Source organism: Bacillus glycinifermentans (assembly GCF_001042475.2).
Taxonomy (GTDB): domain Bacteria; phylum Bacillota; class Bacilli; order Bacillales; family Bacillaceae; genus Bacillus; species Bacillus glycinifermentans.
Map to the genome: position 1 here is coordinate 1 of NZ_LECW02000036.1, position 57,671 is coordinate 57,671.

Sequence of the window (57,671 nt, forward strand, 5' to 3'; positions counted from 1 at the left end):
CATTTTAACGGGTCAGTTCACCGCTTAAGCTGAGGGTGTTTTTTTATCATTTAATTTAGAACAAGCACTAATAAACGAAAATCCGGAGGGAAAATATACGGTCTTTTGCCGTGACAGACCATTGAAGCTGAAGAAATCAAAGTGCCGATGACCAACCGTCTAACGGCAATTCAAAAGATGCGCAACCAGTGCTTTTATGTTTATGTAAGAGTATTTTTTAAAAGAGAATTTTGATATTGGTGGAAAAGTATGATATTTTTAACGTTATGAAAAAATTAACCTACCCACTCATCATCGGACTATTCATTTTAATAAGCGGCTGTTCTAAAGCTGAGACTTCAGCAAAATCAGCACCAAGCGACAGCTACCATCCTTTCATGATTGCCCACAGGGGAGCTTCGGCATTAGAACCGGAACATACGCTGTTATCCTATGAACGTGCAATCAAAGATAAAGCGGATTACATTGAGATCGATCTTAGGCAAACGAAAGACGGCAAGCTTGTTGCCATACATGATAAGGATGTTGCCAGAACGACAAACGGAAAGGGAAAAGTTCAGGATTTAAAGCTGTCAGAGCTGAAAAAGCTTAATGCCGGAAAGGGGCAGAAAATGCTGACGATCGAAGAAATCATCAAGACATTCGGGAAGTCAGCAAATTATTATATTGAAACGAGAGAAGACGAAAACGGGCACTTGGTCATGGAGAAACAGCTTGTTGATATTCTGGAGAAATATGACTTGATATCTGGAAACAAAGCTGTTGTGGAATCCTTTAGCGAAAAAAGCTTGCGGAAAATCCGATCAATCAATAAAGACATTCCGCTCGCCCGTCTCCTTCGCGATGACGAAGTCAGCCGTTTAACGCCTGATTCGTTAAGAAAAATGAAAACGTACGCTTTCGCAGTCGGACCGAATGCCAAATTGGTCAACGAATCCGTTGTCAACACGATTCATAAGGAAAACCTGCAGATTCATGTGTTTTTTGATGCGGAGAATGAGAACAGCTTAACAAAGAAAATGCTTCAATTAAAAGTCGATGGTTTGTTTACCAATAATCCAGCTTACACTCGAAAACAATTAGACTCGTCTATGTAGACGGGTCTTTATTTTGCCTCGTTCCTGAGGAGGTGGACAGGAGGAATGCAAGATGCCGCAAACGCCGGAATTCGAGGTTATTCAAAAAGAGATGACAGAGCTGAAAGCCGATCACAAAACGCTCGAACAGCGCGTGACCACGCTGGAAAGGTCGTCTGACCGCCACGATCAGCAGATTATCTCGATGAACGAAAAGCTCAACAAGATTGAAGAAAATACAACATGGATTAAGCGCAGCATTACAGGCGCGATTATTACGGCGGTCAGCACCGGCATCATCAGCGGGGCCATTGCCGTTTTTTATAACCTGTTGCAGAAATAGGAGGAAAACGAAATATGAAAAACTTTGACAAAGGCACAGTGGTTCGCACGGTGCTTCTTTTGATTGCATTGGTAAACCAGACGTTGATCATGTTCGGTAAAACGGTATTGCCGATCAGCGAGGACCAGGTCAACACATTGGCAGATGCTTTATATTTAGCAGGTTCCACGGTGTTTACAATCGCTACGTCTCTTGTCGCCTGGTATAAAAACAACTATGTCACTGACAAAGGAAAGCTGCAAAAAGAGGTGCTGCAGCAAAAAGGGTTGACGAAATGAGGCTGCCTGTTGGGCGGCCTTTTTCATTTAGGAGTGGTTTAATTGGTTAAGGTTGTGAAAAACTTTCTGAATGTCAATCAGTACACCCGGCCCGGGCTGAAATTGCCGGGCGTGAAAGGCATCGTCATGCATTGGACGGCGACACCCGGGGCATCGGCGCTAGATGAGCGGAATTACTTCAATGGTACTTGCATTGCCGCAGAACGCTACGCCTCGGCTCATTATTTCGTCGACCGAAACGAAGTGCAGCAGATCATTCCGGAAAATGAAGTCGCTTACCATGCGCATGACGGAAACCGCTGCTATGCGACCTTCTTAAAGCCGAATGCCAACACGACGGCAATCGGCGTCGAAATGTGTGTCGAAAAAAACGGAAAAATTCATGGCGACACCGTTCAGAATGCTGCTGAACTGGTCGCGGATTTGTGCAAGCGCTACGGGCTTTCGACTGACAGCATCGTCCGCCACTATGATGTGACGAACAAAAACTGTCCGGCTCCGTGGGTAAGCGACTCAAGCCAGCTTACGGCATTCAGAAAAAAAGTCGAGAGCCTCCTGGGGAATCAAATAGCAGCGAAAATAACGGCGGCAACGAGCCAGTCAAGTAAATCGACAGGGACGATTCTGAATAAAGGCAAGACGTCTTACACGCTGCCGTCCGGTATCTATAAAGTCCAAAGCCCGCTCATGAAAGGAACGGCCGTCCGAGAGATCCAAGAGGCGCTCGCGGCTCTTTATTTTTATCCGGACAAAGGAGCGGAAAACAACGGAATCGACGGTGATTACGGGCCGAAAACAGCCGATGCGGTGAAACGTTTTCAATTGATGAATGGACTGTCTGCTGACGGTATTTACGGACCGAAGACAAAGAAGAAAATTGAATTATTGTTGAAATAAACTCCACTGCTCCTGGAAGAATTCCAGGAGTTTTTCCATAAATAAACGTGACAAAACATCCATCTTAAAGTAATCGCCGGCATCCATTTTTGTACCGTTTTTCGCCTTCAGCCGTCTTTATAATTAGTTTTTTTCCAGTGAGTACGCAGCTTTAAATAAAGAAAATGCAACTGAACAGAAAATAAAGAGTAAAACCAACTTGCTGAAAACAGAAGCATGGTGCTGGTCACTCCCGCATCAATATTCTGCTAATCTCTCAATTTTACCAAATCAGTTCATATTAGAAGGGGTGATTTATTTATGTATATAAAGGGCAAGCCTGGTTTTTTATTTTAGAATTTTCAAAAAACAACTACCACACTACCATACATGTATGGTAGCATATGGGGGAAGGGAGGTGCATCATGAATATCACTCAATCAAGCATTCGATCTGCAAGGGATCAGGTTTATTATTGGCTTAAGGAAGATATTATGAAGTTTCGGCTGATTCCGGGGACGCACATTTCGGAAAAAGAAATTTCTGAGAAGTACGAAGTCAGCAGAACGCCGGTCAGGGAGGCTTTTCTTCAGCTTTCAAAAGAGGGGCTGCTTGAAATCTATCCCCAAAAAGGAACGCGAGTATCGTTAATTGACCTCGATCTTGTGGAGGAAGCGAGATTTATGAGGGAAAACCTTGAAAAGGCGGTTGCCGAATTAGCGTGCCGGCATTTCCCGGAGCAAACGATGATCGAGCTTGAGCAAAATGTAAAGATGCAGGAGATGTCGATCGATCAGAAAAATTACGAGAGCCTGTTTGATTTGGATGAAGCATTTCACAGCATGATTTTTGAAGGATGCCGCAAAGCGAATATTTGGTCAGCGATACAGCAAATGAACGTTCCGTTTCGGAGAATCCGGTTTTTAAGACTTGCTGCAGATTTTAACTGGGACACGATTTATGAGCAGCACGCAGCTCTCATCGAAGCGATCAAAGCGCATCAGCCGTCAGAAGCCCGCCGAATTGCCGAAGAGCATTTAAAGCTTGTTATTGTGGATAAGGAGATGCTGATCGAAGAATTTCCCGGTTATTTCAAAAAGTAAAGGAGTGATCAGCGTGAGAGCCGCGGTCATGACAAAGCCTTTTTCGATTGTGTTTCAAGATGTTCCCCGACCTGAACCGGCTGATCATGAAGTCCTGGTCAAAGTGAAGGCCGCCGGTATTTGCGGGAGCGATGTGCATTTTTACGATGGTTCGAATCCTTACGGACGGTATCCGCAAATCTTCGGACACGAGCTGTCAGGCGTCATTGAAAAAACGGGAGCGGCCGTGACGCAGCGGTCGCCGGGGGAGCGGGTTGCAATCGAGCCGGCCATTCCATGCGGCAGCTGCTATCCTTGCCGAAATGGAAGGACGAATGCCTGTGTCAACATCGATATGATCGGCTCGGTGCGAAAAGGAGGGTTCGCGGATTTTATCGCTGTCCCTGAAACCCATGTTCATCCGATTCCAGACGATATGGCTTTTGCAACAGGCGCCTTGTGCGAGCCGTTTGCCATCGGGGCGCAGGCGATCGAGCGGGCAGACGTTCAAGACGGAGAGGCCGTTGTCATCTTGGGAATGGGGCCGATCGGGTTAACGATATTGGCTCAGATCAAGAAACGGTTTCAGGTGGCTGTGATCGCCGTCGATCCCGTGCGTGAAAGGCTGAAGCTTGCTGAAGCATTCGGCGCTGACGCCGTCATTCAGCCGGCTGAAGTAAATGCGGAAGAAGCAATTTCGAAACTGACGAATGGAGAAGGAGCCGGAATCGTCATCGAAGCGGCTGGAGTTCCTGCGACAATCGAACAGTCGATCCGGTTGGCGGCAGCAGGAGGAAAAATTGTGATCGTCGGCTTAACAGGGGAATATGTCACGATTCCGGGGCTCCTTTTGACGAAGAAAGATATCGACATACATGGTACAAGGCACAGCATCGGTCAATTTCCGGAGGTCATTCGGTTTTTGCACGAGAATTCAAATATCGCTGAATCTTTCATTACCGAAGTCATGCCATTTACAGAAATCGAAGCGGCGCTGCAAAAAGCGAAAAACTGCCCGGATCAGGTGACAAAAATGATACTATCCTATTGAACTGGGGGATCTGTGATGAAAATGGTTTTCAGATGGTATGGAGAAGGCAATGATACCGTTACTCTCGAGCACATCAGGCAAATTCCCGGTGTTGAAGGAATCGTATGGGCGCTTCATCATCTGCCTGCAGGCGAAGAATGGCCGCTGGAAGACATCATGGAGGTCAAGCGGATTTGCGAAAAGCACGGGTTTCACATTGACGTTGTTGAAAGCGTTAACATTCATGAGGATATAAAACTTGGACTGCCATCAAGAGACCTTTACATTGAAAGATACAAACGTACAATTGAAAACCTGGCCGAGGCGGGCGTGAAAGTGATCTGCTATAATTTTATGCCCGTATTTGACTGGCTTCGCACCGATTTGTACAAAGAAGCGGAAGACGGTTCGACCGCTTTGTTTTACGAACACGCAAAAGTCGATCAAATCGACCCTTTTGAACTCGTTGATAAAATCGCAAACAATGTTGAATTTACGATGCCGGGCTGGGAGCCTGAGCGCCTTGAGCATCTGACAAAGCTTTTTGAAGCATATCAAAACGTAACAGAAGACGATTTGTGGAATCATCTTCACTATTTCTTGGAGCAAATCATACCTGCCGCCGCACGTTGCGGGATCAAAATGGCGATTCATCCTGATGATCCGCCGTGGCCGATTTTCGGGCTTCCGCGAATCATCACCTCTGAAGAAAGCATCGGCCGGGTGCTCAGGCTTGTGGATCATCCAAGCAACGGCGTCACCCTCTGCAGCGGCTCCTTAGGCGCCAATCCGAAAAACGACATTATCCAAATCATCAAAGCGTATCCCGACCGGATTCCGTTTGCACATATCCGCAATGTGAAAGTTTATGATAATCAAGATTTTATCGAAACGTCGCACAGGACGAAGGACGGCTCTGTTGATATTTGCGGGATCGTCAAAGCCTATCATGAAACCGGCTTTTCCGGATATGTACGTCCGGATCACGGCCGTCACATCTGGAATGAAGCATGCAGGCCGGGGTACGGGCTGTATGACAGGGCGCTTGGAATCATGTATTTATGGGGCGTTTGGGATTCGTTAGAAATAGAGAAACGGGGGGCTTCACAATGCTTGAAATCCATCAACAGTTAAAGGGGAAAACGGCGGTTATTACCGGCGGGAGCGGCGTGCTTTGCAGCGCAATGGCGCGGGAGCTCGGCCGCCAGGGCATGAAGGTGGCCATATTGAACCGGAATGCTGAAAACGGGAAGCTTGTCGCCGCAGACATTCAGAAAGCCGGAGGCGAGGCGATCGCGGTCGAATGCGATGTCCTCGATCAAAAAAGCGTCGAACGGGCGGAGCATCTTGCAGCACAACGTTTTGGCGGCTGCGACCTCTTGATCAACGGAGCCGGAGGCAACCATCCAAACGGCACGACATCGAATGAAACCCTGCATCCCGACCACCTCTTGAATGAAAAAATCACAACGCTTTTTGACCTGCACACAGCCGATGTTCGTTCTGTTTTCAATTTGAACTTTCTCGGATCTTTCATTCCAACCCAGATATTTACGAAGAAGATGCTGAACAGAAAAGGGGCATCAGTCATCAATATATCCTCAATGAGCGCACAAGTCCCGATGACGAAAGTTCCTGCATACAGCGCCGCAAAAGCCGGCATCGAAAATTTTACGAAATGGCTTGCCGTCTACTTGGCTGAAACGGGCATCCGCGTCAACGCGATTGCACCGGGCTTTTTTTTGACAAAGCAAAACGAGCGGCTCCTTCTCGACCAAAACGGCGGATTGACGAAAAGAGCGGAAACCATCATTTCGCATACTCCGATGAAACGATTTGGCCGGCCCGAGGATTTATTGGGAACGTTGCTGTGGCTGGCGGATGAGGAAATGTCGGGCTTTGTCACCGGCATTACGGTACCTGTGGACGGCGGGTTTATGGCCTACTCGGGCGTATAGGAGGGGGGAACCGATGAAGCGAATCGTGTGTGAGGAGCCTTATCGCTTCAACATAACTGAAATAAAAAAGCCTGAGCCAAAGCCGGGAGAAGCGCTCGTCACCATCAAGCGAATCGGGGTTTGCGGCACTGATTTTCACGCCTATTGCGGAAAACAGCCGTTCTTTTCGTATCCAAGGGTGCTCGGTCATGAGCTGGCGGGCGAAATCGCCGAGATCCGCGACTCCCGTGGGTTGTTGAAGCCCGGCGATCCGGTGACAGTCATTCCTTATTTGGAATGCGGCAATTGCGCCGCTTGCCGCAGCGGCCGCCCCAATTGCTGCATGAACCTTAACGTGCTCGGCGTCCACATTGACGGGGGAATGCAGGAGTATTTGGCAGTCCCGGCAGACCATTTGCTGAAAACGGAGAATCTGACACACAGTGAAGCGGCTGTCGTCGAGTGTTTAAGCATCGGCGCCCACGCCGCAGAACGGGCGGATATTCGAAAAGGGGAGACGGTGCTGGTAATTGGAGCGGGGCCGATCGGCCTCGGTGTGATGAAATTTTCCAAATTGAAGGGGGCGAACGTGATTGCGATGGATCTGCGGGAAGACCGCCTGGCATTCAGCCGGATGTGGGCGGGAGCCGATGAAACCGTCGTTGCGGGTGAAAACGCGGCCGCAGAAATCAAGCGGTTGACAGCCGGCGATTTTCCCCAGGCGGTTTTGACGCGACAGGCCATGCCGCTTCCATGAACGAGGCTTACAAGTACGCCGCTTACGGGGGCCGCCTTGTCTATGTCGGGCTTGTCAATGATCGCCTGTCGATTCCGGACCCCGAGTTCCATAAAAGGGAGCTTGCGATTTTGTCCAGCCGCAATGCTTTGCGTAGCGATTTTGCGGCGGTTATTCGTGCCATTGAAAACGGTGCGGTTGACACAGGACGGTTTATTACAGGACACCTTCCATTCAGCGAAGTTGCCGGCGGCTTTGAATCAGCGTTTGCACCGGAGGAAAATCCTGTGAAGGTGATAATCAATCTGGCGGATTAACGTTTCATAAAAAAAGCGGAAAGAGGGGTTGCCCATGTTCTCAAACGGCAGGGGTTTTGTGCTTGTGATGCTCTTTTTGGCCGGGGTGATTAATTATTTGGATCGTTCGGCGCTGTCTGTCGCCGCCCCGTTCATTCAGGAAGACCTGCATATCAGTCCCGCCCAGATGGGGATGTTATTCAGCAGCTTTTTCATCGGATATGCGATCTTTAACTTTATCGGGGGATGGGCTTCTGACAAATACGGGGCAAAGCATACGTTGTCGGCAGCAATGGTTGTCTGGTCGGTGTTCAGCGGGGCCATTGCGCTTACGTACAACTTTGTGTCGCTCTTTATCATCCGCGTCATCTTCGGTATGGGAGAAGGTCCTCTTTCAGCAGCCACGAGCAAGGCGGTCAACGATTGGTTCCCGAAAAAAGAGAGGGCGAGGGCGCTCGGCATGGCCATGTGCGGAACGCCGCTCGGAGGGGCGGTGTCAGGGCCGATCGTCGGGCTGATTGCGGTCCGTTGGGGCTGGAAAGCTTCATTTGTGCTGATTATGCTGATCGGCCTCGTTTGGACATGGTTTTGGATAAAGTTCATAAAAGACAGACCGGACACATCCCAAAGTGCAGCCGCTGAGAAAGAGAAGAATTTGCAAAAGGGTGCAGGCATTCCGTTGTCCTTTTACTTAAAACAGCCGACCGTTCTTTTTACCGCGTTTGCTTTTTTCTCGTATAATTACATTCTGTTTTTTTTCTTAACATGGTTTCCGAGCTATTTGACGACAGCCCGCGGGCTGAGCATCCACGATATGAGCATTGCGACTATCATTCCGTGGGTTGTCGGATTTATCGGTCTTGCATTGGGCGGATTTATTTCGGATTATATTTTCAGCATTACGGGCAAGCAAATGTTTTCTAGAAAAGCGGTTCTTGTCGTTTGCCTTTTGGTCGCGGCTGTATGTATAGGGTTTGCCGGGGTGGTGACGACGGCGGCAGGAGCGGTTGCATTAGTCGCGTTATCGGTTTTCTTTTTGTATGTGACCGGGATTACCTACTGGGCGATCATTCAGGACATCGTTCATCCCGACCGTGTCGGAGGAGTTGGCGGATTCATGCATTTTCTCGCCAATACGTCAGGGATTATCGGTCCGACAGTCACGGGATTCATCGTAGAATACACTGGGGCTTTTACAAGCGCATTTTTGCTGGCCGGGGGTCTCGCGGTGGCAGGATCGCTTTCTGTCGCCTTCTTTGTAAAACCGATCAAGGCTGATCAGTTGCCGCAATCGCTCCTATCAGAAGAACACTTTTTATCATAGCAATTATTTTGAAAGCGCTGACAACAAAGGGGATCCCAACTTGGTTTGCTGTTATGCCAAGCTGGGGCTTTTAGGGTCAGCTCTTCTTCTTTTTCCCTCTGTTTAACGCCTTGATCACCTTCTCGCTTCTTTTCCTGAGGAGGGCCGTATAGTCTGAGAGGCCAAATTTTGCAAAATCAACATGTTTCACATGCTTCTTTATTTTTTTCACATCATCACCCGATTGCAGTCATTTTGGTTTATTGTATGTAAGATCGGGGAAAACGGAATAAGGACGGGAGAAATTTCCCGTCCTCTCTTATCAGGCATTTTTTCGTTTATACTCATCGATCAGCCGGGCATTTTGCCTGAAAATCCGTTCGGTGTGTGGGCTGACCTCATATTTGGCGATGTGGGTTTTTGATTGTTTTTTGAATACTTTACATGTGCCGCGCCCCGTTGAACGGTCTTTGTCTTGCTGAAAAACCGGTTCCATCATTCGTCACCTTCCTCTTCGTTTGGTAGCAGAAGATCATAGATGCTGGTTAAAGAAGTAAACAGCAGATAATCAAATTCAGTGACAAGGTCCTCGGATGTCAGTTTCATCACATAGTCGTATTCATGGATCGAAAATGGAATCAGGACCATTTTTCCGTTTTCTTCGTAATACACGTCTTTCCGGTCCAGCTTTTCCTGAACAGCGAAACGGTTTTCCATATGTTCGAGCAAATGATCTTTGCTCTCGTTCGAATTATATTCGCATAGTGCGGCGGATATATTCATTTTTTCGGCAAACCGTTTGATGAGTTTTTCAATGCCTTCAGCGTAAGCTTCTATATCTCCATAGTAGATGTGGATCGGTTCGTTTTTCAATAGGTATTGGTACGTTTTGAGCCTGTTTTGATACGTGTGAAGCAGGTCGTTGTTTTCTTCAAGAAGTTCTCTTGTGTCTGTGGCCAATTCGTTCGTGCCGAGCTTTTTGAAGTAGGCGTTTAAGAAAATAAACGCATCGGTCAGCGTGAAAAAGACGGCGACGATTAAGTAATGGAGCCAATTGCTGAAAATGGATTGGGGATCGTACGTCCAGTAAAGCGCGGCGCCGATCACATAAAGGAGATACCACGTTTTCCGGATCGCGATCGTTTTTTCTTTCATCTTTTTTTCAAAACGCCAGACGGCAAAAACGTACAAGGCTAAGGCGAGGACGATCACCCAGACTGAAAACTGATAAAAAAGCAGCATAGCTTGTTCCCTCTTCCCGAGAAAAAAGTGCAATACTGCTTCTATACATATGACGGAAATCTCTTAAACATGAAACCTCCCGCTAAAGGTATTCTTTAGCGGGAGGTTCAAGTTGACTAAAAAAACAAATCCAGTATAAAGTATGCAAACGCGCCGAGGGTTCCTGCAATCGGAAGGGTAATCACCCATGTGACGACCATTCGTTTGGCCGTGCCCCAGTTAACGCCTTTCACCCTGTGGGCGGAGCCGACTCCGAGAATCGATGAAGAAATAACGTGAGTCGTGCTGACAGGCAAGTGAATGATCGTGGCCCCAAAGATGATCGCAGCGCCCGTTAAGTCTGCGGAAACACCGTTGACAGGGCGGAGCTTCATGATTTTGCCGCCGACGGTTTTAATGATTTTCCAGCCGCCGACAGATGTTCCAAGCCCCATGGCCAAGGCGCATGCGAATTGCACCCAAAAAGGGACTTCGTGCGTGGTGTGCATGCCGCCGGCAATCAATGCCATCGTAATGATCCCCATTGATTTTTGGGCGTCGTTCGTTCCGTGTGTGTAGGATTGCAGCGCCGCTGTTGCGATTTGCACCCGGCGGAACTGCTTGTTCGTTTTGGCAAGGTTGCTGTTTTTAAATATGAGCTTGACGATGGTGTAGATGATATATCCTACAACAAAGGCAAGAACCGGTGATAAAATAAGTGCTTCGATAATTTTAATAAATCCGCTGTATTTAATCGCGCCGAATCCTGCTGATGCGATGACAGCCCCGGCAATCGCCCCGATAATCGCGTGGGATGAGCTGCTCGGGATGCCGAAGTACCACGTCACGAGATTCCATGTAATTCCGGCGATCAGAGCGGCGAGAATCACCAGTGATCCGTTGTGCAGTTTAAAAGGATCAGCGATATCGCTCGTAATCGTTTTCGCGACGCCCGTAAACGTCATGGCGCCCACGAAGTTCATCACAGCTGCCATGATAATGGCATGCCTTGGCTTTAAAGCTTTTGTCGAAACCGAGGTGGCGATCGCATTTGCAGTATCGTGGAACCCGTTGATAAAGTCAAATGCCAAAGCAAAGATGACAATCAGTATGGTTAATACAAATAATAGATCCATTATAATCCCTCGTTACGCATTTTTCATTATGATGGTTTCTAGATTGTTTGCTACACTTTGGCACGAATCCGCGATTTCTTCAAGCGTTTCATAAATTTCCCGATATTGAATGACTTTAATCGGATCTGTTTCCGTACCGAAAAGATTTTTTAATGATTTGCGGTGGAGATTATCGCAGTTGTGTTCGTATTCTTTAATTTTGATGGCATGCGGCTGAATTTCTTTGAGGCGGTTGTCAGCCATCAATTCGATCGTGATCAGGATTTCTTTTGCACATTCTCTGATATAGCCGCTGAATTTATCGATGTGTTCATCAGAAGACGTAATCGAAAAGATTTCCATCATCGCGGAGAAATGTTCGATACCGTCGAGCACATCGTCAAGGCTGTTCGTCAGCTGAAGGATGTCTTCGCGCTCAATAGGCGTGATAAAAGCCTTATTCAGTTCCTTAATCATCGTATGTACATAGTTATCACCTTTTGTCTCATACTCTTTTAAGGTATCCGCGAATTCTTTAAGGGTCGTTTGATTCGTCACTTTATAGTTAACAAAGTACTCGGCAGTTTCGTCTAAATTTTTTGCAATTTCCGTCAAAAGCACAGAAAACTTGTCTTTTTTTCTTTTTAACATTTGTAACCCTCCAATGTTTAAATGAGACAATGCACACATCAAAATATTATATAACTTTTTGTCGAAAAAAAACAGGTGCAGTCGAAAAAAACAATCAATTTTCAAGTGTGTCTATTTTTTGACAAATACGATGTGTTTCGTTATGAACTAGTCTGTTTGTCCTTTTATTTGATTATGCCTAAAGAATGATGATAAAAAAACCGGGAAATTAGATTCAAAAAATATTGAAAATTGTGATTTTTCTTTATTTTAAGCTCGATTTCTTTTATAGTGGTAACAAACTGGAAAGGGAGTGAGCTGATGAGACGTTTTGCTTTAATTGTTTTTGTCTTTTGCTTAACGGTTGGTTGCTTTTTCAGTCCAGTTTCAAAAGCAGAAGGTGTAAGAGATGAAGGGGAAAAAGTTGCCGTCGGAACAGACGGAATGGTCGCGACGGCCCATCCGCTGGCGTCAAAAATCGGTGCCGATGTTTTGAAAAAAGGCGGAAATGCGATTGATGCGGCGATTGCGATTCAATATGCCCTAAACGTCACAGAGCCGATGATGTCGGGACTCGGAGGCGGCGGTTTTATGATGGTATACGACGGCAAAACGAAGGAAACCTCGATCATCAACAGCCGTGAGCGGGCTCCCGCTGGCGCTACTCCGGATATGTTTTTGGACGAAGACGGAAAAGTCATCCCTTTTTCACAAAGGTCGACGCACGGAAATGCAGTCGGTGTGCCGGGTACGCTGAAGGGGCTTGAAGCGGCGCATAAAAAGTGGGGCACAAAAAAGATGAAGGACCTCATCAATCCTTCGATCAAGCTTGCCGAAGACGGGTTTCCAATCGATTCGGTACTGGCTGACGCGATTGATGAATATCAGGACAAGCTGAGCAAAACGGCAGCGAAAGAAATTTTTCTTCCTGACGGAAAACCGCTGAAAGAGGGAGACATTCTCGTTCAAAAAGATTTGGCGAAAACGTTTACGTTGATTAAAAAAGAAGGGTCAAAAGCGTTTTATCAAGGAAAGATCGGCGAAGCGCTCGCAGGGGTCGTTCAGGATTTCGGGGGTTCGATGACGCCGGACGATCTGTCGCGCTATGAGGTGACGACCGACAAGCCGATCTGGGGAGAATATCACGGCTATGATATTGCGAGCATGCCTCCTCCGAGCTCAGGCGGAGTTTTCATGCTGCAAATGCTGAAGCTGATCGACGATTTTCATGTGTCCCAGTACGATCCGAAGTCATTCGAAAAATATCATCTGCTGGCTGAAACGATGCACCTGTCATATGCCGACAGAGCGGCATACGCCGGAGATCCCGAGTTTGTCAATGTGCCACTGAAAGGGCTTTTGAATGACGATTATATTAAGGAGCGGCAGAAGCTGATCAGCCTCGACTCGGTAAACCGTGACGCGAAAGAGGGCGATCCGTGGAAATACGAATCAGGCGAGCCGAACTATTCGATCGTGAAGCAGCCTGACGATAAAACGATCGGGGAAACGACACACTTTACCGTAACAGATCAATGGGGCAATGTCGTCTCTTATACGACGACGATTGAACAGCTCTTCGGAACGGGGATTATGGTACCGGGATACGGATTGTTCTTAAACAACGAGCTGACGGACTTTGATGCGGTTCCGGGCGGAGCCAATGAAGTGCAGCCGAATAAACGGCCGCTTTCCAGCATGACGCCGACGATTGTGTTTAAAGACGACAAGCCTGTGCTTACCGTCGGTTCGCCTGGCGGAACGACGATCATCGCCTCGGTATTCCAGACGATCCTCAATTATTTTGAATACGGGATGAGCCTCGAGGATGCGATTGAAGAACCCCGAATTTACACGAACAGTCTCTCTTCATACCGCTATGAAGAAGGGATGCCTGAGGATGTCAGGCTGAAGCTCAATGCGTTCGGCCATGAGTTTGGGAAGAGTCCCGTAGACATCGGGAACGTGCAGAGCATTTTCATTGACCGGGAGCACAAATCCTTCCTGGGTGTCGCCGATTCGAGCCGAAACGGGACAGCGGTCGGCGTCAATATTAAAAAGTCTGCAAAAGCTAAAAAATAGGATGTCAGAAGGTTTGATCCGGTTCATCCGCGGGTCAAACCTTTTTGATTTTGAAAGATTTCTCCCAAAACATAGTTGACTTGTAGGAATACTTTGAATATGATGAATATAAATTTGAGCTAAAAGATGCCGATCGGACAGCCGAAGGCCCTTGACGTGTTTTCATGTCAGGGGCTTTTTTTATTGATCGGGAACGCTAAAGGGGGGAGCCGGGGTTCGCATTTCGGAAAAGAAGAGTAGCGAAAACGCCTATATCAACATATAAAAATAACATTTAAAGGAGGGCAATTTATGAAACTGTTCAATATTTCTATACTGTTCATCGTTTTTACACTGATCGGAGCGGGCTGCTCAAGTGAAAATACCCAGTCTTCCGATTCGGGTTCTGTCGAGCTTTTGAATGTTTCGTATGATCCGACGAGGGAGCTTTATCAGGAATATAATCAGGCCTTTAAAGAGTATTGGAAAGAAAAGAGCGGCCAAGACGTGACCATCAAGCAGTCACACGGGGGATCGGGCAAACAGGGGCGCTCGATTATCGACGGATTGGAAGCCGATGTGGCCACGTTGGCTCTCGCTTATGACATTGACAGCATCGCGGACAAAGGACTTCTGTCAAAAAATTGGCAAAAAGAGCTTCCCGACAACTCAACCCCTTATACATCAACGATTGTTTTTCTTGTGAAAAAAGGCAATCCAAAACAGATTAAAGACTGGGATGATCTGGTCAAGGACGGTGTATCAGTCATCACCCCGAATCCGAAAACATCGGGGGGCGCGAGGTGGAACTACCTCGCCGCATGGGCATATGCTGATAAGGTCTACAGCGGAGACGAGAAAAAAATAGAGTCGTATATGAAAGAGTTGTACGGCCATGTCGAGGTGTTGGATTCGGGAGCCCGCGGAGCGACGACGACATTTGTTGAAAGGGGTTTGGGCGATGTGCTGATCGCCTGGGAAAATGAGGCCTATCTCACGTTGCATGAGCTTGGAAAAGATAAGTTTGAGATCGTCTACCCTTCGATCAGCATATTGGCGGAGCCGCCAGTTGCGGTTGTTGATAAGGTTGCAAAACGGAAAGGGACTGAAAAAGCAGCGAAAGCATACCTGGAATATTTATATTCCGAAAAAGGCCAAGAGATTGCCGCCAAACATTACTACCGGCCGCGGGATAAAAAAGTGCTTCAAAAATATCAAACGCAGTTTCCGCACGTTGAGCTGGTCAACGTAAATGACGGCTTTGGCGGGTGGAAAAAAGCCCAGGAAACGCATTTTAACGACGGAGGTTTGTTTGATCAATTGTATCAAAAGTAACGCAAGCTGGAGGTGTTCACAATCAAAACAGCAGGTGCACCAATGACAAGAAGAAAAAACATATTTCCCGGTTTTGGAATCAGCTTGGGCATTACGATGGCCTATCTTGGCATCATCGTCCTGATTCCGTTAACGATGGTATTTATGAAAACAGCCTCAATGGGATTTCTCGATTTTTGGCAGGCGGTCGCCGAACCGAGAGTTCTCGCCTCGATCCGGCTTACGGTTTTGACAGCTTTGGCGGCCGCCCTTGTCAATGCCGTATTCGGCCTGTTAATCGCCTGGGTGCTGACCCGCTATACCTTTCCCGGAAAAAAGCTGCTTGACGGGCTTGTCGACCTTCCGTTTGCACTGCCGACCGCGGTCGCGGGGATTGCGCTCACATCGCTCTACTCGCCAAACGGATGGATCGGACAATTTTTGCACATGAAAGTCGCTTTTACGCCGCTTGGCATCATCATCGCCCTGGTGTTTATCGGCCTTCCTTTTATCGTGAGGACGGTGCAGCCGGTGATCGAGAACATCGAGAAAGAAATCGAGGAAGCATCGGCCATTCTCGGGGCGGCTCCGCCGCAGACCTTTTGGAAGGTGATTTTTCCCCAGCTGCTGCCTTCTGTAATCACGGGGTTTTCTCTGGCGTTTGCCAGGTCCCTCGGCGAATATGGCTCAGTCGTTTTTATCGCCGGCAATATTCCGTACAAAACGGAAATTGCGCCGCTGATTATCATGACAAAACTTGAGCAATACGATTACAGCGGGGCAACGGCTGTTGCCTGTGTGATGCTGATGATTTCGTTCTTTTTATTGTTGATGATCAATCTGTTTCAATGGCGTGTATCAAAGCGGTGGGTAAGGAGTTGACAAAATTGAACGCACAGACGCACATGCAAAACGCAAGTCAAACGAGTCCATCTTCAGGTGCGAAAACGATGCGGACGTTCTCGATCGCCATCGTCTATCTGTTTTTATCCGTCTTTTTGCTTATGCCTCTTGCCGCCATTTTTATTAAGGCTTTTGAAAAAGGAGCGGATGTGTATTTCGCATCGATTTCAGATCCGGGCGCTTTGGCGGCCATCAGGTTGACGCTGCTTGTGCTGGCGATAACGGTGCCGCTTTCTGCCGTATTCGGCATCGCAGCCGCCTGGCTTGTCACAAAATACGACTTTAAAGGGAAAAACATTCTTGTCACATTGCTCGATTTGCCTTTTGCGGTGTCGCCCGTGATCGCCGGCCTTGTTTTCGTTCTTCTGTTTGGCACAACAGGGCTGTTCGGTCCGTGGCTGATGGACCACGGTATCAAAATTGTCTATGCCCTGCCTGGAATCGTGTTGGCGACATTGTTCGTGACGCTTCCGTTTGTCGCGCGCGAACTGATCCCTTTCATGCAAAGCCAGGGATCGGCTGAGGAGGAGGCATCGCTGACCCTCGGGGCGGGGGGCTGGAAAACCTTTTGGTATATCACATTGCCGAACATCAAATGGGCCCTCTTATACGGCGTGATTTTATGCGGGGCGAGAGCGATCGGCGAATTTGGCGCCGTCTCCGTTGTTTCCGGTCATATTAGAGGCGAGACGAATACCATGCCTCTGCACATCGAAATTTTATATAACGAATACCAATTTTCAGCCGCGTTTGCCGTCGCTTCACTAATGTCCATCCTGGCATTAATTACGCTGGTGCTGAAGAACATACTCGAAAAAAAGACAAAAACGGCAGGAAAAGGAGCTTAGGTAACAATGGGTATATCAATCAAAAATGTTTCCAAATCGTATGGTGAATTTCATGTGTTAAAAGATATCAATCTTGAAATCAAAAAAGGGGAGCTGATCTCCTTGTTAGGGCCGTCCGGATCGGGTAAAACGACGCTGCTCAGGATCATCGCCGGGCTTGAACAAGCTGATCGGGGAAACATTTTGTTTGAAGGGGCTGATCAGACAAACGTACATGTGAAAAACCGCAATGTCGGCTTTGTATTTCAGCATTACGCCCTTTTTCGCAATATGACCGTTTTTGAAAATGTGGCCTATGGATTGAAAGTTCGTCCACGGAAAGAAAGGCTTTCGAAAAAAGAAATCAAGCAAAAGGTCGATGAGCTGCTGAACATCGTCAGGCTGAAAGAATTTGGCGAACGGTATCCTTCCCAGCTTTCAGGCGGACAGAGGCAAAGGGTGGCTCTCGCCCGCGCCCTTGCCGTCAATCCCCAGGTGCTCCTTCTTGATGAACCGTTCGGCGCCCTTGATGCAAAGGTGAGAAAAGAACTGCGCCGCTGGCTCAGAAAAGTGCACGACGAGTTTCATATTACGAGCGTTTTTGTCACACATGATCAGGAGGAAGCGCTTGACATCTCAGACCGCGTCGTGATTATGAACAACGGAAGGATCGAGCAGGTCGGCACGCCTGAGGCCGTGTATGAAATGCCGGAGAACCCGTTCGTGTACGATTTTCTCGGTACGGTCAACCAATTCAAAGGCCGGCTTGACAGCGGATATATTTACGACGGGAATTTCAAGTTTGAGTTGCCGGGAGATGTGAAAACCGTAAAGACTGCTGCCAATGGTATCGGGTTTGCCAGGCCGCACCACTTTATTGTCGAAAAAACGCCGGACCATGACAGCGGAATTCATTGTACGGCAGAACACATCCGCGCAATCGGGTCGACGGTTCAGCTTGAGCTGAGGAGAACCGATACAGGGGATATCATTGAAATCGAATTAACGAAAGATGATTTTTTGAAGCTGCAAATCAAAGTAGGCGAGGATTTGTACGTCCGGCCTAAGCAGCTGAAAGTCTTTTGTTCATCGTAAAAACGGGTGATGGGAGCTTTTAGCTCCCATTTTTCGGCATTCAGAAAGAAGGATTTATCAAACAGGAAGCGAAATATACAAAATCAGACTCTGTTCCACAAAATGTAAGCGTTTTCTGTAAAAGGGGAGGGTTATTATGATTCACGTGTTGTCGAACGGATTTTACCGCTTTTCTGAGTGGGTGATGAGGCTTGCGCTTCTGAATATGCTGTGGATCGGTTTTTCAGCGGCGGGATTGCTCGTATTCGGGCTTGCTCCGGCGACTTGCGCCATGTTTGCCGTGACGAGAAAATGGGCGATAGGCAATACGGATATCCCCGTTTTTCAGACGTTTTATACAGAATTTAAAAAAGGGTGGGGGAGATCGGTCATACTCGGTCTGATCCTGTCCCTTACCGCTCTTTTATTGTACGTCGATTTTCGAATCGCCGCCGTCTATTTTCGCGATCAGCCTGCCGTTATAAGCTTATTCATCAGCCTTTTTATCATATATGCCATCATCCTCTCCTACATTTTCCCGATCTATGTCCACTATGAGATGAACCAGATCGAAGCGCTGAAATACAGCTTCATGATCGGTTTTGCCCGCCCGCTCGTCTCTTTTTTGATGATCGTAAGCGCGATCGGCTTCGTGCTGCTCAGCTTATTTCATGTCACATTTCTCTTATTTTTCAGCGGCAGCGCTTTAAGCCTCGTATTGACAAAACTGGCGTTTCGCGCTTTCCGCGCGCTTGACGTCCGCCATGAGACGTTCATGCGCGAATGAAGGTGCTAAAGGCCAGTGAACCGGTTGCAGCATTTGAAAATTAAAGATCAGTTGTTTATTCTCATTTCCTTCATCATGGCGATTTCGCTGATTTTGATGTTGAGCGGCGTTCAGTACGCTTTCCATATGTATGATCAGCAAATTTACCGGAAATCGTCGCAAGTTTTGATGATGTCGTCAAAGAGCATTGAAGATGAGCTGAAAAAGATCGAAGACGTGTCATATCAAATCGCGACAGATCAAAACATTCAAACGAACCTCTTAAAAGCGGGACATGACCAGAACAAATACGGCCGCTACCGGATCAAACGGGAGATTTGGGATCAGCTTGCCGAATATACGGGATCAAAGCGGTACATCAAGTCGATCCATTTAGTCGACGCATTTGGAACGGAATACTCGGCCGGGGCAAACTCCTCTGAAGCGCTAAAACGGCAAATCAGCGGATTGACAAAGCAAGCGGCCCGCCGGAAAGGGGGAAACGTATGGGTGACAAAGCCCGGCGCAAACGGCGAACTTTTATCGGCCAGGGAAATCCGCTCGTACAAACAGCTGAATTTTAACCATCTGGGAATCGTATTGATCGTGGCCGACTTAAAAGGCATTGTCGCCGATCTCCCGAAGGATTGGGGGGAAGGCGCAGGAAAGGTTGCCATGTCGGAAGGACGGCACACCTTTTTTTCGGACAGCCCTTTACAAAAAATCGACCCGCCCCGGTTAACTTCCCGTGATCAAAACGGATATACAATCGTGAAGAATAACGGCCGCCGCTTTTTTATGTCGTATGTCACATCACCGTATGAAAATTGGACGTACTGGAGCCTGATTCCCTTTGATGCGATGTTTTCCAAAATTTCTGCGATGAAAGCGATACTCATCTCCCTTTTCATTCTCTTCTTTTTGACAGCCGTCCTGTTCGGCAGAAAAATCGCCAGAGGCTTGACAAGTCCGATCGAAAAGCTGGTCACCGCGATGAAGCATGTGCAAAACGGCGATTTTAAAACACAGCCGCTCTTAAAGCCGCCGCCTGAACGCCATGACGAAGTCAGCGTGCTGAACCGGACGTTTATCACGATGGTAGAACGGATCAACGAATTGATCGCAGAAAATTACGAAAAGCAGCTGATGATTAAGGAAACGGAATTCAAAGCCCTTCAGGCGCAGATCAATCCCCACTTTTTATACAATACGCTGGAGTCGATCAACTGGCTGGCCAAGAGGAACGGGCAGCCGAAAATTTCAAAGATGACCGAATCTCTCGGCTTTTTGCTGCGCATTGCGGTCAATATGAAAACAGATGTCTTAACGATTGAGGAGGAGGCGGACATCGTCCTTCACTACTTCACGATCCAGCAGTTCCGTTTTGAGGAACGGCTGGTGTTTGAAGTGGATGTCGATCCCCTTGTCAAATCGTGCCTCGTCCCGAAGCTGATTCTCCAGCCTCTGGCTGAAAATGCGATTACGTATTGCCTTGAGCCTGTCATCGAGCCTTGCCGCATCGCCATCAAGGCTTTCGCAAAGGACGGCTTCGTATACTTGACCGTGAAAGACAACGGACCAGGCATGGACGAGAATTTTTTGGAACAGGCAAACGATGGGCTCGTGCAAACAAGGGGCAAAGGCATCGGGCTGCAAAATATCGATGAGCGGATCAAGCTGATGTTCGGCGAAGATTACGGTTTGAACATTTCAAGCGAAAAAAGTAAGGGAACAAAGATTACGATCAAAATACCGTTTCGAAGCGGGGTGTGATGATGTATAAAGTTCTGCTTGCAGACGATGAACGTATCATTCTCGAAGGGATCTCAAGCATGATTCAATGGCATTCATTCGGCGCGTCTTTGGTCGGCGCGGTGCAAAACGGGATGGAAGCCTACCAGCTCATCCTGCGTGAACGTCCGCATATTGTGATCAGTGATATTAAAATGCCGGGAATGGGAGGGCTTGAATTGATCGAGAAGGTGTCCCGCGACCATCCGTCGATAAGGTTCATTTTGCTGACCGGATTCGGCCAGTTTGAATACGCAAAAAAAGCGATGGCATACGGGGTGAGGCATTATTTGCTCAAGCCGTGCAATGAAAGCCACATCACGGCATCGCTTGCGAGCGTGATCAGCGAATTAAAAAAAGAAGAGTCTGCGGAACGGGTGAAATCGGATTTGGAGCTTGTCCGCCCCCACATCCGCAAACACGCTTTACAAGAGCTGATCAAAGGCGGCAAAAAGGCTGCCGAAGGGTATTTGCGCTTTTTTCCCGAGAGACAGACGATCGAGCTGATTCTGTTTGCCCTTGAAGATACCGGGCGTCTGTCCGCACTGCAAAAGCTCGCAGCGGGCATCCTCGGGTCCTCGGTCATCGCATCCGTCCGTATGAACGATGCGGTCGTGTTCGCGGCCGAACCTTCGGAGCTGATCGCGGAAAAAATCGATCGTGTGAAAAAGCAGACCGAAAAGCAATTTCATGCCGTGCCGGCGGCAGCCGTAAGCGGGAGAGGGGAAATCGGGGATGCCGCCTCATTATACGAAAAGGCGCGCGGCCGACTCGCCAAACAGTTGATCACGGCTTCTTGTCAGCCATCGGTTTTGGTCCGAAAAATGCTCGATCTGATTCAAAGAGAAGCCGCAAACCCGAAGCTCTCATTAAAATGGGCGGCCCGAAACGTGTTGTACATGAATCCGGACTATCTCGGCAAGCTGTTTAAACAGGACACGGGCGAGAAGTTTTCGAGCTATGTCACAAAAGTACGGATCGAAAAAGCGATCGCCATGATGAAGCAAAAAAACGGCATCACGATCAGCAGCCTGGCCGAGGAATCGGGATTTGGCGACAATCCAAAATATTTCAGTCTCGTCTTTAAGAAATATACCGGCTATACGCCGTCCGAATACCGGAAAGAAAAATCGTGACGAAAGCTGTCGGCAAAGCCGGCGGCTTTTTTGCCGATTTCTCTGTTTTTTTAACATTCTTCTCTGTTTTTTGAGTGTTTGGAGGAGGAGACTTGTCATTAAAATAAATGTAAGCACTTACAAAAAGAGGGGGATGTTGATGAGGAGAATTGTACAATTTGTAGTATGCGCAATGCTGTTGTTCGGCCTCTGGGGATGCAGCTCCAACAGTGAAGAGACTTCAGGCGGCGGCAAACAATCGATTACGCTCAGGGTCGCCTGGTGGGGCGGACAGCCGCGGCATGACTATACGACGAAAATCATTGAGATGTATGAAAAGGAGCATCCGAATGTCAACATTGAAGCGGAGTTCGCCAATTGGGACGACTACTGGAAAAAGCTTGCGCCGATGTCCGCCGCAAACCAGCTTCCCGATGTGATTCAGATGGATTCCGCGTATTTATCACAGTACGGGGAAAAGGGACAGCTTGAAGACCTTACGCCTTATGTAAAAGACGGGACGATCAAGACGGATTCAATCGATGAAAAGGTTACAGAAGGCGGGAAGATCGACGGCAAACTGTACGGTTTTACGCTTGGCGTCAACGTTCTGTCGGTGATTACAAACGATGATCTTCTCAAAAAAGCCGGCATCACAATCGATGATCGCAATTGGACATGGGACGAATATGAAAAGTTCGCGCTCAAGGTCCGGGAAGAGACAGGCCAATACGGATCAAACGGCATGAACCCGCCGGACGTCTTTTTCCCTTATTACCTCAGGACGAAGGGTGAACGCTTTTATAAAAAAGACGGGACAGGCCTTGCCTACGCCGATGACAAGCTGTTTGTCGATTATTTCAAGCGGCAGGTGGAACTTGTCAATGCCCAGGCTTCTCCGACGCCTGACGAAGGCGCGCAAGTGAAAGGAATGGAAGACGACTTTATCGTAAAAGGGCGGACAGCGGCGACCTGGAACTATTCCAATCAGTATTCGGCGTTTGCCCAGCTCACGGATGCGTCCCTGTCTCTCAAGCTGCCTCCCGGACAGTCGGACGAAAAAGCCCTGTTTCTGCGCCCGAGCATGCTCTTTTCGATTCCGAAAAGCTCTGAACATAAAAAAGAAGCCGCCAAATTTATCGACTTTTTCGTTAACAGTGAAAAAGCGAACGCCCTCATGAAGGGTGAGCGTGGGGTTCCGGTATCGGCAAAAGCGGCTGAATCTGTCAAAGCGAAATTGAATGAAGAGGAGAAAACGGAGAAGGCGACCCGCCGGAGCCTGTCGGCAGCGCAGAGGTGATCAAGCTGCTCAAAGATACGTCAGATCAGATTTTATTTAATAAAATCACGCCGGAACAGGGCGCCGCGAAGTTCAGAAAAGAAGCGGACGAGATACTGAAACGAAATCAAGCGAAGTAAGCCTTATCGTTTAGGAGGATGCAACTGTGAAGAAATGGAAAGACAACCTTGCGGGCTATGCCTTTATTTCTCCGTTTATCATCGGATTTCTCTGCTTTACCGTGATTCCGATGGGCGCATCACTGTTTCTGTCGTTCACGAGCTACGACCTGTTCACGACGCCCAAGTGGGTCGGCTTGGACAATTACAAAACGATGCTGACGGATGATGAGAAATACTGGGGCTCCCTGAAAGTGACGTTTACGTACGTGCTCGCGGGCGTGCCGCTGCGGCTGGCATTTGCGCTTTTCATCGCGGTGATCTTAAACAGGGCGGAAAAGGGAGTGGGGATTTACCGGACGCTCTTTTACCTCCCCTCGATCATCGGCGGAAGCGTGGCTGTCGCGATTATGTGGCGCAACGTGTTTGGCAACGACGGTGTGATCAATGCGCTTTTGTTTTTTATCGGAATAGATAAGAAGATCCTTTGGTACCAGGACCCGACGAGTGCTTTGTGGACGTTGATCCTTTTGTCGGTGTGGCAGTTCGGTTCATCGATGCTGATTTTTCTTGCGGGTCTGAAAAATATTCCGCCGATGTATCAGGAGGCGGCAAGCGTCGATGGCGCAAACAGAATACAGCGGTTTTTCCTGATTACGCTGCCGCTGCTCAGCCCGATCATTTTTTTCAATCTCGTCATGCAGACGATTTCCGCGTTCATGACTTTTACGCCGGCCTACATCATTTCGAAGGGCGAAGGCGGCCCGCTTGACGGGACGCTGCTTTATTCCCTGTATTTGTTCCAGCGGGCCTTCAACTTTTTCCAAATGGGCTATGCCTCTGCAATGGCATGGGTAATGCTCATTCTGATCGGGCTTGTGACTTTCATTTTATTTAAAACATCTTCGCTGTGGGTGCATTACGAATCAAAGGAGGGATGATGGATGGAGCCGGCAAAGGAAATGGCAAGAGAGGCTATTCTGCTTCCGGCCGGGAAGGGAAGAACGGGCCGGATCGTCTTTCATATTCTGACGGGAGGCCTTGCCCTTATTTTGCTGTATCCGGTTATTTGGCTTTTGGTCAGCTCGTTTAAAGAAAGCGCGAGCATTTTCGCGACATCGCATTCTCTGATCCCCGATCCGTTTGTGATTTCCAATTATGCAGAAGGGTGGAAAGGGATCGCCGGACAGCCGTTTATTACATTTATCAAAAATTCGCTGATCATCGTCGGATTATCGACAATCGGTGCCGTTTCTTCTTCTGCGGTCATCGCTTATGGATTCGCGCGCATTCCGTTTAAGGGAAAGGCGTTTTGGTTTGCCTGCATGATGGTGACGATGATGCTGCCCCACGAAGTGCTGATGATTCCGCAGTACATCATCTTTGCGAAGCTTGATTGGCTCAATTCATTCAAACCGATCGTCATTCCTCAGTTTTTCGGGCACGCGTTTTTCATCTTTTTGATGATCCAGTTTATCAGAACGATTCCCGTTGAACTCGACGAAGCGGCAAGAATCGACGGCTGCAGCCGTTTCGTGATCTTTTTCAGGGTGATTCTGCCGCTGATCGCCCCGGCGCTTTCGACATCTGCGATTTTTTCATTTTATTGGAAGTGGGAGGAGCTGATCAATCCGGTCCTTTATTTGAACAAACCGGAGCTTTATCCTGTTTCGCTGGCGCTGAAGCTGTTTTTAGACACGGAAACGGCGTCGAACTGGGGAGCGATGTTTGCGATGTCGGTCGTCTCGCTTTTGCCCGTCATTCTCGTGTTTTTTCTGTTCCAAAAATCGATCGTTCAAGGGATCAGCATGAGCGGATTAAAATAAAAAAGGGGAGAGATATGTATGCCGAAGCTCGTTTTTGATGAAGAAAAGCTGTATGAAATTATCGATCGAATCGTCAAGCGGACGTTCGAAATGGATTTTGAATGGGACTGGCCCGGAGGTGTTGCGTTTTACGGCGTGGCTGAAGCGTATGAAGCCACGAAAAATGAAGAATATCTTCGCCTTCTGAAAGAATGGATCGATGAAAGGCTTGAAGACGGCCTGCCGAAGCTTTCGGTCAACGGCGTCTCAATCGGGCACACGCTTTTGTCCTTATATGAAGCAACCGGTGATGACCGCTATCTTGATACCGCAAAGCAGATGGCCGATTACGTTCTTCATGAAGCACCAAGGTTTGCCGACGGCATTCTGCAGCACACCGTTAACTCGGAAAAACATGTGTTTCCTGAACAGGCATGGGTCGATACGATGATGATGGCCGGGCTGTTTTTGCTTAGAATCGGAAGGCTTGCGGGGAATGATGACTATTTCGAAGACGGTCTCAGACAGTTTCACGGCCATGAAGAATTTTTGCAGGATATGGACACGAACTTGTATTATCACGCGTGGGATCATCAGGCAAAACACAATCTGTCAGGGGTGTTTTGGGCGAGGGGAAACGGCTGGGCCGCGCTGACGATGGCCAAGGCGCTGCCGCTGATTGATGTGACACACCCGTCTTATATGATCATTGACGGTTCGCTCAGGGATCTGTTGAGCGCGCTCGCGAGGCTCCAGCATTCTTCCGGATTGTGGCATACGGTGCTGACAGACCCCGATTCTTATCTTGAGGTCTCAGGTTCGGCGGGAATTGCTGCAGGTCTTCTTGCAAAGGGGTCTTTATATCACAAATACATTCAAAAATCCTTGACCGCAATTACAGAAGCAGTCCGCGAAGACGGCAGGGTCGAGCGCGTTTCCGCCGGAACCGCGGTGATGCCCGATGCCGGGGGCTATAAAGATGTTCCGTTTAAACGGATTCAAGGCTGGGGCCAGGGGCTTGTGCTGACCTTTTTGGCCGATGTCGTCCGTTCCAAATCGCGCGTATTTCAATAAAGAAACATTCTGTTTTAGATCGCAGTGGGGGGATGGGGATGAAAAAGCTGCATCAAAGACATGTTTCACGGCGAAAGGGAACCTATTTTAAAAAGAGCTTTGTATTGATATTGCTGATTGCGTGCATTCCCGGCCTGCTGACGGGAGCAGGCATCTATTTTTTCTCGGCGGCGAAGATTGAAAAGGAGCTTCAGCATCTGCATGAAAGCCAGGTCGAACGGCAGATCAGCCAGATCGATGACAAGCTTGAAGGCCTTGAGATCATGCTTTCCCAGCTCGCCTATGATACGCGGCTGATGAACGGCCTGGCCCGCGCCGATTTGCAAAAAGACTTTCAAACGACATACCGGCTGTCAAAATCGCTGTTTTTGCTTCAGGATCAAAATCCGCTGATCGAGCGGGTCGAGTTGTTCATTGAAGACGCAGAGCCGCTCTTGTTAAGTCCGGAATACAGCGGAATTACCGACAAAAAAGCGTTAAAAGTTTACGATTCGCTGCTGACAGGGAGTCAAAATGTCTATTGGAAAGAACAGGGCAACAGCTCTTCAGGCATGACCCTCATCCACAAAATTCCCGGAGGGATCTCAAAACCGTTCGGCGCCCTGATTGTTACGCTTGACAGAAAGGAAATGAAGCATCTGCTTGAAAGCCTTTCGCCTTATTCAGAGGGAACGGCTCTGCTTTTCAACCGAAAGCAGCAAAAGGAGAGCGGTGAACGCACATTTGAAAGCGTTTTAAAAGAACGGGTCGAACGGGAGACGCGCAAACAAGGTTCATTTGTCATGAAGTGGAAGGATGGGACATATTCCGTGTCTTACGGACAAATGGCCCGGCTCGACCAGAAATGGACCTATGTCTCCGCATCGCCGATGTCGGCGATTACGGCTCCTGTATTGTTTTTGTCGAAACTCGTCGCATCGGTCAGTGCACTGGGAATCGTGCTGGCGGCATTGCTGACGTGGTATGCCTCAAACAAAATCTACTCGCCTGTTGCAAGGCTTATTCAGCTTTGCTCAGGTGAAGAGAAAAAAAGGATTCACCGCGACGAATTTCATTGGCTCGAAAAACGCTGGAACGACATGTCGAAAGAGAGCGGAAGGCTGAGAAGCCAGGTCATGAAACAGACATCTGAAGCGGCAAACGGATTTATCCAGCGGCTGCTTCACGGGCACTTTGCAGGCGAATCAGAGGAAGGCTTGAAAAAGCGCTTGAAAGCCTGCGGCTGGAATGTGGAAAACGGGGTGTTTATCATCGCCGATATTCAGCTGACAGGGCTGTACGACGGAAGCAGTTCTTTTTCAGAGAAGGACGAAAGCCTCGCCGGTTTTATGCTTGGCAATATCACAGGCGAACTTGCGGAAAAAACGTGCAGCCGCATCTATATTTCAGGAGTACGATCGTTATCGCTTGTGCTGCTTTTGATGCAAAGCCGGAAGGCGGATATTCGGAAAAGCATTTGCGAATTGGTCCGCGAACTGACGGAGACGGTTCACGCATTTTGCGGACTGAACGTCACCGCGACGATCTCGAAGCCTGCTGCCGTGCTGAAAGACATTCCGGCCAAATATGAAGAGGTGAAAGCAGGGAAACGGTACAGGCAATTTGAAAATTCGAGCCAGATCATTGACCTGAACAGGCGGGAAGATATGCTTCCAGGCGAGTCTTATTATCCGTTCTCCTTGGAACGGGAGGTCATTCAAGCCATTCGTCTTGAGGAGAAGGTGAAGGCCGAAAACTTGATCGCCCGTTTTATCCAGGAGTTGTCTGAAAAGGGAAAGACGGAAATCCGCATTCAGCCTGCAATGATTCAATTGTTTGCGAAAATCCAGGAGGAGATTCTCCATTCCGGCCTTCACCCTAATGAATTGTTTAATCAGCAACATTTGATTCGGGAGCTGTCGGATATCAGGGAGCCGTCCAGAGCCGTCGCCTGGATGATGGAGCGCGTTGTCAGCCCGTACCTGAAAGAGCTTGAAGGAAGAAAAAACAGGCAGCAAAAACGGCTTGTCGAACGGGTGCTGGCGATGATTCACGAAAATTACATGAACGACATCTCGCTTGAAAGCTGCGCCGATCTGGCGGGAACGAATTCGTATACATTGAGCAAGGCATTCAAACAAGTAACAGGAATTAATTTTATCGACTATGTGACGAAGATGCGGATTGAAAAAGCGAAAAAGCTGCTGCTTGAGACGAATAAAAAAATCCATGACGTTTCTGAGGAAGTCGGCTACAGACACAGCTATTTCAACCGGATTTTTAAAAAGCAGGTCGGGATTCCGCCGAGCCGATACAGACAGATTCATCAGGAATCGTCGTGAAAGGGGAGTGCATATGGAAAAAACGTATGGAAAACAAAAAGTATCCGTCTATTTAGCGGGGGATTCGACAGTTGCCGACTGTCCCCCGCACGAAGCCCCGATGGCAGGCTGGGGCCAGCTTTTTCCTTTATGCTTCACAAGGGAGATCAAAGTCGTCAATCTGGCAGAAGGCGGGGCGAGTTCAAACAGTTTTATTGAAGAAGGCAGGCTGGAGGCCGTCGCAGCACGTCTTCGGGAAGGGGATTATTTGTTTATTCAGTTCGGCCATAATGATCAAAAATCGTACGGAACAGACCCCTATACCTCATATCAGACCCATTTGACCCGCTATGCGGAAACTGCCCGGCAAAAACGGGCGATACCCGTTTTTGTCACTTCGGTTCAGCGCCGCCGTTTTGATGAAAACGGCAATATCACCAACACCCTCGGCGACTTTCCGAAAGCCATGATAGATCTCGCCGGCGACCTCCAGGTTCCGCTGATCGATTTATGGTCAAAAACAAAAACGCTCTACGAATCTCTTGGCCCCGAAAGATCGAAGCGGCTGTTTGTCCACTTTCCGCCCGGCGGGCATCCGCATTATCCTGACGGCATTGCAGATGATACCCATTTTTCTGAAGAAGGAGCCCGCCGCATCGCTAGGCTTGTCGCAGAAGGCATTAAGGAGCTTGGGCTTCCTTTATCTGCATACGTTCAGCCGGAAGGGAGGGGCTCCTATGTCTAACGCCAGGGAAGGAGACGTCATCTATCGAAACAGCCTGTCATCGGGTGGAGAGGTTCGCGGCTGGGTCATGGAAGGGAGAGGAAAGATCAGCTTTCCGGAGGGCAGACTGCACATGGAAAACGAACTCGACCCGGAGCGTTACGAAGATGACGCGCATTTTGTGTATTGGTGTCCTGAGATATTTCCTGATGAAATTATGATTCAATGGGATTTCTATCCTGTAAGAGAACCAGGGCTGTGCATGATCTTTTTCGCGGCTTGCGGCTTGCATGGTGAAGATTTGTTTGATCCGCGCCTTGCGAAGAGGTCAGGAAGATATCCAGAGTATCATTCAGGAGACATCAACGCGCTGCACCTGTCCTATTTCAGACACAAACACGATAATGAAAGAGCGTTCAGAACGTGCAATCTCAGAAAAAGCAGGGGCTTTCATCTCGTAAAGGAGGGGGCAGACCCGCTTCCGCCGGCTGACGATGCTATGCCTCCGTACCGGATGAAGCTCATCAAAGACAGGGCATATGTCCATTTTTCGATCAACGGGCTTTCGATTCTCGAATGGAAGGATGACGGCAGGAGGTTTGGCCCTGTCTATGGCGGAGGAAAAATCGGCTTCAGACAAATGGCGCCGCTTGTGGCGGCATACGCCAATCTTGAAGTGCGCCGATTGGTATGAAGCTAACGGGAAGGTGGATATTCATGCGGGAAAAAGGCGCGATGGCCGTGATTTACAGATCTTGCGAAGCGGCGGCGAAAATCGCCTGGCTGAATGGGCTGTGGCTTTTGTTTACATTAGGAGGCGGCATTGTGCTGGGCTGGGCGCCAAGCACGGCGGCTATGTTCGCGGTCGTTCGCAAATGGCTGAGAGGACGCACAGACCTCGCGATATTCAAAACGTTCTTTGAAGCGTATAAAAGCGAATTCATCAAAACAAACGGACTCGGCCTCATCCTGGCTGCGGCCGGATGCATGCTGTTTGTCAACTATCACTTTTTTCAAAGCCGTCCCGATCTGTTTTCGATCATGATCAGCTATGCGACATTGCTTGCGGGCGTGATGTACGGGCTGGTCGTCATGTACATTTTTCCGTTATACGTACATTTTCAATTGCCGTTTACCCGCTATTTTTCTCAAGCTGTGCTGATCGGCCTCGTTCGCCCGTTGACAACGATCGCCATGGCTGCCACGGGCGGACTGGTTGCCTATGTGCTGATCGTCGTGCCGGGTCTGATTCCGTTTTACGGAGGCAGCTTATTCGCTCTTGTCTTGATGTTTCACGCTCACCGGTGTTTTCTCCGGCTGGAGGAAATAAAGGCGGAGTCATCGCCTGAATCGCAAAAATAGACAAACGGGCAAAAAAGTATTTAGGAAAGCATTTCTCCGCCACCTGCCGATTGCAAAAAAGTGCGATTGAATAAAAATGCAAGCCGTAATAGAATCCCTTTTAAGTAAGCGCTTACAAACAATGTAGCGAAGGGAGAATGTTATGAGGAAAGGCAGGAAAAGGTGGAGGAAGCTGCTTGCGGCCGCATCTCTTTTATCGATCGGGCTCGTTTCGGCTTTGCCGCAACAGACAGAAGCGGACGCGGCCCCGGCGGCACAGGCGAGGCAAATGGAATCATTAAAGCGGGGGCTTGTCGCGGTTAAAACGGAAAACGGCGTGTTTGTCAGCTGGCGGCTGCTCGGGACGGAGCCGTCCTCTGTTTCGTTTAATGTATATCGAAACGGACAGAAACTCAACAGCTCTCCGATTTCATCCAGCACAAATTTTCTCGATGCGGGGGGAACCGCGAATTCAACGTATGAAGTGCGTGCCGTGGTAAACGGCCAGGAGCAGCCGGCTTCTGAGAAGGCGGGTGTCTGGGGACAAAATTACAAATCGGTCCCGCTGGAAAAGCCTGATGGCGGGCAAACGCCTGACGGTGTGTCATTCACCTACAGCGCCAATGATGCGAGCGTCGGCGATCTTGACGGTGACGGAGAATACGAAATCGTGCTCAAATGGGACCCCTCCAATTCGAAGGACAATTCACAGGACGGTTATACAGGGGAGGTATTGATCGATGCGTACAAGCTGGACGGTACAAAGCTGTGGAGGATCAACCTGGGCAAAAATATCCGCGCCGGCGCCCATTATACGCAGTTTCTCGTCTACGATTTTGACGGAGATGGAAAAGCGGAGATCGCCATGAAGACGGCTGACGGGACGAAAGACGGAAGCGGAAAGGTGATCGGCAGCCCCGGCGCCGACTATCGCAACGCTGAAGGCCGGGTTTTGTCGGGGCCCGAATATTTGACGATCTTCAAAGGTGATACAGGAAAAGAATTAACCACGGTAAACTATGAACCGGCGCGCGGCAATGTTGCGGATTGGGGAGACAGCTACGGAAACAGGGTCGACCGTTTTCTCGCCTGTGTCGCATATCTTGACGGAGAACGGCCGAGCCTTGTCATGGCCCGCGGCTATTATACGAGAACAGTGCTTGTCGCTTATAACTGGAGGGGAGGAAAGCTTTCGAAGCTGTGGACGTTTGATTCCAAGTCATCCGGAAACGGGGCTTACGCTGGACAGGGCAACCATAATCTGAGTGTCGCAGATGCGGACGGCGATGGAAAAGATGAAATTTTGTACGGGGCGATGGCGGTCGATCATGACGGAAAAGGCCTGTATTCGACAGGATGGGGGCACGGTGATGCGATGCACGCCGGCGACCTTGATCCGACGCGGGCCGGAATGGAAGTGTTTCAAGTTCACGAAAACAGCAGATCGCCATACGGCCTGTCATTCCGGGATGCCGGAACCGGAAAACTGATCTGGGGCGTCCACGCCGGAAAGGATGTCGGACGCGGGATGGCGGCTGACATCGATCCGCGCTATGCCGGAGCTGAAGTTTGGGCGGACGGCGGGCTGTACACTGCAAAAGGCATACAGATCTCGAGCACCCTTCCTTCTTCGACGAACTTCGGCATCTGGTGGGACGGCGATCTTCAGCGGGAGCTCCTCGACAGCAACAGGATTGATAAATGGGATTACGAACGTTCGCAAACGGTTAATTTGCTGACAGCGGCCGGTGCCTCTTCAAACAATGGGACGAAGGCGACGCCTGCACTTTCGGCCGATATTCTCTGGGACTGGCGCGAAGAAGCGATCTGGCGTACGAATGACAGCAGCGCACTGAGGATTTATACGACGACGAATGTGACGGGCCACCGCATGTATACACTGATGCATGATGCCGTCTACCGCCTCGGCATTGCCTGGCAGAACGTCGCCTACAATCAGCCGCCGCACACCGGTTTTTATTTGGGTGAAGGGATGGCAGCCCAGCAGAAACCGAATATTTACACACCGTGAATGAAGCGTCAGCTTCGATAATGTTTCCCCGGTTATGTTTTTTCAATTGGCACGGCTCGTGACAGAGGAGGTCGCCGATTTGAATCTTTATCCTTTTAAACAATCGCTAAAAAAAACGAAAGGGAGTGAAACGTGTGGAAGAAAGCGTAACGGCTGAAGGCTTTCAGCAAAACAGAACAGGGAAAAAACCGAGGCAGATGGAGGCATTAACCCGCGGGCTCATTGCCGTAAATACAGAAAACGGCGTTTTCTTAAGCTGGAGGCTGCTCGGAACGGATCCTGAAGAAACGGCTTTCAACATCTATCGCAACGGCCTAAAAATCAATTCCCGCCCCATTGCGTCATCGACCAATTTTCTCGATGAGAACGGCTCTTTGGAATCCGTCTATTGCGTAGGAACCGTCCTCTGCGGGAAGGAGTGCGAACGCTCAAAAGAAGCGCCCGTCTGGGAAAAGCCTTTTCTCGATATCCCGCTCAAGAAACCGGCGGGCGGCGTCACTCCGGACGGCGTGTCATATACCTACAGCGCCAATGATGCTTCGATCGGCGATCTCGACGGTGACGGGGAATACGAAATCGTTCTTAAATGGGATCCGTCCAATTCGAAGGATAATGCGCATGACGGCTATACCGGGGAAGTCTTCATTGACGCGTATAAGCTGGACGGAACATTTCTATGGAGAATCAACCTCGGCAAAAATATCCGTGCCGGCGCTCATTACACCCAATTTATGGTTTATGACCTCGACGGCGACGGAAAAGCGGAAATCGCCATGAAAACGGCTGATGGAACGATTGACGGGACAGGACGGGTCATCGGCGACAAAGCTGCCGATTACCGGAATGAAACAGGCAGAATTTTAACAGGCCCTGAATACTTGTCTGTTTTTCATGGGGAAACGGGCCGGGTACTTGCGACTGTTGATTACGAACCGCCGCGCGGCAGGCTCGAAGACTGGGGAGACGGTTACGGCAACCGCATGGACCGTTTTCTCGCAGGCATCGCCTATTTGGATGGAGAACGGCCGAGCCTTGTGATGGCGCGGGGGTATTACACGAGAACGGTGCTTGTCGCCTACAACTTCCGCGACGGCGGGCTTTCGAAGCTTTGGACGTTTGACAGCAACAATCCCGGATACGCCGGTTATGCCGGACAGGGGAATCACAGCCTGAGCGTCGCGGATGTCGATGGTGACGGGAAGGATGAGATCATTTACGGCGCGATGGCCGTCGATCACGACGGCACGGGCCTTTATACGACAGGGCTTGGGCACGGCGATGCGATGCATCTCAGCGACCTTGATCCCGACCGGCCCGGCCTCGAAGTGTTTCAGGTGCATGAAGATCCGGGCCTGCCGTACGGCCTTTCATTCCGCGATGCGGGGACAGGGGAGGTGCTGTGGGGCGTCCCCGGTGATACAGATGTCGGCCGGGGAATGGCGGCGCACATCGATCCACGTTATAAAGGCGCTCTCGTCTGGGCGATCGACCCTCCCGGGAATCGGGGGAATTCGTACGGCCTTTACACGAATAAGGGAGAAAAAATCAGCGATGCGGCTCCGGTTTCTGCCAACTTTGCGATCTGGTGGGACGGCGATCTGCTTCGCGAATTGCTGGACCATGATTGGAAGGAGCCGGATGGCGTTCCTAAAATCGATAAATGGGATTATCATAACGGAAGACTGATCAATCTCCTGACTGCTAAAGAATGCCTTTCGAACAATTGGACGAAAGGCACGCCGGTTCTTCAAGCGAATATTTTCGGCGATTGGCGGGAAGACGTGATCTTCAGGACGGCAAATAGCGGTGCTTTGAGGGGTTTATACGACGACTGAACTGACTGAGCACCGCTTTTATACGCTCATGCACGATCCCGTCTACCGTTTAGGCATCGCCTGGCAAAATGTCGCCTACAACCAGCCGCCGCACCCCGGATTTTATTTAGGGACAGGGATGAAAAAGCCGCCCCGTCCGAATATTTATACTGTGTCAATATAAGAATAGAATATTTTCTAAAAATAATATTGACAAACTATAAAATTAGTGATATAATAATTTATTTATTTGACAAATCGTTCGTCCGTTATTATGCTTGTTGATGTACAGCAAGCCTGTATACCAGTCTTTTAGTAAGGAGCGGATGATCGATGAGAATGTCAGACGGTTTGGAAATGCTTGAAATAGGCGGAGAAGCTTTTGGACAGCGGATGATGCTGAATCCCGTGCTTGTGTGGGATGAGGAAGCGTCCGTTTTAATCGACACCGGCATGCCGGGACAATTTGAACAAATCAGGCGGGAGATAGAGAAGGCGGGCGTCCCGATCAGCAGCCTTCAGGCGGTGATTTTGACGCACCAGGATATCGATCACATCGGCAATCTTCCCGATTTGTTGCAAGAAGCAGGCGGGCGGGCAAAAAGCTATGCCCACAAGCTGGAAAAGCCGTACATTGAGGGCGAGCGTCCGCTCATGAAAACAGATCCGAAGCATATGGATGAGGAAACGAAAAAAGCAATGCCGCAAGCTTTGTTGGCCATTTTAGAACATCCGCCGAAAGCGAAAATCGACCGGGAGCTGGAAGACGGAATGGAACTGCCGTTTTGCGGCGGCATTCGGGTGATCGCCACACCGGGCCATACCGCCGGCCACATCAGCCTTTATTTGAAGAAAAGCAAAACGTTAATCACAGGCGATGCACTCGTTTCCTCAGAAGGCGTTTTGCAGCCGCCCGTTCCCCGGGTGACGCCCGATATGAAGCAGGCAATTAAGTCTCTTGAAAAATTTTTAGATTACGATATTGACAGGGTGATCTGCTATCACGGCGGTGTTTCAGAAGGTGATCCGAAAGAGCGGATCAGGGAAATCATCGCTAAAGACAAACTTGTAACATATCGGCAAAAATAGGTGCGATACCGGAGGCGTCGGGCGAATCTTTCAGGTTTTCCCGACGCTTTTTCAAAACGATAAAACAAAAAAGTATGATTGTACACGAGCATGAGTTCCCATAAAATGAGAAGTAAGCGATTACAATTCGATTCGGAATGAGGTGACAAATATGGGTTATCAGGCAAACGAAACACGCTATACCGATATGGTGTACAGCTGCTGCAGGAATTCAGGGGCTAAGTTTCCCGCCGTGTCGTTGAGGCTTGAGGCGATCATGGCCGCTCGAAAACGCGAAAGCGCTGCTTAGAAAAACTTCAGGATCTGCTTAAAAAACGTTCGGCAAACCCGCTGACAACCGAGGACAGAATTGAAAAATTTTATCGTGAAAAGGAGTGTCCTGATCGTGTCAACCACTATATATTTGGCCGGAGATTCGACTGTGCAGAACTACAAAGCGGATTCACCCCAAGGAGGGTGGGGGGAATTTCTGCAGCTCTATGTGTCGGAAGATGTTCAGGTGATCAATCGGGCGATCGGAGGCAGAAGCTCAAAAACCTTTGTTGAAGAGGGAAGGCTTGCTTCGATTTTGGATGTCATCAAAAAAGGCGACTGGCTGTTTGTTCAAATGGGCCACAACGATTCGTCAAAGGACAAACCCGAACGCTACACAGAGCCGTATACGACATACAAACAGTACTTAAAAATGTATGTCGACGGGGCGCGCCAGAAAGAAGCCGTACCTCTTCTCATCACCCCGGTGGCAAGGCTTCATTACAAGGATGGCGTGTTTTTAAACGATTTCCCCGATTATTGTATCGCCATGAAGCAAGTCGCAGCCGAAGAAGACGTTCTGTTAATAGACCTGATGGGTAGAAGTCTTCAGCATTTTTCGGAAAAAGGCTATAGTGAGATTTTTAAATATTTCATGATTTCGGAAAATATAAATGACTACACTCATTTTACAAAAAAAGGCGCCCGGGAAATGGCAAAACTCGTTTCAGCCGGTATTGAAGAGCTCGGACTGCCGCTCGTTAAAGAGACGGTGTGAGGATGAAAAAACTGTATCACGGCGCCTGCTTCTATCCTGAATTATGGAATGAAGCCGTTCTTGAAGAAGATATCAAAAAGATGAAAGAAGCGGGGATCAATGTCGTAAGGATCGGCGAGTTTGCCTGGTCGAAAATGGAGCCTGAAGAAGGGAAGTATGACATCGGCTTTTTTGTCGATGTGATTCGCAAGCTCGCCTCCCATCAGATTGAGACCGTGATGTGCACGCCGACGGCGACTCCGCCGGTCTGGCTGACCCATGGCCATCCCGAAAGGATGTATGTCAACGAAAGAGGCGAAACGATGGGCCACGGTTCAAGGCAGCATGTCTGTACGAACCATCCATATTTCAGGGAGCGGGCCAGGCTGATCACCGAACAGATCGCACAAAAAACCGGCAGGCTGCCTGGACTTGCCGGCTGGCAGCTCGACAATGAATTCAAATGCCATGTCAGCGAATGCATGTGTCAGACGTGCAAAACGCTGTGGCACAAATGGCTCAGGGAGAAATATCAGTCGATTGACAGGCTGAATGAAGCGTGGGGAGCCGATGTATGGAGCGAGACGTACCAACGTTTTGAACAAATTCCGCAGCCCGGCGCGACGCCGTTTTTGCATAATTCCTCTTTAAGGACAATGTATCAGCAGTTTTCCATGGAAAAGATCGCCGAATTTGCCCGCGAACAAGCGGCTGTGATCAGAGGCTATTCAGATGCGCCGATCACCCATAACAGCAGCGTCATGTTCGGCGTGAACAATGAAGAGCTGTTCAGCGATCTTGATTTTGCATCATTTGATACGTACGCCTCCAAAGAAAACAGTGCAGCTTTTTTGTTCAACTGTGACTTATGGAGAAACATCAAAAAAGGGCGGCCGTTTTGGATTATGGAAACAAGCCCTTCCTACAGCGCTTCGATCGAAAGCTATGCAGCGCCTCATGAAGACGGCTATTTGAAGGCTGAAGCCGTATCTTCCTACGCCTTGGGCGGCGCGGCTTTTTGCTATTGGCTGTGGCGGCAGCAAAGAGCGGGATCAGAGCAGCCGCACGGGTCCGTCCTCAGCGCATGGGGCGAACCTGACGTGGGATATGCGAATGTACTTGAAGTCGAGCGTGCCAGAAAAGAGGTTGAGCCTGTCATGCTTTCGACCGTTCCCGTTCAAGCTGAAGCTGCCGTCGTCTACTCGGACCGGGCGAAAGCATTTTTAAAAACCGAGCCCCATCGAGGGCTCAATTACAGGTCGCTGATCACCGGATTTTATGAACGATTTGTATCATTGGGCATCCACAGGGACGTTATTTTCGAAGGAAGCGCACTTGATGGCTATAAGCTCTTGTTTACCCCGTTTCTTCATTACATGCCGCAGGAATTGATCGAAAAAGCGTCGGCATTCGCGGAAAACGGCGGCATTTGGGTAGCCGGCCCTTTGACTGGCGGGAGGACAAAACACCATACGATCCATACGGACTGCGGGCTGGGGCCTTTAGAAACATGCGCCGGCGTCAAAACGCTTTATACGTTTCCGATGGATGAACGGCGAGCGGCGGGGAGCGCTTTTGGCGTAAAGGCTCCGCTAAGCCTCTGGAGCGCCGTTTTTGAAGCCCGTCCATCCGAAGCGCTTGGCATCATCGAACAAGGCCCCGCCTCAGGGAAGGCTTTTATCACCGAGCATAAACAGGGAAAAGGAAAAATCGTCATGCTCGGTTCAATGCCGGCTGGAGAAGCGGGAGACGTGATGCTGAAGAGGCTGATCAGCCATTACGCCGAAGAAGCCGGCATCACCATGAAAACGGATGTGACGCCGGGCACGATCGTCGCCCCGCGGACAGGACCGGACGGCATCGTCTGGGTGATGATCAATATGGACGGCAAAGGGGGAGAAGTTACCCTTCATAAGGACGCCGTCGACCTGATCGCGAATAAAAGGGAAGCAGCGGGACGCCTGACGATCGGACCGTATCAATACCGCATCATCCTGTTTCCTGACATGTAAGTCATCGGCGATTGCCGGTGGCTTTTTTTGCGGGCATTGCAGCGGCAAAACAAAGACGGGACGGCAAAAAAGGAGAAAATGTTGTCTTCTGTCAACAAGTGCCCCTGCAAAAACGGATGATTGACGGAAAGGCCGCCTGATGCGGAAAATCAGGCTGATCGATGCAAAATGAAAGGAGGAGCGCTTCTGATGACACATGTTGAACTAAAATGGCTGAAATCGCCTCCTGCTGCCAAAGGCGGTGTAACATGGGGAGTTCCATGGGAAAAAGGCGTGCTGCAAAAGGAAGAACAGCTTTCAATTGCTGCACCGGGCGGTTCCGCTCCGGTTTTGCAAAGCCGGCCGCTGGCGTACTGGCCCGACGGGTCTGTAAAGTGGACCGGGCATGCCGCGGTTTTTGAGGGACGGTGCGCTGACCGTTTTGTCCTGCAAAAAGGCGGACAAAAGGCGCCTGAAAGGATTCTTCAAGTGGCGGAGGCAGAAAACGGGATCACCGTGAATACGGGATTACTTGTCTGCCGCTTTAACAAAACGGGGTCACCATTGATCAGTTCGATTTCGGTTTCGGGTGAAACATTTGGCGCCGGCCGGCTCATGGCTTTTAAAGAAAGGAGGAGCGGCACACCATCAGAGAAAGTTTATCGTATTGAACGATTTGAAGGTGTGATCAAGGGTGCGGCAGTCGAACAAAACGGACCGGTGAAGACGGTCATTAAGACCGAGGGGGTTCACTGCGGAAGCTCCGGAAACGAGTGGCTTCCATTTATCATCAGATTCATTTTTTATGCGGGCAGCGCGTCCATCAGGATCATGCACACGATCTTGATCGATTGTGATGCGAAACACGAATGGGTGAAAGGTCTCGGGTTTGAGTTTTCCGCGAAGTTCAGCGGGGCGCCGTGGAACCGGCATATCCGTTTTGTCGCTGACAGCGGAATTTACGGAGAAGCCGCCCAATTGCTTTTGACGAGACGGTTTGGCGAGGCGAACGGCATTTACGAAAAGCAGATCGCGGGGGAGCTTGTCACAGAAAATGCCGATACATCTGCGGTGATCCGTGATGCATCAACAAACGCGGTTTGGAATGACTACAAGTTTATTCACGATTCGCCCTCACATTACAGATTGCAAAAACGGACTGACGAAGATTGCGCATGGGTGTCCGCCATCCATGGAAAACGGGCGAAAGGGCTGATGTATGCGGGAGGCGAAAACGGCGGAATGGCTCTGGGGCTAAAGAATTTTTTTGAAAAGTATCCGTCATCACTTGAGGTGTCGGGCCTCGGCTCCTCAGAAACGAAAATGACCGCATGGTTTTGGCCTCCTGAGGCGGAGGCGATGGATTTCCGCCATTATTCAAAGAGCACTCATGTCGAAAGCGCCTATGAAGGGTTCGCGGAAATGCGCTCGACAGCCGTCGGAATCGCCAATACGAGCGAAGCCAACATTGCCTTTTTTACAAAACCGCCGAGCGGCGAAGAGCTCACAATATTGGCTGACGAATGGCAGCATCCGCCGCTTTTGGTCTGTGAACCGGACTATTATTATAAAACCCGCGCCCTTGGCGTATGGAGCGCAATAGACACGAGCCATCCCTTTAAAGCGAAGCTTGAAGAACAGCTTGATGCTGCTTTTTGCTTTTACAAAAACGAAGTTGACCAGCGCGGCTGGTACGGCTTTTGGCATTTTGGCGATGTCATGCACACGTATGACCGCGTCCGCCATGTGTGGCGCTATGACATTGGCGGCTATGCCTGGCAAAATACAGAGCTCGTCCCGAATTTGTGGCTTTGGCAGATGTTTTTCAGATCGGGAAGGGAAGACGTGTTCAGAATGGCTGAAGCGATGACCCGTCATACGAGCGAAGTCGACTGCTATCATTTCGGCGAATATAAAGGGCTGGGATCCAGGCACAATGTCGTCCATTGGGGCTGCGGCTGCAAGGAAGCGAGAATCAGCATGGCCGGGCTGCACAAAGCCTACTACTTTTTGACCGCGGATGAACGAACGGGCGACATTTTAACAGAAGTAAAGGATGCCGACCAGGCATTAAAGACGCTGGACCCGATGAGAGCGTATTATCCGAACGGCACAGCCACGCACGCGAGGGTCGGCCCCGATTGGGCGGCATTCTGCTCCAATTGGCTGACAGAATGGGAAAGAACGGGTGATCAGGCCTACTTGGCGAAAATCCAAAAAGGAATCGCTCAGCTTAAAACATTGCCGCTTCGCCTGCTGTCAGGTCCGTCGTTTGAATATGATCCTGCGAGCGCGAAGCTGATTCATATCGGAGACGGGAACGAAGGAGGCTACCACATGGTGATCGCCTTTGGCGCTCCGCAAGTATGGATGGAGCTGGCCGGGCTTTTAGAGGACGAAGAATGGTGCGACATGCTCGCTGAATTCGGCGAATGTTATGTGCTGAGCGATGAAGAAAAGCGAAGCATGACGGGCGGAACGCTGCATGACGGGCTGTTTCACTGGCCGATGTTTTCCGCCGCGATGGTCGCCTATGCGGCAAGACGGCGGAACGACCGGAAGCTTGCCGAAAAAGCGTGGCGCCTTTTGCTCGATGAAACAAAGAGCCATACCCCGCTGCCGATTGCTGTAAGAAAGACAAATACGTGGGATGCGCTCTATGAAATTCCCTGGGTCACGACCAACTGCATATCGCAATGGTGCTTGAACACGATCGCCGTGCTTGAATTGCTGGGTGATATGCTGCCTGAAAGCGGCCTGCAAGAAAAGATCATGCCGGCAAATAAAGGACAAAAAGAGTGCAAAAAATGAAGCTTGCCGGAAAAATGAAAGCGTTTTACATTCAAAGGAAAATCAAAGGGGGAATCGCAGATGCTGATGCCGAAAAACGTGAAAAAATGGCTTGCCGCACCGGCAGTCTGTTTATTCATCATGGGGTGCAGCGCAAATGAAACGTCTCATCAACAGGAAAAAGACAGACAAAAAAACGAAATCCGCATTATGGCTCCGCTGCTATCGCCGGAAAGCCCGGGGGAAAACAGCCCTTCGTTAAAGGCGCTCGAAGCGTATACGAAAAAGCAAATCAATGTGACATGGGTCCCGAACTCTTCTTACAACGACAAATTTAACATCGTTATGGCTTCGGGCGATCTGCCGCATGCCATCGTCGTGACGGACAAGTCGCCGGGGTTCATCAAATCGGTCAAAGCAGGAGCGTTTTGGGAGCTTTCCCCATACTTAAAGGATTACGAAAACTTAAGCCGGGCAGACAAAAAGGTTATGAAAAACAGCTCGATAAACGGGGAGGTCTACGGCATATACAGGGCAAGGGACCTGATCCGCGCCTCGATCATCATCAGAACCGACTGGCTGAATAACGTCGGGCTCGATATGCCGAAAACGATCGACGATTTTTACGAAGTGCTGAAAGCGTTCAAAGAAAAAGACCCTGACAAAAACGGCAAAGACGATACGTACGGAATGGTGGTGCCGAAATGGATGGGGCTTGGCAACGGAAGTCCGTGGGATATTATGCAGACATGGTTCGGGGCGCCGAACCGTTACGGAGTCAATGAGAACGGTGAGCTCGTTCCCGATTTTACGACGGATGAGTATATGAAGGCGCTCTTCTTCTTTAAAAAGCTTTACGATGAACGGTTGATCAACCGGGATTTTGCCGTGATGGATTCGGCGAAGTGGAACGATCCGGTCGTGAAGGGAAAGGCGGGCGTGATCGTTGATACGGGTTCACGGGCTTCACAAATCCAGAGCGCTTTAGAGGAAAAGGATTCCGGAAACAAAGATGTGATCGATGTCATCGGAAGCGTAGAAGGGCCGAAGGGAACCTATACATTCCCGACCTCAGGATACGCGGGAATGATCGCGATTCCGAAAGCGAGCGTCAAAACGGAAAAAGAATTGAAGGAGGTGCTCGAGTTTCTCGACAATATGAATGACAAACAAGCCCAGATCATCGCCAATAACGGGGTGGAAGGGCGGAATTACAAGCTTGAAAACGGCGCATTTTCGTCCCTCGAAAAAAACAACAAAAAACTGCTATATGAGCATGAAGGACTCGCACAGTTCAGCATGGGGATTCCCGAGCAAAGGCATTATATCGAAGAGCAAACGTCCAAGCTGTTCAAGCACAGGCAGCAAGTCATGAAAGAAGGCGAAAAAATTGCCGTGTTCAACCCGGCTGAATCGCTCGTATCAGATGTATATACCCAAAAAGGGGCACAGCTCGACAACATCATCCTTGACGCGAAAACGCAGTTTATCATCGGTGACATCGAAGAAAAAGGCTTTCAGGATGCCGTAGAACTCTGGTATAAAAGCGGCGGGGAGGACCTGATGAAAGAGCTGAATCAATTGTATCAAAAGTCGAAATAACGCTTTTTACCAGTACATCGAAAGGGGGTGCGGCAGATGGAAATCGCCGCCAAAACGGAGAGAGCCGCTGTCAAAACGAAAAGGAAAACGAATTGGCTGACCGCCATAAAACGCGACAAATGGCTGTATCTTCTGCTCGTTCCCGGTATGTTATATTTTCTCATTTTCAAATACTGGCCAATGTGGGGCGTATTGATCGCCTTTAAGGATTATTCGCCGTATCTCGGCTTCTGGCAAAGCGAATGGGTCGGTTTCGAGTATTTTAAAGACTTTTTTATGAATCCCGATTTTTTCAGATTGCTGCGCAATACGCTTATGCTCGCGGCTCTCGATTTGATTTTTGCATTTCCGGCGCCGCTCATCCTTGCCCTCCTGCTGAATGAGCTGAGGCACGCCATTTACAAAAGGTGCATTCAGACGCTGATCTACGTCCCGCACTTTGTCTCGTGGACGATCGTCGCAAGCATCACCTTTGTCTTCTTTACGGTCGACACCGGCGTGATCAATAAACTCATCGAAAGGATAACGGGGGGAGAGATTTCTTTTCTCTCAGATCCTGAATGGTTCAGGCCGATGATCGTGATGCAGAGCATATGGAAGGAAACGGGCTGGGGCACGATTTTGTTTTTGGCCGCGCTTGCTTCGGTTGATCAGGAGCAGTATGAAGCGGCCGTGATGGACGGGGCGGGGCGCTTCAGAAGATTGTGGCATATTACGCTTCCTGCGATCAGAAGCACGATCGTCGTCCTACTTATTCTTAGAATCGGCAGCTTTTTGAACATCGGCTTTGAACAGATTTTTTTAATGACCAACTCCTTGAACAGAAGCGTGGCAGAGATTTTTGACACGTATGTCTACGTTGTCGGGATCACGCAGGGCGCCTACAGCTACAGTACGGCAGTCGGGCTTTTCAAATCGGTTGTCGGCGTCACCTTGATTTTCGGGGCGAACTATATTGCGAAAAAATTTGACCAGGACGGTCTGTTTTAAAAATGGGGGTGAAAGGAAATGGCCGGTCCAGAATCGCTTCATAACACGAAAGCCGGACGGGCGTTCGATGTGTTAAATATCGTCTTCCTCGGCTGCTGCGGGCTTGTGACGGTGCTGCCCTTTCTGTACATCATCGCCGGTTCGTTTGCAACAGAAGCAGAACTTGCGGAACGCAGCTTTTTTATCTTTCCGGAGACCTTTTCGCTTGATGCGTACCGCTATATTTTTTCAACGCCGACATTTATCAGGAGCATGGGGGTGTCTGTGTTCATCACGATTGTCGGCACGATCATTCAGCTCGTGTTTACGTTTACGATGGCGTACCCGCTCGCCAAGCGGCACGTCAAAGGAAGGAACCTGGTGCTGAACCTCGTCATTTTTGCGATGCTTTTCAGCGGGGGGATGATTCCGACGTACCTCGTCGTCAAATCGCTGGGACTTCTTGATTCTTACTGGGCTTTAATTTTGCCGATGGCGATCAACCCGTTTAATTTAATCATTATTAAAAACTTTTTTCAGCAGCTGCCGAGAGAGCTCGAAGAGTCGGCGAAAATCGACGGCTGCTCGGAGATCGGCGTGTTTTTCCGGATCGCGCTTCCGCTTTCAAAACCGATTGTTGCGACATTCGCCTTGTTTTATGCGGTCGGCATTTGGAACGATTTTTTCCACGCGCTCCTTTACATCAATGACAGCGCAAAATGGCCCCTGCAAATGGTGCTGCGCCAGGTGACGATCCTTTCTGATCTGACCGGAACGACAAACGAACTGGCAGAAAACGCCGTCCCGCCGGAGCAGTCGATCAAACTGGCCGTCATCGTCATTGCGACGCTCCCGATTTTAGCCGTGTATCCGTTTTTGCAAAAGCACTTTGCCAAAGGGATTTTGATCGGGTCTGTGAAAGGATAAAAAAGCCGCCGGCATTTGCCGGCAGCTTTTAAACGGTGTTATCTCTTTTTTTCATCCAAAAATACAACGGCAGTCCGGCAAGGCCGATCAAGATCGACCATAAACAGCTGTAAAAGTCCGTGATAAGCGTGCTTGCCAGGACAAACAAAGATCCGGCGATGGCCGCAATCGGCAAATACGGGTAAAGCGGCACACTGTACGATCTTTTCAGCCCGCTGTTCTTCTTCCTTAAAATAAACACCGCGAAAAATGCCATCACATAAAAGATGTAAATCATAAAAATCGAAACCTCTGACAGCTTTTCGGGGTTGCTGATGACCATCAAAATACAGGCGATGACGATCTGCACGATCACGGCGATCCATGGCGTACGAAACGTCGGGTGAACGTGTGAGATCCAGTGCGAAAACGGCAGCTGTTTCTTTTCGGCCATCGCGAATATCACGCGCGGAAAGGACAGCACCTTTCCGTTTAAGCATCCAAAAATGCTGACGATGATTCCGATGGAGATCAGTTTGCCGCCGATCGGCCCGAATAGCATCGAGGCGGCTGTGCCCGTCGCATTCTCGCCGAGTTTAACGATCTGATCAGCCGGTAAAACATGAAGCAGCGCTATATTGATAAACAAATAGCAGGCCGTGACAAGGAGAATCCCTCCGGTCATCGCTTTGGGAAGCAGCTTTTCAGGATGCTTCATCTCCCCTCCGAGCGCTGCGAGAAGAATCCAGCCGTCATATGCAAACAATGTCGCCAAAACGGCAGCCCCGAAGTTTTGGTCACTGATGCTGGATGCGACTGTGCTGAAGATCTGCTCATCGCCTTTCCAAAGGCCGAAAATCACGATAAAGACAATGGGAATCAGCTTTCCGACCGTCGTGATCGTCTGAATCACTCCGCCGTATTTAGTGCCGATGATGTTGACGATGCACAAAAAGGCGAGGGTGATGATGCCGACAAGCGCTGTCCATGACTTGTCCCAGGAAAACAAATGGGTCACGAGAGAGCCGAAATACAATCCGATGGCGCCGATGATCGCCGATCCGTAAATGATAATCTGGACCCAGCCGCACAAAAAGCCCCAAAACTCTCCGTAAATCTCTTCAAGATACGTATAAAGACCGCCCGTTTTCGGTATCTGTGTGCCGATTTCGGCGATGGTCAATCCGCCCGCAAGCGTTAAAACCCCTCCGAGTAGCCAGGCGAAAAGCGCGATCTGCGCATTTCCGGAATAAGAAAGAACGCTGCCGGGCTTCATAAACACGCCCGAGCCGATGATCGTTCCAATGACAAGAGAAAGCGCAAATAACAAGCCTATCTCTTTCCTGAGTCCGTTTGCTTCTGCATTCATTTGTTACGCCTCCCATTGTTCATCTAAAAAACTTTTTTTATATTGTAATACCAATTTCGTAAAATAAAAATAAAATAAATTTTCTGATTTTCGTATTTTGCCGTTTTTTACCCATTTTAAATCGTGTGAATTGCCTTTTATTCGTTTTATAAGCGAACTTTAATAGTTTATAAAATAGTTATTGTTAGGGTTTTTCGGTCGAGTCGAATCGGTTGACTTTTTCCGCGAAATCACATAATTTGGACATAAGATATATCTCGAATTCGAGATATTTTTGAATAGGAGAGGATCTACATGAACGTACACGGTATTCACCACGTATCCGCGTTAACGGCAAATGCGCAAAAAAATCTCGATTTCTATGTGAGAGGACTTGGAATGAAGCTTATCAAAAAAACGGTCAATCAGGATGATCCGACCATGTATCATTTGTTTTACGGAGATGAGGTGGCGACTCCGGGATCGGATTTGACGTTTTTCGAGATTCCGATGCTCGCGCGCCGCATAGAAGGAACGAACTGCATTTCTTCGATATCCCTTCGCGTGCCGGGGGAGGAGGCGCTCCGCTTTTGGGAAAAACGTCTCGATGAGCTCGGCGTTCGCCACGGAGGCATCACAAAGCGGGCCGGGCGCAGCATTCTCAGTTTTTCAGATCATGAAGGCCAAAACATTATTCTCGCTGCTGATGAAAAAGGTAAAGACATCGGAGTACCTGTGAAAAACAGCGTCATACCTAAAGAATATGCAATCAGGGGACTCGGCCCGGTCGAGCTGTCTGTCTCTGATCAGGCGCCGACTGCATCAGTTCTGACAGACATCCTCGGCTTTCAGCAGATCGCTGAAGAAACCATCGCGGACACCGGGCGCAAGCTCCTCGTTTTTGAATCAGGAGAAGGCGGAGCCGCGACGGAAGTCCATATCACGGAGACGAAAGACCACAGAAGGGAGCGCCCCGGAAAAGGAAGCGTCCATCATGTCGCATTCCGCGTCAAAGATGAGGAAGAACTGCAAAAATGGCATGAAACCATCAGCGCGCACGGCTTCAACAATTCCGGCATCGTAGAACGCTATTATTTCAAAGCGCTGTATTTCAGAGAACCGAACGGCATCCTGTTTGAGCTGTCGACAGACGGTCCCGGATTTGCCGTCGACGAAGACATCGATGAGCTTGGTCACAGCCTTGCGCTTCCTCCGTATCTGGAAAACAGACGAAACGAGATCGAAGCCCGTCTCAAACCGATCAAATAATAGAAAAATCAAGGCCCGAACAAGGCCTTGATTTTTTTGTTATGCAAAAAGGCCGCCGGTTATTCCGGCAGCCAGGGGGGGACGCGTATTGAATTAAGAAGAGGTTACTTCTTTTTGATCAAGCTTCACTTGTTTTGTCATCGTTTTGCCGTTTCTGATGATCGTCACTTTCACCGTTTCACCGATTTTCGTATTTTTGTAAAGGATGCTGCGAAGGCTGCTTCCAGAATCGGTTTCCTTGCCATTCAGGCTGATGATGACATCATTTTCTTTTAGACCCGCTTTTTCAGCAGGAGATCCTGACGCGACCTGGCCGATGTAAATGCCTTTGTTTAATTGGCTGCTGGTCAGTCCGAGCGTGCCTGTTTGATAGTTTTCAGGAACCTGGCTGAGATCCATCATGCTGATGCCGATATACGGTCGTTCGATTTTTCCTTTTGACAAGAGTTGCTCTGCAATCGGCTTGACGTCATTGCTCGGAATCGCAAAGCCGATTCCTTCAACACCGGTTTCGCTGATTTTCATGCTGTTAATGCCGATCACTTCGCCTTTTTTATTGAGCAGGGCTCCCCCGCTGTTGCCCGGATTGATCGCCGCATCTGTCTGAATGACATTCATCTCGGTTTCGCCAGCTGACGTATCGACGGAAACGGTCCGGTTTACGCCGCTGATGATTCCTTGCGTCACGGTGCGGGAAAGGTCTTTGCCGAGCGGGTTCCCGATCGCGACGACCTGCTCGCCCGCTTTCAGGTTTGAGGAGTCGCCGAACGTTGCGACTTTTTCAACGTTAGCCGCAGAAATTTCCACAACAGCAAGATCTGTCAATGAATCGCTGCCGACCAGCTTGCCTTCCACTTCTTTTCCGTTTGAAAGGGAAACCGTCAGCTTACTCGCACCCTCGACAACGTGGTTGTTTGTAATAATATAAGCTTTTCCGTTTGCTTTTTTATAAATGACGCCTGATCCTGTGCCCGTTTCCTCTTCGCTTGAGCTGCCGCTGCCGTTTCCGCTGGTTGTTCCGCTTTCGCTGCTTTCAAAGCCGAACATGCCGCTCTGCGACTGTTTTTGATAATTTGAGATGCCGACGATGGCCGGCGATATATTTTCGACCATTGTTGACACATCTGTCGAGCTTGAGCTTGACAGCTTTTCGGTTTTCGTATTTTGCGAGGAAGATGTCGTCGTTTCCGTCGCTTGTGTTTGTGCGGCTGATGTCGTTTTCTCGGTCCCGCTGTGCTGAAACGTCGTGACGCCGAGGACAAGGCTTCCTCCGATGATGCCGCTGATGATCGGCGTCAGCCAAGAGAGCTTTCGTTTTTGCTGTTCCGCACGATTGACAGTGTGACTAACCTGATGTTCAGGGATGATGATTTCATTTTTGGGTTCACGGTTGTTTTCCCTATTGTATTCCATGTTCTCCACGCTCCTATTGTTATCATAACCTTTGATGCATACATCATAAACAAAGAGTGTGGGATAAACATGAGAAGATTGTGGGAAATTGTAAAAGAAACAGGGTAAAATAGATGGAGGGCCGTCTGACGGCTTATGTACAAAAAATCCCCTGAGGTGTTACACGTTGAATAAAATCGGTTTTATCGGGTTTGGGAGCATGGCAGACATGATTGCGTCCAAACTGCTTGAACAAGGAAAAATTGATGATCATATGGTGTCAGTAAATACAAGGACGATTGGCAGCCGGGCGGAAGAACTAGCGAAACGCTATCCGAATGTTTCTTTCCAATCGGCTGAAGAGCTGGCAAAAGAATGCGGCCTTATCTTCATATGCGTTCCACCTTTGGCTGTCGAAGAAGCGGTCACAAAAATCAGCCCCTTTCTCCGAAAGGATGCGCATATCGTATCGATTGCCGCTGCAGTTACGATCAGACGGCTTCACAAATGGACAGACCGGCAAGTATCAAGATACATACCGACTTTGACATCTGAGACGGGTACCGGTATTTCGCTTGTCGTTCACGGGGAAGGGGTGACAGAAGACAACAAAAAACGGCTCGAAGAATATCTCTCTTTATTTAGTACGGTGAAAAACATCCGTGAAGCAGATATCGATGCCGCAAGTAATTTAACAAGTTCATCGCCAGGATTCATTGCTTCGATTTTTGAAGAATTCGCCCAGGCCGCACTCAGGAACAGCAGCTTGACAAAGGAAGAAGCATTTGACTTTCTGATCCATTCTTTAGTCGGCACGGGAAAACTTTTACTGGAAAAACAAATGACGTTTGAAGAAACGCTTCAAAGAGTGGCGACAAAAGGAGGCATCACCGCCGAAGGGGCCGATGCGATCCGGAAGGCGGCACCGCAGATGTTTGACGAGGTATTTGTCAGAACGATGGAGAAATACAAGGAAATAAACGGAGCGGTTAACCGCCGGAAAAACGGGATTCATGAATGAGAGGCTGCCTGCATGCGGCCTCTTTTCATTGTCACTCGACATATTTCTACACTTTTCCATTAAGATCTTTAATTTCTAAAATTGCCAATAGTTATTGCAATTCTATTAAAATTCTAATATAATTTGTTAGAATATTCTTAAAATAATACAAAATTTGAGAGATTTGTCAGGGGGGTTTTGATGAAGCTGTATATGTCTGTTGATATGGAGGGGATTTCCGGGCTTCCGGATGATACGTTTGTCGATTCCAGCAAGCTGAACTATGAACGGGGCAGAGCGATCATGACGGATGAAGCCAATTACGTCATAGAAGAAGCGTTTAATAACGGCTGTTCTGAAGTGCTTGTCAATGACAGCCATTCGAAGATGAACAATCTTCTTATCGAACGGCTTCATCCTGAAGCACAGCTGATCTCAGGGGACGTCAAGCCGTTTTCGATGGTGCAGGGACTTGATGACACGTGCGGGGGAGCGATTTTTCTCGGTTACCACGCAAGGGCGTCGATGAAAGGCGTCATGTCGCACAGCATGATCTTCGGCGTCAGGCATTTTTACATAAACGATCAGGCCGTCGGCGAACTCGGATTTAACGCATATGTCGCGGGCTATTACGGCGTTCCGGTGCTGATGGTGGCCGGTGACAAACAGGCGGCGCTCGAAGCGGAGGAGCTCATACCGAACGTGGCGACGGCCGCCGTCAAAGAGACGATTTCCCGCTCGGCTGTCAAATGTCTGACGCCGGAGAAAGCGGGGCGGCTTTTAAAAGAGCAGACGGCCTTTGCGCTCAGAAACAAGGATAAAATCAAACCGCTCACGCCTCCCGACAGGCCGGTGCTGAGCATCGAATTTGCCAACTACGGTCAGGCGGAATGGGCGAACTTGATGCCTGGCACCGACATCAAGCCGGGAACGACAATCGTCCGCTATGAAGCAAAGGATATTTTGGAAGCTTACCAGGCAATGCTTGTGATGACAGAGCTTGCGATGCGGACGACATTTTCATAGGAGGGTGTGATGAAAAATGGCGGGTTACATCATCAAGCGGCTGCTCTCGATGGTGGCGACCATTTTGGTGATTACGACGCTGACCTTTGTGATGATGAAAGTGATACCCGGCTCTCCTTTTAATGAAGAGCGGACTACAAATGAAGCGGTGCAGCAAAACCTTGAGGCTTACTACCATTTGGACGAGCCTCTCTTTGTTCAATATTTGTTTTATTTGAAATCGATCGTCACGTTTGATTTCGGCCCGTCGATCAAACAGCCGTCGCAGAGCGTAAACGATTTGCTGGCAAGAGGCTTCCCCGTTTCGTTTGAACTGGGAATGACGGCGCTTGTGATCGCCATTTTGTCGGGCGTCGTTCTCGGCATCTTCGCGGCGCTTCGGCAAAACGGGATCATCGATTACTTGGCGATGACGCTCGCCGTCCTCGGAATTTCCGTTCCGAATTTTATTATGGCAACCATGCTGATTCAACAATTTGCCGTCAATTGGAACATCTTCCCGCCGTCGACATGGACGAGCCCAATGCACATGGTGCTCCCGACAGCTGCTTTGGCCATGGGGCCGATGGCGATCATCGCCAGGCTGACGCGTTCCAGCATGATTGAGGTGTTGACCCAGGATTACATCCGGACGGCGAGGGCGAAGGGGCTTTCTCCTTTTAAAATCGTCGTCAAGCATGCGCTGAAAAACGCGCTCATGCCCGTCATTACGATTCTCGGGACGCTCTCAGCCGCGATTTTAACAGGCAGCTTCGTCATCGAAAAAATCTTCGCCATTCCGGGAATGGGAAAATACTTCGTCGAAAGCATCAACTCCCGCGATTATCCCGTCATAATGGGAACCACCGTTTTTTACAGTATCATCCTCATCGTTATGCTGTTTCTAGTCGACATGGCCTACGGAATTCTCGATCCGCGCATTAAACTGCATAAGAAAGGGTGAGACATATGAGCCTCCCAGTTCGCACGGAACATAAAGCGCCGCCGGGCGGGCATATCCCGAACGAATGGTTCGTTCCGAAAAAACAGGAAAAAGGCGAAAGCGAATCTGTCGTAAGGCCGAGCCTTTCATACTGGCAGAACGCTTGGCGGATTTTAAGAAAAAACAAGCTTGCGATGACCGGTCTAGGGATTTTAATATTCCTCTTCATCATGGCGGCTCTCGGACCCGTCTTGTCTCCGCACAGCGTTACACAGCAGTCGCTCTCACAGCAAAATCTTCCCCCGTCCGGAGAGAATTGGTTCGGAACGGACGAGCTTGGCCGCGACGTGTTTACAAGAACATGGTACGGAGCCAGAATTTCTCTTTTTGTCGGTGTGATGGCGGCTTTGATCGATTTTGCGATCGGCGTCGTTTACGGCGGGATTGCCGGGCTTAAAGGCGGCAAAACCGACCATATCATGATGCGGGTCATCGAAGTTCTTCACGGTCTCCCGTATTTACTCGTCGTCATCCTGTTAATGGTGCTGATGGGACCGGGGCTCGGCACGATTCTCGTCGCGCTGACCGTCACCGGCTGGGTCGGCATGGCCCGGATCGTCAGGGGGCAGGTGCTGAAGGTCAAGCATGATGAACACGTTCTCGCATCGAAAACGTTTGGGGCGGACACGATGCGGATCATCAGAAGGAATCTGCTTCCGAACATGATGGGGACGATCATCGTTCAGATGACGCTGACGGTGCCGTCGGCCATATTCGCCGAAGCTTTTTTAAGCTTTCTGGGCCTTGGAATTCAAGCTCCGTTCGCCAGCTGGGGCGTTATGGCAAACGACGGTTTGCCGGTGATTTTGTCAGGACATTGGTGGCGGCTGTTCTTCCCGGCTTTCTTTATTTCGCTGACGATGTTCGCCTTCAACGTTCTTGGGGACGGCCTTCAGGATGCACTTGACCCGAAGCTGAGGAGGTCATGACGATTGCAGAAAAAAATATTGGAAGTCGATAACCTGCATGTTTCGTTTTCGACGTACGGCGGGGCGGTCAAAGCCGTCCGCGGCGTGAGCTTTGATTTATATGAAGGAGAAACGTTTGCGATCGTCGGCGAGTCAGGGTGCGGAAAGAGCGTCACTTCGCAAAGCATCATGCAGCTGTTGCCGAAGCATTCGGCCGTGATTACGGACGGTTCGATTCGCTTTAAAGGAAAAGACCTGTGCCATCTGCCTGAAAAGGAGATGAGGGCGATACGGGGGGCGGAAATCTCGCTGATCTTCCAGGACCCGATGACGGCGCTCAACCCGACTTTGACCGTCGGCGATCAGTTGACAGAGGCGATCCTGCAGCACCGGGACGTGACGAAGGACGAAGCGAAAAAAGCCGTAATCTCAATGCTTGAGCTCGTCGGAATTCCGAATCCGAAAGAGCGCTTAAAGCAGTATCCGCACCAATTCAGCGGAGGGATGAGGCAGAGGATCGTGATCGCGATGGCGCTGATTTGCGAACCTGAGATCCTGATCGCCGATGAACCGACAACGGCGCTTGATGTCACCATACAGGCGCAGATCCTTGAGCTGTTTAAAGACATTCAGCGGAAAACCGGGGTGGCGATCATTTTAATTACCCATGATTTAGGCGTTGTCGCACAGACGGCTGACAGAATCGCGGTTATGTATGCGGGGAAAATCGCGGAGACGGGAACGAGAGCAGACATTTTTTATCAGCCTCAGCACCCGTACACAAAAGGGCTGCTGAAATCCGTGCCGAGGCTTGACCTTGATGATGCAGACCTCGTTCCGATCGACGGGACGCCTCCGGATTTGTTTTCCCCGCCCGAAGGCTGTCCGTTTACCGCCCGCTGCGGGTACGCCATGGAGGTCTGCGAAAGGGTCTATCCGGTGAAAACAGAGGTGTCGGCGGGGCATGACGTATGCTGCTGGCTTCAGGATGAACGGGCGAAGCGGGCTATACTATCGTCCTAACAAAATGAAACGGGGGGATTTGATGAAAAGATGGTGGAGCAGTTTGATCGTCATAATTGGTTTCGTCATGCTGTTCGGATGTACGGCCAATGAACAGGCAGGACAAAATGCAGGAGGAAAAGGAAACCACGCGGAAAAAGAACAGGTGCTAAAGCTGAACAATGAAAATGAACCGACGTCATTCGATCCGCCGATCGGCTTTGATAATGTGTCATGGCAGGCGCTGAACAACCTGATGGAAGGGCTAACCCGGCTTGGCTCAGATCATGAGCCTGAGGCTGCTTCAGCCGAAAAATGGAGCATTTCCGATGACGGAAAGACATATACTTTTACAATTCGCGAACAGGCGAAATGGTCAAATGGCGATCCGTTGACAGCGGGCGATTTCGAATACGCCTGGAAGCGCCTGCTCGATCCGAAAACGGGTTCATCCGCCGCGTTTTTAGGATATGTTATCGAGGGCGGTGAAGCGTTTAACAGCGGAAAAGGCTCAAAGGACGATGTCAAGGTTACAGCCGTTGACGACAAAACGCTTAAAGTCACGCTGACAAGCCCGCAAAAATCGTTTTTAAGCATCGTCTCAAACCCGGCCTTTTTCCCCGTCAACAAGAAAATAGCCGAAGAAAACCCGAAATGGCATGAGGAAGCTGACACATTCGTCGGAAACGGGCCGTTTCAACTGACGGAGTGGAAGCATGATGAAAGCCTGACGATGGAAAAAAGCGATACGTATTGGGATAAGGATACCGTCAAGCTGGATAAAGTCACATGGGCGATGGTCAATGACAGAAATACCGATTATCAAATGTTTGAGTCAGGCGAGCTTGACACAGCTTATGTGCCGGCGGAGATGAGCGAAAAGCTGATGGGATCTGGCGAGGTGAAGGTGTTTGACCAGGCCGGCCTTTATTTTTACAGATTCAATGTCAATATGGAGCCTTTCCAAAACGAGAACATCAGAAAAGCGTTCGCGATGGCCGTTGACCAGCAGGAAATCGTCGACTACGTCACGAAAAACGGCGAAAAACCTGCGCGCGCCTTCGTCTCGCCGGGCTTGAAAGGATCAAACGGCAAGGATTTTCGCGAGGAAGGCGGGGATTTAGTCACATTTAACGCTGAAGATGCGAAAAAGCTCCTTGAAAAAGGAATGAATGAAGAGCATTATGAGAAGCTTCCTGATGTTACGCTGACATACAGCACAAAGCCCGAACATAAAAAGATGGCCGAAGCGATTCAGCAAAAGCTGAAAAGCGTATTGGGCGTGAACGTGAAGCTGGCCAATATGGAATGGAACACGTTCCTTGAAGAGCAAAAAGCGCTCAAATTTCAATTTTCCCAAAGCTCTTTTTTGCCTGATTATGCCGACCCGATCAACTTCCTGGAAAGCTTTCAAACCGGCAATTCGATGAACAGGACCGGCTGGAGCAGCAAAGCGTATGATCAGCTGATTAAAGAGGCGAAACAAGAAGCTGATGAAACAAAGCGCGATAAACTGTTGCACGAGGCGGAAAAACTGCTGTTTGAAGGCATGCCGATCATTCCGGTCTATTTCTATAATCAGGTTCACTTGGAAAAGGAAAATGTAAAGGGCATCATCCGCCATCCTGTCGGCTATATCGAACTGAAATGGGCCGAAAAAACGCAGTCTAAAAAAACGTCCGCCCGGGACATTCATGTGCGCTTTTCGTACAGTTTTCGGGCGGTTTTTTCACAAAGGGGGACTTAGCATTGAGAGTAGCACCTCGCAAACTTGAGAGAGGGGATGCGGTCGGAGTGATCGCTCCCGCCAGCCCGCCCGTCGCAGAACGGCTTGATAAAGCCGTCGAATATTTAAAAGAGCTTGGGCTCCGCGTCAAACTCGGCCGCGCCGTCGGCAAAAGGTGCGGCTATTTGGCGGGAACGGATGAAGAGCGCGTCAACGACTTGCATGAAATGTTCCAAGACCCTGACGTAAAAGCGGTCATTTGTGCGTGCGGTGGATATGGTACGGGGCGGATCGCAGAGCGGATTGATTATGACATCATCAGAAACCATCCGAAAATTTTTTGGGGCTACTCAGACATCACCTTTTTACATATTGCCATCCAGCAATGCACAGGCATGATCACATTCCACGGCCCGATGTTAAGCTCCGACATCGGAAAGGAAGACGTCCACCCATTGACAAAGCGGTCATTTCAGCAGCTGTTTCACAGTATGACGCTCAGCCTGACCGAAGACGTGTCGCCTTTAGAGACAATCGTTAAAGGAAAAGCGAAAGGCAGACTGATCGGCGGAAACCTCGCGCTCCTCGTGACGACCCTCGGCACGCCGTTTGAAATCGATACAAGAGAGAAGCTTTTGTTTATTGAAGATATCGATGAAGAGCCTTACAGAATTGACAGGATGCTCAATCATTTGAAAATGGCCGGGAAATTGTCCGATGCCGCAGGCGTTCTGCTTTGCGATTTTCATGACTGCATTCCGAAAAAGCGCGATGAGTCGCTGATGTTGAAGGACATTATTCAAGATTATATCGTCCCGGAAGGAAAGCCGGCGCTGTCCGGCTTTAAGATCGGTCACTCTTCTCCGAACATTGCCATTCCGATCGGAGCGGAAGGCGTGCTTGATGCCGATAAAAAGCAGCTCGTCATCGAACCGGGAGTTTCTTAAAGGAGGCCGCCATGAAAATTACGGGAATTCATACATACCGTATTGCCGTTCCGCTAGTAAAGCCGTTTAAAACCGCGCTCAGAACGGTACGTACCGCAGAAGCCGTCATTGTGAAAATGTCGGCTGAGAATGCGGCGGGCTGGGGGGAAGCGCCGCCGACTGCCGTCATTACCGGAGAAACCCTTGACAGCATCGAAAGCGCGATCAAGGAAGTATTCGCCCCGGCTCTGACCGGCCGAAGTTTACTAAATGCAGAAGCGATATTTCACGACATCGGGAAACTGATGAGCGGAAATACGAGCGCAAAGGCAGCCGTTGATATGGCCGTTTACGATTGTTTATCACAGATGTGCGGGCTTCCCCTGTATCAATTTTTGGGAGGATACAGGCGGGAGATGGAGACGGATTTCACCGTCAGCGTCAATGATCCGGATGAAATGGGCGAAGACGCTGCCGGCTATGAAAAAGCCGGATTTCGCACGTTAAAAGTAAAGGTTGGAAAAGACGACATAGAGACAGATCTTGCCCGCATCCGTGAAATCCGCAGACGGACGGGGCCGGGCGTGAAGATCCGGCTTGACGCGAATCAAGGCTGGACACCGAAACAGGCGATCAGAGCGATCAAAAAGATGGAGGATGAAGGGCTTGAGATTGAGCTTGTCGAACAGCCCGTCCATAAAGGCGATCTTGCAGGACTAAAACGGGTGACAGACGCAGTCGATACGCTGATCATGGCGGATGAAAGCGTCTTTTCGCCGGAGGAGGCGTTTCAGGTGCTGAAAACGAGAAGCGCTGACTTGATCAATATCAAGCTGATGAAAGCGGGCGGCATCAAGAGGGCGCTGCAAATCAATGCGATCGCAGAAGCATGCGGAGTCGAGTGCATGGCAGGCAGCATGATCGAAACAAGGCTCGGCATTACGGCGGCGGCTCACTTTGCAGCAAGCCAAAAAAACGTGACAAGGTTTGATTTTGACGCGCCGCTGATGCTGAATGAGGAGATCGTTGAAGGCGGAGTCAGCTACGCCGGCAGCAGGATTGTGATTCCTGATGCACCCGGGCTCGGCATCACAGACGTCAAAGGGGAGGCGATACGATGAATGTGTATACGGCAGCCGTTTCAGTAGCGAACGTCTGGACGAATCCTGACGCACCGCGGAGGATCGATCAGGCAATGCTCTCGCGGCCCGTCTGTGTAAAAGGCTGGCTTGAATCTTTAACATATGAGAAGCGCCTTGAGCTGTGTACGGCCAATCTCATTCAAACACAGGTGCTGTTCGGTGAAGAAGTGCTGGTGCTTGAAGAAAGAGACGGCTGGGCAGCTGTCGTGATCCCTGGACAGCCGTCGGCGAAAGATGAGCGCGGCTATCCGGGCTGGATGCCGAAAGCCTCTCTGGCAAAAAAACGCCGGGCGGAGGCGGAAGCGTTCGCCGTCATCCGAAAGCCGACCGCT

47 protein-coding genes and 4 pseudogenes (1 of these 51 running past the window's edge) are annotated in these 57,671 nt (G+C 49.5%); 45 read left to right on the forward strand and 6 right to left on the reverse strand.

From position 1 onward, the window contains the following. The first annotated feature begins 266 nt into the window (after positions 1–266). The 10 genes and pseudogenes from AB447_RS18430 (at position 267) to AB447_RS18475 (ending at position 8,978) form a co-directional block, all read left to right on the forward strand. Complete coding sequence (locus tag AB447_RS18430) at positions 267–1,097, forward strand: glycerophosphodiester phosphodiesterase family protein (protein ID WP_048356566.1); 831 nt, start codon at positions 267–269, stop codon at positions 1,095–1,097. 52 nt (positions 1,098–1,149) lie between these two features. Further along, positions 1,150–1,419, forward strand: a complete 270-nt coding sequence (locus AB447_RS18435; RefSeq protein WP_048356565.1) for a hemolysin XhlA family protein — start codon at positions 1,150–1,152, stop codon at positions 1,417–1,419. A 14-nt stretch (positions 1,420–1,433) separates the two neighbouring features. After that, positions 1,434–1,697 carry a phage holin gene (locus AB447_RS18440; protein ID WP_048356564.1) on the forward strand — a complete coding sequence of 88 codons (264 nt, stop codon included), beginning with the start codon at positions 1,434–1,436 and terminating at the stop codon, positions 1,695–1,697. A gap of 42 nt (positions 1,698–1,739) precedes the next feature. Next, positions 1,740–2,594 (forward strand): peptidoglycan recognition protein family protein, encoded by an 855-nt coding sequence (locus tag AB447_RS18445; protein ID WP_057957691.1) that lies wholly within the window; start codon positions 1,740–1,742, stop codon positions 2,592–2,594. Positions 2,595–2,998: 404 nt separating this feature from the next. Continuing rightward, positions 2,999–3,676 (forward strand): GntR family transcriptional regulator, encoded by a 678-nt coding sequence (locus AB447_RS18450; RefSeq protein WP_048355860.1) that lies wholly within the window; start codon positions 2,999–3,001, stop codon positions 3,674–3,676. Positions 3,677–3,689: 13 nt separating this feature from the next. Beyond that, positions 3,690–4,706 carry a zinc-binding alcohol dehydrogenase family protein gene (locus AB447_RS18455; protein ID WP_048355861.1) on the forward strand — a complete coding sequence of 339 codons (1,017 nt, stop codon included), beginning with the start codon at positions 3,690–3,692 and terminating at the stop codon, positions 4,704–4,706. Between the two features lie 15 nt (positions 4,707–4,721). Then, positions 4,722–5,819, forward strand: a complete 1,098-nt coding sequence (uxuA, locus tag AB447_RS18460) for a mannonate dehydratase (protein WP_048355862.1) — start codon at positions 4,722–4,724, stop codon at positions 5,817–5,819. Continuing rightward, on the forward strand, positions 5,795–6,643 hold the full coding sequence (locus AB447_RS18465; protein WP_048355863.1) for an SDR family oxidoreductase: 849 nt from the start codon (positions 5,795–5,797) through the stop codon (positions 6,641–6,643). The genes uxuA and AB447_RS18465 overlap by 25 nt, the downstream gene beginning before the upstream one ends. A 13-nt stretch (positions 6,644–6,656) precedes the next feature. Next, a pseudogene (locus tag AB447_RS18470) lies at positions 6,657–7,675 on the forward strand (zinc-binding alcohol dehydrogenase family protein). Between the two features lie 34 nt (positions 7,676–7,709). Beyond that, positions 7,710–8,978 carry an MFS transporter gene (locus AB447_RS18475; RefSeq protein ID WP_048407087.1) on the forward strand — a complete coding sequence of 423 codons (1,269 nt, stop codon included), beginning with the start codon at positions 7,710–7,712 and terminating at the stop codon, positions 8,976–8,978. Between the two features lie 301 nt (positions 8,979–9,279). Here the strand turns inward: AB447_RS18475 and AB447_RS18480 are convergent, their stop codons facing one another. From AB447_RS18480 to AB447_RS18495, 4 genes are all read right to left on the reverse strand, one after another. Continuing rightward, positions 9,280–9,453: a type II toxin-antitoxin system SpoIISB family antitoxin gene (locus AB447_RS18480; RefSeq protein WP_048355877.1), complete on the reverse strand. Its 174-nt coding sequence runs from the start codon at positions 9,451–9,453 to the stop codon at positions 9,280–9,282. Beyond that, entirely contained in the window at positions 9,453–10,199 is a 747-nt protein-coding gene (locus AB447_RS18485; protein ID WP_048355864.1) for a type II toxin-antitoxin system SpoIISA family toxin, read from the reverse strand. Before AB447_RS18485 ends, AB447_RS18480 begins: the two co-directional genes overlap by 1 nt. Before the next feature lie 116 nt (positions 10,200–10,315). Further along, the gene (locus tag AB447_RS18490; RefSeq protein ID WP_048355865.1) at positions 10,316–11,314 is read right to left on the reverse strand and encodes an inorganic phosphate transporter; all 999 of its coding nucleotides are present in this window, start codon (positions 11,312–11,314) and stop codon (positions 10,316–10,318) included. 12 nt (positions 11,315–11,326) lie between these two features. Then, positions 11,327–11,944: a DUF47 domain-containing protein gene (locus tag AB447_RS18495; protein WP_006638544.1), complete on the reverse strand. Its 618-nt coding sequence runs from the start codon at positions 11,942–11,944 to the stop codon at positions 11,327–11,329. Between the two features lie 300 nt (positions 11,945–12,244). On the opposite strand from AB447_RS18495, the gene ggt reads away from it, so the two are divergent. From ggt to AB447_RS18620, 25 genes and pseudogenes are all read left to right on the forward strand, one after another. After that, the gene (ggt, locus tag AB447_RS18500; RefSeq protein WP_048355866.1) at positions 12,245–14,005 is read left to right on the forward strand and encodes a gamma-glutamyltransferase; all 1,761 of its coding nucleotides are present in this window, start codon (positions 12,245–12,247) and stop codon (positions 14,003–14,005) included. A gap of 291 nt (positions 14,006–14,296) precedes the next feature. Beyond that, positions 14,297–15,319, forward strand: coding sequence for a sulfate ABC transporter substrate-binding protein (locus tag AB447_RS18505; RefSeq protein WP_048407088.1), 1,023 nt, complete (start codon positions 14,297–14,299; stop codon positions 15,317–15,319). Between the two features lie 42 nt (positions 15,320–15,361). Beyond that, positions 15,362–16,180 (forward strand): sulfate ABC transporter permease subunit CysT, encoded by an 819-nt coding sequence (cysT, locus tag AB447_RS18510; protein ID WP_048407089.1) that lies wholly within the window; start codon positions 15,362–15,364, stop codon positions 16,178–16,180. A gap of 68 nt (positions 16,181–16,248) precedes the next feature. Further along, complete coding sequence (gene cysW / locus AB447_RS18515) at positions 16,249–17,049, forward strand: sulfate ABC transporter permease subunit CysW (protein WP_231592819.1); 801 nt, start codon at positions 16,249–16,251, stop codon at positions 17,047–17,049. Between the two features lie 6 nt (positions 17,050–17,055). Next, entirely contained in the window at positions 17,056–18,123 is a 1,068-nt protein-coding gene (locus AB447_RS18520) for a sulfate/molybdate ABC transporter ATP-binding protein (protein WP_048355867.1), read from the forward strand. Between the two features lie 136 nt (positions 18,124–18,259). Continuing rightward, positions 18,260–18,889 carry a YesL family protein gene (locus AB447_RS18525; RefSeq protein WP_048355868.1) on the forward strand — a complete coding sequence of 210 codons (630 nt, stop codon included), beginning with the start codon at positions 18,260–18,262 and terminating at the stop codon, positions 18,887–18,889. A 15-nt stretch (positions 18,890–18,904) separates the two neighbouring features. Next, a complete protein-coding gene (locus AB447_RS18530; RefSeq protein ID WP_048355869.1) occupies positions 18,905–20,641 on the forward strand; it encodes a cache domain-containing sensor histidine kinase in 1,737 nt (578 codons plus the stop codon). Positions 20,642–20,643: 2 nt separating this feature from the next. Continuing rightward, positions 20,644–21,795 carry a response regulator transcription factor gene (locus AB447_RS18535; RefSeq protein WP_048355870.1) on the forward strand — a complete coding sequence of 384 codons (1,152 nt, stop codon included), beginning with the start codon at positions 20,644–20,646 and terminating at the stop codon, positions 21,793–21,795. A 139-nt stretch (positions 21,796–21,934) separates the two neighbouring features. Next, positions 21,935–23,193: pseudogene (locus AB447_RS18540) on the forward strand (ABC transporter substrate-binding protein). 26 nt (positions 23,194–23,219) lie between these two features. Beyond that, the gene (locus tag AB447_RS18545; protein ID WP_048355871.1) at positions 23,220–24,113 is read left to right on the forward strand and encodes a carbohydrate ABC transporter permease; all 894 of its coding nucleotides are present in this window, start codon (positions 23,220–23,222) and stop codon (positions 24,111–24,113) included. 3 nt (positions 24,114–24,116) lie between these two features. Continuing rightward, complete coding sequence (locus tag AB447_RS18550; protein WP_057957692.1) at positions 24,117–24,998, forward strand: carbohydrate ABC transporter permease; 882 nt, start codon at positions 24,117–24,119, stop codon at positions 24,996–24,998. An 18-nt stretch (positions 24,999–25,016) separates the two neighbouring features. Beyond that, positions 25,017–26,051 (forward strand): glycoside hydrolase family 88/105 protein, encoded by a 1,035-nt coding sequence (locus AB447_RS18555; RefSeq protein ID WP_048355872.1) that lies wholly within the window; start codon positions 25,017–25,019, stop codon positions 26,049–26,051. Between the two features lie 38 nt (positions 26,052–26,089). Beyond that, entirely contained in the window at positions 26,090–28,372 is a 2,283-nt protein-coding gene (locus tag AB447_RS18560; protein ID WP_048355873.1) for a helix-turn-helix domain-containing protein, read from the forward strand. Between the two features lie 13 nt (positions 28,373–28,385). Next, on the forward strand, positions 28,386–29,096 hold the full coding sequence (locus tag AB447_RS18565; RefSeq protein ID WP_048355874.1) for a rhamnogalacturonan acetylesterase: 711 nt from the start codon (positions 28,386–28,388) through the stop codon (positions 29,094–29,096). After that, on the forward strand, positions 29,089–29,769 hold the full coding sequence (locus AB447_RS18570) for a DUF1961 family protein (RefSeq protein ID WP_048355875.1): 681 nt from the start codon (positions 29,089–29,091) through the stop codon (positions 29,767–29,769). Before AB447_RS18565 ends, AB447_RS18570 begins: the two co-directional genes overlap by 8 nt. 23 nt (positions 29,770–29,792) lie before the next feature. Next, positions 29,793–30,437, forward strand: a complete 645-nt coding sequence (locus tag AB447_RS18575) for a YesL family protein (protein WP_048407095.1) — start codon at positions 29,793–29,795, stop codon at positions 30,435–30,437. Positions 30,438–30,579: 142 nt separating this feature from the next. Next, positions 30,580–32,448: a rhamnogalacturonan lyase gene (locus tag AB447_RS18580; protein ID WP_057957693.1), complete on the forward strand. Its 1,869-nt coding sequence runs from the start codon at positions 30,580–30,582 to the stop codon at positions 32,446–32,448. Positions 32,449–32,645: 197 nt separating this feature from the next. Beyond that, positions 32,646–34,446: pseudogene (locus tag AB447_RS18585) on the forward strand (rhamnogalacturonan lyase). A 149-nt stretch (positions 34,447–34,595) separates the two neighbouring features. Next, positions 34,596–35,351 (forward strand): MBL fold metallo-hydrolase, encoded by a 756-nt coding sequence (locus AB447_RS18590; protein WP_048354423.1) that lies wholly within the window; start codon positions 34,596–34,598, stop codon positions 35,349–35,351. 385 nt (positions 35,352–35,736) lie between these two features. Next, entirely contained in the window at positions 35,737–36,381 is a 645-nt protein-coding gene (locus AB447_RS18595) for a rhamnogalacturonan acetylesterase (protein ID WP_048354422.1), read from the forward strand. Positions 36,382–36,383: 2 nt separating this feature from the next. Further along, the gene (locus AB447_RS18600) at positions 36,384–38,372 is read left to right on the forward strand and encodes a beta-galactosidase (RefSeq protein ID WP_048354421.1); all 1,989 of its coding nucleotides are present in this window, start codon (positions 36,384–36,386) and stop codon (positions 38,370–38,372) included. Positions 38,373–38,561: 189 nt separating this feature from the next. Further along, complete coding sequence (locus tag AB447_RS18605) at positions 38,562–41,162, forward strand: exo-rhamnogalacturonan lyase family protein (RefSeq protein ID WP_172796365.1); 2,601 nt, start codon at positions 38,562–38,564, stop codon at positions 41,160–41,162. A 66-nt stretch (positions 41,163–41,228) separates the two neighbouring features. Continuing rightward, positions 41,229–42,743, forward strand: a complete 1,515-nt coding sequence (locus AB447_RS18610; RefSeq protein ID WP_057957700.1) for an extracellular solute-binding protein — start codon at positions 41,229–41,231, stop codon at positions 42,741–42,743. A 36-nt stretch (positions 42,744–42,779) separates the two neighbouring features. Next, positions 42,780–43,733, forward strand: coding sequence for an ABC transporter permease (locus AB447_RS18615; RefSeq protein WP_048354420.1), 954 nt, complete (start codon positions 42,780–42,782; stop codon positions 43,731–43,733). A gap of 18 nt (positions 43,734–43,751) precedes the next feature. Further along, a complete protein-coding gene (locus AB447_RS18620) occupies positions 43,752–44,639 on the forward strand; it encodes a carbohydrate ABC transporter permease (RefSeq protein ID WP_048354419.1) in 888 nt (295 codons plus the stop codon). 28 nt (positions 44,640–44,667) lie between these two features. On the opposite strand, the gene AB447_RS18625 is transcribed toward AB447_RS18620, so the two are convergent. Continuing rightward, complete coding sequence (locus AB447_RS18625; RefSeq protein ID WP_048354418.1) at positions 44,668–45,987, reverse strand: APC family permease; 1,320 nt, start codon at positions 45,985–45,987, stop codon at positions 44,668–44,670. 294 nt (positions 45,988–46,281) lie between these two features. Between AB447_RS18625 and AB447_RS18630 the strand changes: the two genes are divergently transcribed. Further along, positions 46,282–47,235, forward strand: coding sequence for a ring-cleaving dioxygenase (locus AB447_RS18630; RefSeq protein ID WP_048354417.1), 954 nt, complete (start codon positions 46,282–46,284; stop codon positions 47,233–47,235). Between the two features lie 93 nt (positions 47,236–47,328). On the opposite strand, the gene AB447_RS18635 is transcribed toward AB447_RS18630, so the two are convergent. Continuing rightward, positions 47,329–48,648 carry a S1C family serine protease gene (locus tag AB447_RS18635; RefSeq protein WP_048354416.1) on the reverse strand — a complete coding sequence of 440 codons (1,320 nt, stop codon included), beginning with the start codon at positions 48,646–48,648 and terminating at the stop codon, positions 47,329–47,331. Positions 48,649–48,814: 166 nt separating this feature from the next. Between AB447_RS18635 and proG the strand changes: the two genes are divergently transcribed. From proG to AB447_RS18680, 9 genes and pseudogenes are all read left to right on the forward strand, one after another. Next, entirely contained in the window at positions 48,815–49,648 is an 834-nt protein-coding gene (proG, locus tag AB447_RS18640; protein WP_048354415.1) for a pyrroline-5-carboxylate reductase ProG, read from the forward strand. A gap of 180 nt (positions 49,649–49,828) precedes the next feature. Then, positions 49,829–50,653, forward strand: a complete 825-nt coding sequence (locus AB447_RS18645) for a M55 family metallopeptidase (RefSeq protein WP_048407097.1) — start codon at positions 49,829–49,831, stop codon at positions 50,651–50,653. A gap of 16 nt (positions 50,654–50,669) precedes the next feature. Beyond that, a complete protein-coding gene (locus AB447_RS18650; RefSeq protein WP_048354414.1) occupies positions 50,670–51,596 on the forward strand; it encodes an ABC transporter permease in 927 nt (308 codons plus the stop codon). A gap of 5 nt (positions 51,597–51,601) precedes the next feature. Further along, the gene (locus AB447_RS18655) at positions 51,602–52,564 is read left to right on the forward strand and encodes an ABC transporter permease (RefSeq protein ID WP_048354413.1); all 963 of its coding nucleotides are present in this window, start codon (positions 51,602–51,604) and stop codon (positions 52,562–52,564) included. A gap of 3 nt (positions 52,565–52,567) precedes the next feature. After that, positions 52,568–53,566: an ABC transporter ATP-binding protein gene (locus AB447_RS18660; protein ID WP_048407098.1), complete on the forward strand. Its 999-nt coding sequence runs from the start codon at positions 52,568–52,570 to the stop codon at positions 53,564–53,566. Between the two features lie 4 nt (positions 53,567–53,570). Next, positions 53,571–55,205, forward strand: a pseudogene (locus AB447_RS18665) (peptide ABC transporter substrate-binding protein); the annotation flags it as partial. Positions 55,206–55,294: 89 nt separating this feature from the next. Next, positions 55,295–56,218: a S66 peptidase family protein gene (locus tag AB447_RS18670; RefSeq protein ID WP_048354412.1), complete on the forward strand. Its 924-nt coding sequence runs from the start codon at positions 55,295–55,297 to the stop codon at positions 56,216–56,218. An 11-nt stretch (positions 56,219–56,229) separates the two neighbouring features. Beyond that, positions 56,230–57,318 (forward strand): dipeptide epimerase, encoded by a 1,089-nt coding sequence (locus AB447_RS18675; RefSeq protein WP_048407099.1) that lies wholly within the window; start codon positions 56,230–56,232, stop codon positions 57,316–57,318. Next, positions 57,315–57,671 carry the 5' portion of a C40 family peptidase gene (locus tag AB447_RS18680; RefSeq protein WP_048407100.1) on the forward strand. The gene runs 555 nt beyond the window's last position, so the window shows 357 of its 912 coding nt (coding positions 1–357); it begins with the start codon at positions 57,315–57,317; its stop codon lies beyond the right edge, outside the window. Before AB447_RS18675 ends, AB447_RS18680 begins: the two co-directional genes overlap by 4 nt.

What these genes read in the sequence shown, in the direction of transcription:
- AB447_RS18645 (WP_048407097.1), top strand. Translation starts at nt 49,829, where the DNA reads ATGAAGCTGTATATGTCTGTTGATATGGAGGGGATTTCCGGGCTTCCG.
- AB447_RS18570 (WP_048355875.1), top strand. Translation starts at nt 29,089, where the DNA reads ATGTCTAACGCCAGGGAAGGAGACGTCATCTATCGAAACAGCCTGTCA.
- AB447_RS18555 (WP_048355872.1), top strand. Translation starts at nt 25,017, where the DNA reads ATGCCGAAGCTCGTTTTTGATGAAGAAAAGCTGTATGAAATTATCGAT.
- AB447_RS18495 (WP_006638544.1), bottom strand. Translation starts at nt 11,944, where the DNA reads ATGTTAAAAAGAAAAAAAGACAAGTTTTCTGTGCTTTTGACGGAAATT.
- AB447_RS18580 (WP_057957693.1), top strand. Translation starts at nt 30,580, where the DNA reads ATGAGGAAAGGCAGGAAAAGGTGGAGGAAGCTGCTTGCGGCCGCATCT.
- AB447_RS18625 (WP_048354418.1), bottom strand. Translation starts at nt 45,987, where the DNA reads ATGAATGCAGAAGCAAACGGACTCAGGAAAGAGATAGGCTTGTTATTT.
- ggt (WP_048355866.1), top strand. Translation starts at nt 12,245, where the DNA reads ATGAGACGTTTTGCTTTAATTGTTTTTGTCTTTTGCTTAACGGTTGGT.
- AB447_RS18505 (WP_048407088.1), top strand. Translation starts at nt 14,297, where the DNA reads ATGAAACTGTTCAATATTTCTATACTGTTCATCGTTTTTACACTGATC.
- AB447_RS18600 (WP_048354421.1), top strand. Translation starts at nt 36,384, where the DNA reads ATGAAAAAACTGTATCACGGCGCCTGCTTCTATCCTGAATTATGGAAT.
- cysW (WP_231592819.1), top strand. Translation starts at nt 16,249, where the DNA reads ATGCGGACGTTCTCGATCGCCATCGTCTATCTGTTTTTATCCGTCTTT.
- cysT (WP_048407089.1), top strand. Translation starts at nt 15,362, where the DNA reads ATGACAAGAAGAAAAAACATATTTCCCGGTTTTGGAATCAGCTTGGGC.
- AB447_RS18465 (WP_048355863.1), top strand. Translation starts at nt 5,795, where the DNA reads ATGCTTGAAATCCATCAACAGTTAAAGGGGAAAACGGCGGTTATTACC.
- AB447_RS18430 (WP_048356566.1), top strand. Translation starts at nt 267, where the DNA reads ATGAAAAAATTAACCTACCCACTCATCATCGGACTATTCATTTTAATA.
- AB447_RS18610 (WP_057957700.1), top strand. Translation starts at nt 41,229, where the DNA reads ATGCCGAAAAACGTGAAAAAATGGCTTGCCGCACCGGCAGTCTGTTTA.
- AB447_RS18475 (WP_048407087.1), top strand. Translation starts at nt 7,710, where the DNA reads ATGTTCTCAAACGGCAGGGGTTTTGTGCTTGTGATGCTCTTTTTGGCC.
- AB447_RS18440 (WP_048356564.1), top strand. Translation starts at nt 1,434, where the DNA reads ATGAAAAACTTTGACAAAGGCACAGTGGTTCGCACGGTGCTTCTTTTG.
- AB447_RS18675 (WP_048407099.1), top strand. Translation starts at nt 56,230, where the DNA reads ATGAAAATTACGGGAATTCATACATACCGTATTGCCGTTCCGCTAGTA.
- uxuA (WP_048355862.1), top strand. Translation starts at nt 4,722, where the DNA reads ATGAAAATGGTTTTCAGATGGTATGGAGAAGGCAATGATACCGTTACT.
- AB447_RS18565 (WP_048355874.1), top strand. Translation starts at nt 28,386, where the DNA reads ATGGAAAAAACGTATGGAAAACAAAAAGTATCCGTCTATTTAGCGGGG.
- AB447_RS18560 (WP_048355873.1), top strand. Translation starts at nt 26,090, where the DNA reads ATGAAAAAGCTGCATCAAAGACATGTTTCACGGCGAAAGGGAACCTAT.
- AB447_RS18450 (WP_048355860.1), top strand. Translation starts at nt 2,999, where the DNA reads ATGAATATCACTCAATCAAGCATTCGATCTGCAAGGGATCAGGTTTAT.
- AB447_RS18650 (WP_048354414.1), top strand. Translation starts at nt 50,670, where the DNA reads ATGGCGGGTTACATCATCAAGCGGCTGCTCTCGATGGTGGCGACCATT.
- AB447_RS18485 (WP_048355864.1), bottom strand. Translation starts at nt 10,199, where the DNA reads ATGCTGCTTTTTTATCAGTTTTCAGTCTGGGTGATCGTCCTCGCCTTA.
- AB447_RS18550 (WP_057957692.1), top strand. Translation starts at nt 24,117, where the DNA reads ATGGAGCCGGCAAAGGAAATGGCAAGAGAGGCTATTCTGCTTCCGGCC.
- AB447_RS18635 (WP_048354416.1), bottom strand. Translation starts at nt 48,648, where the DNA reads ATGGAATACAATAGGGAAAACAACCGTGAACCCAAAAATGAAATCATC.
- AB447_RS18435 (WP_048356565.1), top strand. Translation starts at nt 1,150, where the DNA reads ATGCCGCAAACGCCGGAATTCGAGGTTATTCAAAAAGAGATGACAGAG.
- AB447_RS18490 (WP_048355865.1), bottom strand. Translation starts at nt 11,314, where the DNA reads ATGGATCTATTATTTGTATTAACCATACTGATTGTCATCTTTGCTTTG.
- AB447_RS18630 (WP_048354417.1), top strand. Translation starts at nt 46,282, where the DNA reads ATGAACGTACACGGTATTCACCACGTATCCGCGTTAACGGCAAATGCG.
- AB447_RS18525 (WP_048355868.1), top strand. Translation starts at nt 18,260, where the DNA reads ATGATTCACGTGTTGTCGAACGGATTTTACCGCTTTTCTGAGTGGGTG.
- AB447_RS18620 (WP_048354419.1), top strand. Translation starts at nt 43,752, where the DNA reads ATGGCCGGTCCAGAATCGCTTCATAACACGAAAGCCGGACGGGCGTTC.
- AB447_RS18605 (WP_172796365.1), top strand. Translation starts at nt 38,562, where the DNA reads ATGACACATGTTGAACTAAAATGGCTGAAATCGCCTCCTGCTGCCAAA.
- AB447_RS18655 (WP_048354413.1), top strand. Translation starts at nt 51,602, where the DNA reads ATGAGCCTCCCAGTTCGCACGGAACATAAAGCGCCGCCGGGCGGGCAT.
- AB447_RS18520 (WP_048355867.1), top strand. Translation starts at nt 17,056, where the DNA reads ATGGGTATATCAATCAAAAATGTTTCCAAATCGTATGGTGAATTTCAT.
- AB447_RS18615 (WP_048354420.1), top strand. Translation starts at nt 42,780, where the DNA reads ATGGAAATCGCCGCCAAAACGGAGAGAGCCGCTGTCAAAACGAAAAGG.
- AB447_RS18535 (WP_048355870.1), top strand. Translation starts at nt 20,644, where the DNA reads ATGTATAAAGTTCTGCTTGCAGACGATGAACGTATCATTCTCGAAGGG.
- AB447_RS18480 (WP_048355877.1), bottom strand. Translation starts at nt 9,453, where the DNA reads ATGGAACCGGTTTTTCAGCAAGACAAAGACCGTTCAACGGGGCGCGGC.
- AB447_RS18575 (WP_048407095.1), top strand. Translation starts at nt 29,793, where the DNA reads ATGCGGGAAAAAGGCGCGATGGCCGTGATTTACAGATCTTGCGAAGCG.
- AB447_RS18590 (WP_048354423.1), top strand. Translation starts at nt 34,596, where the DNA reads ATGAGAATGTCAGACGGTTTGGAAATGCTTGAAATAGGCGGAGAAGCT.